Annotated in this window: 48 protein-coding genes, 2 tRNA genes and 1 pseudogene (1 of these 51 running past the window's edge); 19 read left to right on the top strand and 32 right to left on the bottom strand. The window is 72.0% G+C overall.

What is annotated here, in order from left to right:
- A protein-coding gene (nadD, locus tag ABZ806_RS28360) for a nicotinate-nucleotide adenylyltransferase (protein ID WP_500220450.1) crosses the window boundary here: on the bottom strand, positions 1 to 189 show its start. It extends 399 nt beyond the left edge of the window; 189 of the gene's 588 nt are visible here — the first part of the coding sequence; its start codon is at positions 187 to 189; the stop codon falls past the left edge of the window.
- A gap of 53 nt (positions 190 to 242) precedes the next feature.
- A complete protein-coding gene (locus ABZ806_RS28355) occupies positions 243 to 1,529 on the bottom strand; it encodes a phenylacetate--CoA ligase family protein (RefSeq protein ID WP_500220449.1) in 1,287 nt (428 codons plus the stop codon).
- Between the two features lie 275 nt (positions 1,530 to 1,804).
- Here ABZ806_RS28355 and ABZ806_RS28350 point away from each other — a divergent pair, with 275 nt between their 5' ends.
- On the top strand, positions 1,805 to 2,836 hold the full coding sequence (locus ABZ806_RS28350; RefSeq protein ID WP_500220448.1) for a M48 family metallopeptidase: 1,032 nt from the start codon (positions 1,805 to 1,807) through the stop codon (positions 2,834 to 2,836).
- Between the two features lie 49 nt (positions 2,837 to 2,885).
- Here the strand turns inward: ABZ806_RS28350 and ABZ806_RS28345 are convergent, their stop codons facing one another.
- The 18 genes from ABZ806_RS28345 to ABZ806_RS28260 form a co-directional block, all read right to left on the bottom strand.
- Complete coding sequence (locus tag ABZ806_RS28345) at positions 2,886 to 4,640, bottom strand: TIGR03767 family metallophosphoesterase (RefSeq protein WP_500220447.1); 1,755 nt, start codon at positions 4,638 to 4,640, stop codon at positions 2,886 to 2,888.
- Positions 4,641 to 4,712: 72 nt separating this feature from the next.
- Positions 4,713 to 5,975, bottom strand: coding sequence for a glutamate-5-semialdehyde dehydrogenase (locus tag ABZ806_RS28340; protein WP_500220446.1), 1,263 nt, complete (start codon positions 5,973 to 5,975; stop codon positions 4,713 to 4,715).
- On the bottom strand, positions 5,975 to 7,093 hold the full coding sequence (gene proB, locus ABZ806_RS28335; protein ID WP_500220445.1) for a glutamate 5-kinase: 1,119 nt from the start codon (positions 7,091 to 7,093) through the stop codon (positions 5,975 to 5,977). The genes ABZ806_RS28340 and proB overlap by 1 nt, the downstream gene beginning before the upstream one ends.
- Positions 7,094 to 7,150: 57 nt before the next feature.
- On the bottom strand, positions 7,151 to 8,545 hold the full coding sequence (gene obgE / locus ABZ806_RS28330) for a GTPase ObgE (RefSeq protein WP_500220444.1): 1,395 nt from the start codon (positions 8,543 to 8,545) through the stop codon (positions 7,151 to 7,153).
- An 82-nt stretch (positions 8,546 to 8,627) separates the two neighbouring features.
- Entirely contained in the window at positions 8,628 to 8,885 is a 258-nt protein-coding gene (gene rpmA, locus ABZ806_RS28325; RefSeq protein WP_131894964.1) for a 50S ribosomal protein L27, read from the bottom strand.
- Positions 8,886 to 8,899: 14 nt separating this feature from the next.
- On the bottom strand, positions 8,900 to 9,214 hold the full coding sequence (gene rplU / locus ABZ806_RS28320) for a 50S ribosomal protein L21 (protein WP_500220443.1): 315 nt from the start codon (positions 9,212 to 9,214) through the stop codon (positions 8,900 to 8,902).
- A 291-nt stretch (positions 9,215 to 9,505) separates the two neighbouring features.
- Entirely contained in the window at positions 9,506 to 12,535 is a 3,030-nt protein-coding gene (locus ABZ806_RS28315; RefSeq protein ID WP_500220442.1) for an Rne/Rng family ribonuclease, read from the bottom strand.
- Between the two features lie 204 nt (positions 12,536 to 12,739).
- The gene (locus ABZ806_RS28310; protein ID WP_500220441.1) at positions 12,740 to 13,597 is read right to left on the bottom strand and encodes a TIGR03936 family radical SAM-associated protein; all 858 of its coding nucleotides are present in this window, start codon (positions 13,595 to 13,597) and stop codon (positions 12,740 to 12,742) included.
- Positions 13,598 to 13,771: 174 nt separating this feature from the next.
- Positions 13,772 to 15,694, bottom strand: a complete 1,923-nt coding sequence (locus tag ABZ806_RS28305) for a TIGR03960 family B12-binding radical SAM protein (RefSeq protein WP_500220440.1) — start codon at positions 15,692 to 15,694, stop codon at positions 13,772 to 13,774.
- A gap of 61 nt (positions 15,695 to 15,755) precedes the next feature.
- Positions 15,756 to 16,940 (bottom strand): rod shape-determining protein RodA, encoded by a 1,185-nt coding sequence (rodA, locus tag ABZ806_RS28300; RefSeq protein WP_500220439.1) that lies wholly within the window; start codon positions 16,938 to 16,940, stop codon positions 15,756 to 15,758.
- Positions 16,937 to 19,009, bottom strand: a complete 2,073-nt coding sequence (mrdA, locus tag ABZ806_RS28295) for a penicillin-binding protein 2 (protein WP_500220438.1) — start codon at positions 19,007 to 19,009, stop codon at positions 16,937 to 16,939. The genes rodA and mrdA overlap by 4 nt, the downstream gene beginning before the upstream one ends.
- Complete coding sequence (mreD, locus tag ABZ806_RS28290) at positions 19,006 to 19,605, bottom strand: rod shape-determining protein MreD (RefSeq protein WP_500220437.1); 600 nt, start codon at positions 19,603 to 19,605, stop codon at positions 19,006 to 19,008. Before mreD ends, mrdA begins: the two co-directional genes overlap by 4 nt.
- A gap of 1 nt (position 19,606) precedes the next feature.
- The gene (gene mreC, locus ABZ806_RS28285) at positions 19,607 to 20,614 is read right to left on the bottom strand and encodes a rod shape-determining protein MreC (protein ID WP_500220436.1); all 1,008 of its coding nucleotides are present in this window, start codon (positions 20,612 to 20,614) and stop codon (positions 19,607 to 19,609) included.
- A 100-nt stretch (positions 20,615 to 20,714) separates the two neighbouring features.
- Positions 20,715 to 21,749 (bottom strand): rod shape-determining protein, encoded by a 1,035-nt coding sequence (locus ABZ806_RS28280; protein ID WP_132197821.1) that lies wholly within the window; start codon positions 21,747 to 21,749, stop codon positions 20,715 to 20,717.
- A gap of 195 nt (positions 21,750 to 21,944) precedes the next feature.
- Positions 21,945 to 22,355, bottom strand: a complete 411-nt coding sequence (ndk, locus tag ABZ806_RS28275) for a nucleoside-diphosphate kinase (RefSeq protein ID WP_500220435.1) — start codon at positions 22,353 to 22,355, stop codon at positions 21,945 to 21,947.
- A 46-nt stretch (positions 22,356 to 22,401) separates the two neighbouring features.
- On the bottom strand, positions 22,402 to 23,892 hold the full coding sequence (locus ABZ806_RS28270) for a hypothetical protein (RefSeq protein ID WP_500220434.1): 1,491 nt from the start codon (positions 23,890 to 23,892) through the stop codon (positions 22,402 to 22,404).
- A gap of 126 nt (positions 23,893 to 24,018) precedes the next feature.
- The gene (locus tag ABZ806_RS28265) at positions 24,019 to 24,366 is read right to left on the bottom strand and encodes a DUF4233 domain-containing protein (protein WP_500220433.1); all 348 of its coding nucleotides are present in this window, start codon (positions 24,364 to 24,366) and stop codon (positions 24,019 to 24,021) included.
- Positions 24,363 to 25,733 (bottom strand): bifunctional folylpolyglutamate synthase/dihydrofolate synthase, encoded by a 1,371-nt coding sequence (locus tag ABZ806_RS28260; protein WP_500220457.1) that lies wholly within the window; start codon positions 25,731 to 25,733, stop codon positions 24,363 to 24,365. Before ABZ806_RS28260 ends, ABZ806_RS28265 begins: the two co-directional genes overlap by 4 nt.
- Before the next feature lie 107 nt (positions 25,734 to 25,840).
- Here ABZ806_RS28260 and ABZ806_RS28255 point away from each other — a divergent pair, with 107 nt between their 5' ends.
- A complete protein-coding gene (locus ABZ806_RS28255) occupies positions 25,841 to 27,043 on the top strand; it encodes a folylpolyglutamate synthase/dihydrofolate synthase family protein (protein ID WP_500220432.1) in 1,203 nt (400 codons plus the stop codon).
- Here ABZ806_RS28255 and ABZ806_RS28250 read toward each other — a convergent pair.
- Both ABZ806_RS28250 and ABZ806_RS28245 read right to left on the bottom strand, forming a co-directional pair.
- A complete protein-coding gene (locus ABZ806_RS28250) occupies positions 27,015 to 28,010 on the bottom strand; it encodes a hypothetical protein (RefSeq protein WP_500220431.1) in 996 nt (331 codons plus the stop codon). The two genes, ABZ806_RS28255 and ABZ806_RS28250, sit on opposite strands and share 29 nt — an antisense overlap.
- 122 nt (positions 28,011 to 28,132) lie before the next feature.
- Positions 28,133 to 30,751, bottom strand: a complete 2,619-nt coding sequence (locus ABZ806_RS28245) for a valine--tRNA ligase (RefSeq protein ID WP_500220430.1) — start codon at positions 30,749 to 30,751, stop codon at positions 28,133 to 28,135.
- Between the two features lie 343 nt (positions 30,752 to 31,094).
- Here ABZ806_RS28245 and ABZ806_RS28240 point away from each other — a divergent pair, with 343 nt between their 5' ends.
- The 3 genes from ABZ806_RS28240 to ABZ806_RS28230 all read left to right on the top strand — a co-directional run bounded on the left by ABZ806_RS28240 (position 31,095) and on the right by ABZ806_RS28230 (position 33,235).
- Complete coding sequence (locus ABZ806_RS28240; RefSeq protein WP_500220429.1) at positions 31,095 to 31,658, top strand: hypothetical protein; 564 nt, start codon at positions 31,095 to 31,097, stop codon at positions 31,656 to 31,658.
- A 125-nt stretch (positions 31,659 to 31,783) separates the two neighbouring features.
- Entirely contained in the window at positions 31,784 to 32,578 is a 795-nt protein-coding gene (locus tag ABZ806_RS28235; RefSeq protein ID WP_500220428.1) for a sensor histidine kinase, read from the top strand.
- Entirely contained in the window at positions 32,579 to 33,235 is a 657-nt protein-coding gene (locus ABZ806_RS28230) for a response regulator transcription factor (RefSeq protein ID WP_500220427.1), read from the top strand.
- 200 nt (positions 33,236 to 33,435) lie between these two features.
- Here ABZ806_RS28230 and clpX read toward each other — a convergent pair whose 3' ends face one another.
- From clpX to tig, 4 genes are all read right to left on the bottom strand, one after another.
- A complete protein-coding gene (gene clpX / locus ABZ806_RS28225) occupies positions 33,436 to 34,710 on the bottom strand; it encodes an ATP-dependent Clp protease ATP-binding subunit ClpX (RefSeq protein ID WP_500220425.1) in 1,275 nt (424 codons plus the stop codon).
- A gap of 174 nt (positions 34,711 to 34,884) precedes the next feature.
- Positions 34,885 to 35,511, bottom strand: a complete 627-nt coding sequence (locus tag ABZ806_RS28220) for an ATP-dependent Clp protease proteolytic subunit (protein WP_500220456.1) — start codon at positions 35,509 to 35,511, stop codon at positions 34,885 to 34,887.
- A gap of 85 nt (positions 35,512 to 35,596) precedes the next feature.
- Positions 35,597 to 36,229 (bottom strand): ClpP family protease, encoded by a 633-nt coding sequence (locus ABZ806_RS28215; RefSeq protein WP_239067243.1) that lies wholly within the window; start codon positions 36,227 to 36,229, stop codon positions 35,597 to 35,599.
- Positions 36,230 to 36,532: 303 nt separating this feature from the next.
- Positions 36,533 to 38,047, bottom strand: a complete 1,515-nt coding sequence (gene tig / locus ABZ806_RS28210; RefSeq protein ID WP_500220424.1) for a trigger factor — start codon at positions 38,045 to 38,047, stop codon at positions 36,533 to 36,535.
- Positions 38,048 to 38,275: 228 nt separating this feature from the next.
- On the opposite strand from tig, the gene ABZ806_RS28205 reads away from it, so the two are divergent.
- Positions 38,276 to 39,418: a DMT family transporter gene (locus tag ABZ806_RS28205; protein ID WP_500220423.1), complete on the top strand. Its 1,143-nt coding sequence runs from the start codon at positions 38,276 to 38,278 to the stop codon at positions 39,416 to 39,418.
- A gap of 72 nt (positions 39,419 to 39,490) precedes the next feature.
- Here ABZ806_RS28205 and ABZ806_RS28200 read toward each other — a convergent pair whose 3' ends face one another.
- Positions 39,491 to 42,037 carry a Tex family protein gene (locus tag ABZ806_RS28200; RefSeq protein WP_500220422.1) on the bottom strand — a complete coding sequence of 849 codons (2,547 nt, stop codon included), beginning with the start codon at positions 42,035 to 42,037 and terminating at the stop codon, positions 39,491 to 39,493.
- A gap of 248 nt (positions 42,038 to 42,285) precedes the next feature.
- Here ABZ806_RS28200 and ABZ806_RS28195 point away from each other — a divergent pair, with 248 nt between their 5' ends.
- Positions 42,286 to 43,593 (top strand): sensor histidine kinase, encoded by a 1,308-nt coding sequence (locus ABZ806_RS28195; protein WP_500220421.1) that lies wholly within the window; start codon positions 42,286 to 42,288, stop codon positions 43,591 to 43,593.
- Positions 43,545 to 44,189 carry a LuxR C-terminal-related transcriptional regulator gene (locus tag ABZ806_RS28190; RefSeq protein ID WP_500220420.1) on the top strand — a complete coding sequence of 215 codons (645 nt, stop codon included), beginning with the start codon at positions 43,545 to 43,547 and terminating at the stop codon, positions 44,187 to 44,189. The genes ABZ806_RS28195 and ABZ806_RS28190 overlap by 49 nt, the downstream gene beginning before the upstream one ends.
- A 7-nt stretch (positions 44,190 to 44,196) precedes the next feature.
- On the opposite strand, the gene ABZ806_RS28185 is transcribed toward ABZ806_RS28190, so the two are convergent.
- Positions 44,197 to 44,613, bottom strand: a complete 417-nt coding sequence (locus ABZ806_RS28185; protein ID WP_500220419.1) for a cupin domain-containing protein — start codon at positions 44,611 to 44,613, stop codon at positions 44,197 to 44,199.
- A 62-nt stretch (positions 44,614 to 44,675) separates the two neighbouring features.
- Here ABZ806_RS28185 and ABZ806_RS28180 point away from each other — a divergent pair, with 62 nt between their 5' ends.
- Both ABZ806_RS28180 and ABZ806_RS28175 read left to right on the top strand, forming a co-directional pair.
- Positions 44,676 to 45,161 (top strand): MarR family winged helix-turn-helix transcriptional regulator, encoded by a 486-nt coding sequence (locus ABZ806_RS28180; RefSeq protein WP_500220418.1) that lies wholly within the window; start codon positions 44,676 to 44,678, stop codon positions 45,159 to 45,161.
- A gap of 192 nt (positions 45,162 to 45,353) precedes the next feature.
- The gene (locus ABZ806_RS28175; protein WP_500220417.1) at positions 45,354 to 47,189 is read left to right on the top strand and encodes a glycosyl hydrolase family 18 protein; all 1,836 of its coding nucleotides are present in this window, start codon (positions 45,354 to 45,356) and stop codon (positions 47,187 to 47,189) included.
- A 147-nt stretch (positions 47,190 to 47,336) separates the two neighbouring features.
- Here ABZ806_RS28175 and ABZ806_RS28170 read toward each other — a convergent pair whose 3' ends face one another.
- Positions 47,337 to 48,179: an SDR family NAD(P)-dependent oxidoreductase gene (locus ABZ806_RS28170; protein ID WP_500220416.1), complete on the bottom strand. Its 843-nt coding sequence runs from the start codon at positions 48,177 to 48,179 to the stop codon at positions 47,337 to 47,339.
- A gap of 83 nt (positions 48,180 to 48,262) precedes the next feature.
- Here ABZ806_RS28170 and ABZ806_RS28165 point away from each other — a divergent pair, with 83 nt between their 5' ends.
- On the top strand, positions 48,263 to 48,895 hold the full coding sequence (locus ABZ806_RS28165) for a TetR/AcrR family transcriptional regulator (protein ID WP_500220415.1): 633 nt from the start codon (positions 48,263 to 48,265) through the stop codon (positions 48,893 to 48,895).
- Positions 48,892 to 49,578: an HAD family hydrolase gene (locus ABZ806_RS28160; protein WP_500220414.1), complete on the top strand. Its 687-nt coding sequence runs from the start codon at positions 48,892 to 48,894 to the stop codon at positions 49,576 to 49,578. The genes ABZ806_RS28165 and ABZ806_RS28160 overlap by 4 nt, the downstream gene beginning before the upstream one ends.
- Before the next feature lie 24 nt (positions 49,579 to 49,602).
- Here ABZ806_RS28160 and ABZ806_RS28155 read toward each other — a convergent pair whose 3' ends face one another.
- Complete coding sequence (locus ABZ806_RS28155; RefSeq protein WP_500220413.1) at positions 49,603 to 50,184, bottom strand: YceI family protein; 582 nt, start codon at positions 50,182 to 50,184, stop codon at positions 49,603 to 49,605.
- Positions 50,185 to 50,304: 120 nt separating this feature from the next.
- Between ABZ806_RS28155 and ABZ806_RS28150 the strand changes: the two genes are divergently transcribed.
- Positions 50,305 to 50,682, top strand: coding sequence for a winged helix-turn-helix transcriptional regulator (locus tag ABZ806_RS28150; RefSeq protein WP_500220412.1), 378 nt, complete (start codon positions 50,305 to 50,307; stop codon positions 50,680 to 50,682).
- On the opposite strand, the gene ABZ806_RS28145 is transcribed toward ABZ806_RS28150, so the two are convergent.
- The gene (locus ABZ806_RS28145; RefSeq protein WP_500220410.1) at positions 50,669 to 51,112 is read right to left on the bottom strand and encodes a hypothetical protein; all 444 of its coding nucleotides are present in this window, start codon (positions 51,110 to 51,112) and stop codon (positions 50,669 to 50,671) included. The two genes, ABZ806_RS28150 and ABZ806_RS28145, sit on opposite strands and share 14 nt — an antisense overlap.
- A 204-nt stretch (positions 51,113 to 51,316) precedes the next feature.
- On the opposite strand from ABZ806_RS28145, the gene alaS reads away from it, so the two are divergent.
- Positions 51,317 to 53,905, top strand: coding sequence for an alanine--tRNA ligase (gene alaS, locus ABZ806_RS28140; RefSeq protein WP_500220409.1), 2,589 nt, complete (start codon positions 51,317 to 51,319; stop codon positions 53,903 to 53,905).
- A gap of 36 nt (positions 53,906 to 53,941) precedes the next feature.
- On the opposite strand, the gene ABZ806_RS28135 is transcribed toward alaS, so the two are convergent.
- Positions 53,942 to 54,015: transfer RNA gene (locus ABZ806_RS28135), tRNA-Pro, on the bottom strand.
- A 138-nt stretch (positions 54,016 to 54,153) separates the two neighbouring features.
- On the opposite strand from ABZ806_RS28135, the gene ABZ806_RS28130 reads away from it, so the two are divergent.
- The 5 genes and pseudogenes from ABZ806_RS28130 to ABZ806_RS28110 all read left to right on the top strand — a co-directional run bounded on the left by ABZ806_RS28130 (position 54,154) and on the right by ABZ806_RS28110 (position 57,659).
- A tRNA-Gly gene (locus ABZ806_RS28130) sits at positions 54,154 to 54,227 on the top strand.
- A 326-nt stretch (positions 54,228 to 54,553) separates the two neighbouring features.
- Entirely contained in the window at positions 54,554 to 55,627 is a 1,074-nt protein-coding gene (locus ABZ806_RS28125) for a hypothetical protein (RefSeq protein ID WP_500220408.1), read from the top strand.
- Positions 55,628 to 55,837: 210 nt separating this feature from the next.
- A pseudogene (locus ABZ806_RS28120) lies at positions 55,838 to 56,663 on the top strand (IS5 family transposase); the annotation flags it as partial.
- 83 nt (positions 56,664 to 56,746) lie between these two features.
- Positions 56,747 to 57,391, top strand: a complete 645-nt coding sequence (locus ABZ806_RS28115) for a hypothetical protein (RefSeq protein WP_500220458.1) — start codon at positions 56,747 to 56,749, stop codon at positions 57,389 to 57,391.
- Positions 57,300 to 57,659 (top strand): hypothetical protein, encoded by a 360-nt coding sequence (locus ABZ806_RS28110; protein WP_500220455.1) that lies wholly within the window; start codon positions 57,300 to 57,302, stop codon positions 57,657 to 57,659. Before ABZ806_RS28115 ends, ABZ806_RS28110 begins: the two co-directional genes overlap by 92 nt.
- Positions 57,660 to 57,671: the final 12 nt, after the last annotated feature.

Raw genomic sequence — 57,671 nt, 5'->3', positions numbered from 1 at the left:
GGCCATGAGGTAGCGGTCTTCGGCGGGGGTGACGTCGCCGCCCTCCTTGTGGGAGGAGATGCCGGTGGGGACGAAGACGACCTCGTCGAGGGAGAAGAAGTGCGCGACCTCGCTCGCGGCCACGAGGTGCCCGTGGTGGATGGGGTCGAAGGTGCCGCCCATGACCCCGAGCCGCCGCTTTTGCGTCATAGCGACGAGAATAATCGGCCGGGCCCGTGCCCGGAACCTCCGGGGGCCCCGGCTCAGCCGAGGCCGGGAAGGGGCGGGCGCCCGTCCTCCCAGGTCACGACGCGGACGGCCTTGCCGACCTCGACGCGCGGCACGGTGCCGTCCGGCAGGACGAACACCTCGGCGGTGAGGCCGAGCGTCTCGTGCAGCGCGTGCACGAGGTCGTCCTTCGGGTCGCCGGAGACGGCCTCGCAGGCGACGAGGAGCCGGGTGGACGGGGCGCGCCGGTCGACGACGAGCTGGTAGTGGGGCCGGACGAGCCCGGAGCCGAGCAGGACGCGTTCGACCTCGCTCGGGTACACGTTGACGCCGCGCACGACGAGCATGTCGTCGGCGCGGCCGAGGACCTTGCTCATCCGGACGAGGGTCCGCCCGCAGGGGCATTCGCCGCGGGTGAGGGAGGCGATGTCGCCGGTCCGGTAGCGCAGCAGCGGCAGCGCCTGCTTGGTCGGGGTGGTGAAGACGAGTTCGCCGGGGGCGCCGTCCTCCACGGGGTCGCCGGTGGACGGGTCGACGGCCTCGACGATGAAGTGGTCCTCGTTGACGTGGAGACCGTCCTGTTCGAGGCATTCCGTGGCGACGCCGGGACCGATGACCTCGGAGAGGCCGTAGATGTCCACCGCCTTGATGGGCAGCACGGCCTCGATGGCGGTGCGCAGTTCCTCCGACCAGGGCTCGGCGCCGAAGACGCCGGCCTTCAGCGCGGGCAGTTCGACGCCCGCCTCGGCGACGGCCTCGCCGAGGCGCAGCGCGTACGCGGGGGTGCAGGTGAGGATGTCGGCGCCGAGGTCGGCGAGCATCCGCACCTGCCGGTCGGTCATGCCGCCGGACATGGGCACGACGGTCGCGCCGAGCGCGACGGCGCCCTGGTGGATGCCGATGCCCCCGGTGAACAGCCCGTAGCCGTAGGCGTTGTGGACGACGCTGCCCGGCGACGCCCCGGCGCACGAGAGGGAGCGCGCGCACATGGCCGCCCACAGGTCGAGGTCGGCCCTGGTGTAGGCGACGAGGGTGGGGCGTCCGCGCGTCCCGCTGGAGCCGTGCACGGCGGCGACCTGGTCCTGCGGGACGGCGAGCAGCCCGAACGGGTAGGCGTCCCAGAGGTCCTGCTTGGTGGTGAACGGGAGGTTGCGGAGGTCGGCGAGGGTCACGTCGGAGCCGCCGCCGACGCCGGCCTCCTTCAGCCGCCTCCCCTGCACGCCGTCCGCGGCGAGGAGCCGGTCGACCAGGCCCCACAGCCGGTGCCGCTGCAGCGCGGCGCGCTCGTCCAGGGACATCGCCTCGGCTTTGGGGTCGAACATCACTCGCCTCCCGGGCGGACCGCAGTAGGCCAGGGTTCCCCGGCGTGGAACCCTGGGGCCATCTGGTTCGTCGGGAATACCATGCCAGACTTGACTTCTTCGCCGTCGAAGGAGAATTTCTGCGTTGTAGACCGGACGGACACGGCCGAAGGCACGGCTCGGATGCCCAGCCCGTCCCCGGGTCGGGCGGCAGCGGGAACGCAACGACCGGCGAACGCGGCGGCGTCCCACCGCCCGCCCGACTACAGGGCCTTTCGCCCTTCAGGAGGTCAGACATGACGGAGAACACACCGGACCGGGCGCGCACCCGGTTCCCGGGGATCAGCTCCCGGGCCTACGAGCACCCCGCGGACCGATCGGCGCTCGTGGCGCTGCGCTCGCTCTCCGGGTTCGACGTCGTCCTGCGCAAGCTGTCGGGGCTGGTCAACGAGCGGTCGCTGCGGCTGATGTTCCTCGGCGGGACGGTGCGCGCCGGCGAGGACCAGTTCCGCCACATCCACGACATGGTGCGCGACGCCTGCTACATCCTGGACATGCCGGAGGTCCCCGAGCTGTTCGTCCGGCAGGACCCGACGCCCAACGCGATGGCGCTCGGCTCCGACCACCCGTTCATCGTGCTGAACACCGGCCTCATCGACCTGCTGGACGACGAGGAGCTGCGGTTCGTCATCGGGCACGAGGTCGGGCACATCCTGTCCGGGCACGCCGTCTACCAGACGATGATGCAGATCCTGCTGCAGCTCGGGTCGCGGCTCGCCTGGCTGCCGCTCGGCAACGTCGGCATCGCGGCGATCATCATCGGGCTGCGCGAGTGGTTCCGGAAGGCGGAGCTGTCGTCCGACCGGGCGGGGCTGCTCGCCGGGCAGGACGTCGACGCCGCGAAGCGCGTCAACATGAAGCTCGCCGGCGGGGTCCGGCTCGGCGAGATGAGCGCCGAGGCGTTCCTGGAGCAGGCCCGCGAGTACGACGCGGCCGGCGACGTGCGCGACGGCATCCTCAAGTTCCTGAACCTGCTCGGCCAGTCGCACCCGTACGCGGTGATCCGGTTCGCGGAGATCGACCGGTGGGCGCGCAGCGGCGAGTACGAGCGGATCCTCGGCGGCGACTACCCGCGCCGCGACGACGACGGCAGCGCCTCCGTCCGGGACGAGGTCAAGGACGCGGCGCGCGCCTACCGGGACTCGTGGGAGCGGACGGCCGACCCGTTCGTGGGCAAGGTCCGCGACATGGCGGACGCGGCGGCGGGCGCGGCCGGCGGGCTGTTCGACCGGATCACCCGCCGCGACAACGGGCCGACCGGCCGCTAGCGGGGAGACCGGGGCCGCCGCGACACGGACGCGGCGGCCCTTCCCGTCCTTAGAAGGGGGCCGGGACGAGGAGCTCGACGTTGCGGTCGGCGACCTCGCCGCGGCGGTGCGAGTCGCGGTCCTGCCAGTCGTTGCCCGCCAGCTCCCGCGACAGCGACGCGAGCCCGACCGGGTCGGTGAGCCGGCCGCCGTAGGACGCCGGCCCGGCCGAGTCGAGGATCGTCGCGAAGACCGACAGTGTGCCGTCGCCGTTGTCGGCCAGCTCGACGATGCGGCTCTGCTGCGGGAAGTCGATGTGCGCGGCGGTGTTGACCTCCCAGAACCCTCCCCCGCCCTTGCGCGCGTGCGGAATGACCTGGTTCCGGTGCGTGTGGCCGTTCACCCACAGGATGACGTTCGGGTAGCGCAGCAGCAGCGCCTGCACCTCGTCGCCGAGGACGCGGTCGCCGCCGAGCGGGTTCTCCAGCGAGGCGATCGGGTGGTGGCTGAACAGCACGAACAGCCGGTCCTTCACCGCGTGCTCGACGACCGAGCCGTCCGCCGCGACGTAGCGGCGGCTGCCCGCCTTCAGCTGCGCCTCCAGCCAGGCGAACTGCTTCTTGTCGAGCGAGCCCTCGGAGTAGCCGTTCGGGTTGACGGTGTCGAGCACGAGGCCGCGCACCACGCCCTGGTCGAACCCGTAGTAGGCCGTCCCGTCGAGGAAGTTCGCGGTGGTGAAGCCGTGGCCGCGGAGGGACGCGGACGTCCGGAAGTGCTCGGCGACGACGTCCCTGCGCGACAGCATCCGCCGGTTCCAGTCGGGCGTGACGGGACGGAACAGCCCGCCCGCGCCGCCCTGCTCGCGGCTCAGCCGGACCAGCTCGGCCGCGTCCGCCTTCTGGATCATGCGGGCGAGGCGTTCGGCCTGGCCGTCGTCCGCCGGGGCGCCGATCTTGATGCCGCCGGTGGCGAGGCCGGAGACGAGCGGGTTGACCGGCAGGTTGCCCTGGATGAGCCCGTCGTGGTTGCCGAACGCGGCGAGCCACGGCATGTCGAGGCCGGTCGCCTGGAACGGCCGGCGTGCGGCGTCGATCAGGCCCTTGACGCGCGGGAACCCGTACTTGGTGATCGCGGCGTCGGCCTGCGCGCCGGGCGGCGGGCCCTCGGGGTGCCAGTAGGCGCGGTCGTAGGACGCCCAGTCCATGACGCCCTCGTACCGGTTCGGGTCGCCGGAGTCGGGGCGGACCCGGCCGCCGTCCAGCAGGTCGATGATCCAGCGGATCTCGTTGTACTGGACGTTGTCGGCGGCGTCGCCGGTGTTGATGGTGAACGCGAGCCCGAGCCCGGTCGCGGGCCCGCGCCCGACCCTGTTCACCGCCTGCACCATCGCCTCGGCGACCTGCGTGGTCAGGATCTCCTGCGGCCGGTACCCGCCCTCGGGGAACCCGCTCACCAGGTCCCGGATCCGGTCGATGAACTCGACACGGGCCGGGGACTGCGCGTCGATGATGTGCACGTCGGTGAGATGCCCGAACGCCAGGAGGCCCCGGCGGGTGGCGGCGCGGCGCGCGGCGGCGGTGCCGCCGAGGTCGCGGCGCAGCAGGTGCGGCTCCCCCGGCCCGGTGATCACCGGGCGGTACCCGCCCGCGCCCGCCGCGCCGAGCACGTACGTCCGGTCGAGGGTGGTGCCGGCGGCCGGCCCGGCGAGCGCGGGCGCGGCGGCGGCGGCCGGGCGCGCGGGGAACGCGGCCAGCCCGGTGGAGGCGATCCCCGCGCCGAGGGCTGCGCCCTTCAGGACACGGCGGCGGCTGTACTCACGAGTCACAATCGTGAATCAGACCACACCCGCAACGTGACATCAATGGCAAAAATGTCACAACTTGGACGGATGCCCCGATCAGCCGCGGGTGTGCCCCTCCCCCGTCACCACGTACTTCGTGGAGGTCAGCTCCGGCAGCCCCATCGGGCCGCGCGCGTGCAGCTTCTGCGTCGAGATGCCGATCTCCGCGCCGAACCCGAACTCCTCGCCGTCGGTGAAGCGCGTCGAGGCGTTCACCATCACCGCGGCCGAGTCGACCAGCGACACGAACCGCTTCGCGGCCGGCTGCGACGCCGTCACGATCGCCTCGGTGTGGCCCGACCCGTACGTGCGGATGTGCGCGACGGCGTCGTCCAGGGAGTCGACCACGCGGGCGGCGATGTCGAGCGACAGGTACTCGGCGTACCAGTCGTCCTCGGTCGCCTCCACGACGTCGCCGTCGTAGGAGCGGATCCGGTCGTCGCCGTGGACGGTGACCCCCGCGGTCCTGAGCGCCTCAAGCGCGCGCGGGACGAACGTGTCGGCGACATCGGCGTGCACAAGGAACGTCTCCGCGGCATTGCACACCGAGGGACGCTGCGTCTTGGCGTTCAGCAGGATGTCGACGGCCATGTCCACGTCGGCGGCGGCGTCCACGTAGACCGCGCAGTTCCCGACGCCCGTCTCGATCACGGGGACGGTCGACTCCTCCACCACCGAGTTGATCAGCGACGCGCCGCCGCGCGGGATCAGCACGTCCACCAGGCCGCGCGCCCGCATCAGGTGCTTCACCGACTCGCGGGACGTCCCCGGGACGAGCTGCACCGCGTCCGCCGGGACCTGCGTCTCGGCCAGCGCGCCCTGCATCACCTCGACCAGCACCGTGTTCGAGTCGTACGCGGACGACGAGCCGCGCAGCATCGCCACGTTCCCGCTCTTCAGGCACAGCGCGGCGGCGTCCACGGTCACGTTCGGGCGGCCCTCGTAGATGATCCCGACGACGCCGAGCGGCACCCGGACCTGCCGCAGCTCCAGCCCGTTCGGGAGCACGTTGCCGCGCATCGACTCCCCCACCGGGTCTGGCAGCGCGGCGACCTGCCGGACCGCCTCGGCGATCGCGGCGATCCGCTGCTCCGACAGGCTCAGCCGGTCGATCATGTACTCGGACGTGCCGTTGTCCCGGGCCCGCGCCACATCGGCCTCGTTGGCCTTCACGATCTCCGGCGCGGCGGCGACCAGCGCGTCCGCGATCCGGTGCAGCGCCGCGTCCTTCGCCGCCCGCGGCAGCGGAGCCAGCCCGGCCGCCGCCTCGCGCGCGCGCCGCGCCACCCGCAGGAACTCTTCGCGCTCGTCGTCGCTCATCACAACGCTCCCTCGTCAAGGACGACCAGATGGTCGCGGTGGATTATCTCGCGTTCGTACCCGGCGCCCAGCTCGCGGGCCAGCCAGCGCGTCGAGCGGCCCATCAGCTCCGGGATCTCGGACGCGTCGTAGTTCACCAGGCCGCGCGCCACCACGTGCCCGGACGTGTCGCACAGGTCGACCGGGTCGCCGGCGGCGAAATCGCCGTCCACCCCGGTCACCCCCGCCGGAAGCAGGGACTTGCGGCGCCGCGCGACCGCCTCGACGGCCCCCGCGTCCAGCATGACGCGGCCCTGGCCGGTGGTGGCGTAGGCGAGCCACAGGTTCCGCGTCGACATGCGGCGGCCCTCGGCCGGGTGGAACAGCGTGCCGACCCTGTCGCCCGCGAGGGCGTGCGCGGCGGACGCGGCGTTCGTCAGGACGACCGGGATTCCCGCGATGCGGGCCGCCTCCACCTTGGTCACCATGCCGCCCGTCCCGACGCGCCCGGACCGGCCGAGCTTCACGCCCTTGAGGTCGTCCGGCCCGCGGACGTCGTCGACGCGGCGGGCGCCGGGCTGGCGCGGATCACCGGTGTAGAGGGCGTCGACGTCCGACAGCAGGACGAGGGCGTCCGCGCGGATCAGGTGGGCGACGAGCGCCGCGAGCCGGTCGTTGTCGCCGAACCGGATCTCGTCGGTCGCGACGGTGTCGTTCTCGTTCACGATCGGCAGGATCCCCATCGCGAGGAGCTGCCCCAGGGTGCGCTGCGCGTTGCGGTGGTGCGAGCGGCGCATCATGTCGTCGGCGGTGAGCAGCACCTGCCCGACCGTCAGCCCGTACCGGGCGAAGGACGAGGTGTAGCGGGCGAACAGCAGGCCCTGCCCGACGCTCGCCGCCGCCTGCTGCGTCGCGAGATCCGGCGGCCGGCGGGTCAGCCCCAGCGGCGCGAGCCCGGCGGCGATCGCACCGGACGACACGAACACGATCTCGGTGCCGTCGGCGCGGCGCGCGGCGAGCACGTCCACCAGCGCGTCGATACGGTTCGCGTCGATCGTCCCGCGCGCCGTGGTCAGCGACGACGACCCCGCCTTGACCACGATCCGCCGCGCCTCGGCAACCTCAACCCGCTCACTCATGACCCTGCTCCCAGTGGGGGGACGCCCCCCACACCCCCCGGTTCGCTCCGCTCATTTTTAGCGGCCTTCCAGGCGGCGGTCGGTGCCGCGCGGGCCCATGGTCGCCTCGCCGGCCGGCACCTCCGGCTCCCAGTCGAAGACGACCGAGTCGTCGGCGGTGCCGATCAGGACCGTCGCGCCGGCGCTGGCGCCCGCCTCGGCGAGCGCGGTCTCCACGCCGAGCCGGGCGAGCCGGTCGGCGAGGTAGCCGACGGCCTCCTCGTTGGCGAAATCGGTCTGCCGCAGCCACCGGACGGGTTTCGTCCCGGTGATCAGGAAGGTGTTGTCGCCCATGGTCCTGACCTCGAAGTCGGTGTCCCCGCCGACCGGCTCCGGCCGGATCACGATGCGGGTCGGCTCCGCCGGCGGCAGCGACGCGCGGTACTCGCCCACCATCGCCGCCATGGCGAACGACAGCTCGCGCAGCCCCTCGTGCGTCGCCGCCGACACCTCGAACACCTTCAGCCCGCGCGCCTCGAACTCGGGCCGGACCATCTCGGCGAGGTCGCGGCCGTCGGGCACGTCCACCTTGTTCAGGACGACGATGCGCGGACGGTCCGACAGCGGCCGGTCGCCGAGCACCCGGTCGTAGGCCCGCAGCTCCCGCTCGATGACCTCGAAGTCGCTGACCGGGTCGCGGCCCGGCTCCATCGTCGCGCAGTCGAGGACGTGCGCGAGTGTGGACGAACGCTCGATGTGGCGCAGGAAGTCGAGACCGAGCCCGCGTCCCTCGCTGGCGCCCTCGATGAGGCCCGGGACGTCCGCGACCGTGAACGTCGTGTCGCCCGCGCTCACCACGCCGAGGTTCGGGATCAGCGTCGTGAACGGGTAGTCGGCGATCTTCGGCTTCGCGGCGGACAGCGCGGCGATCAGCGACGACTTGCCCGCGCTGGGGAAGCCGACGAGCGCCACGTCGGCGACGCTCTTGAGCTCCAGGACGACGTCCCGCTCCTCGCCCGGCTCGCCGAGCAGCGCGAACCCCGGCGCCTTGCGCTTCGCGGACGCCAGCGCCGCGTTCCCGAGACCGCCGTGCCCGCCCTTCGCGACCACGTACCGGGTGCCCTCGCCGACCAGGTCGGCCAGGACCTCGTCGCCCCCCTTCACGACCGTGCCGTCCGGGACGGACAGGATCACGTCGCCGCCGTCCGCGCCCGTCCGCATGCTGCCCTGCCCCGGCCTGCCGTTGCCCGCCTTGCGGTGCGGGCGCCGGTGGTAGTCCAGCAGGCTCGCGGCGTTCCCGTCGACGACGAGGACGACGTCGCCGCCGCGCCCGCCGTTCGCGCCGTCCGGGCCGCCGAGCGGCTTGAACTTCTCCCGGTGGATCGAGGCGCAGCCGTTGCCGCCGTTGCCCGCCGCGACGTGCAGCACCACCCGGTCGACGAACTGCGCGCCCGATCCCGCTCCAGCGGCCACGGTGACTCTCCTCAGTGAAAACGGCGAAGGGACGGACCGAAACCGGTCCGCCCCTTCGAGAAACGTCTAGTGCCCAGGCGGACTATTCCGCCGGCGGGACGATGCTCACCGCGTTGCGACCGCGGTAGCGGCGGAACTGCACCGCGCCCGCGACCAGCGCGAACAGCGTGTCGTCACCGCCGCGGCCGACGCCCGGCCCGGGGTGGAAGTGGGTGCCGCGCTGCCGGACGATGATCTCGCCGGCGTTGACGACCTGGCCGCCGAACCGCTTCACGCCGAGGCGCTGGGCGTTGGAGTCGCGACCGTTACGGCTGGACGATGCGCCCTTCTTGTGTGCCATGAGACCGCTCTCCCTTACTTCCCGGCCTTGATACCGGTGATCTTGACCTCGGTGTACGGCTGGCGGTGACCCATCCGCCGCTTGTACCCGGTCTTGTTCCGGTAGTGCATGATGTTGATCTTCGGGCCCTTGACCGCCCCGAGGATCTCGGCGGTCACCTGGTAGCGCGCCAGGTCGGCGGCCTTGCTGACGACGTCGTCGCCGTCCACGACGAGCACCGCCGGGAACGTCACGGTCGAACCGACCTCACCGGCCAGCTTGTCGACGGTCAGCACGTCGTCGACGGTGACCTTCTCCTGCCTGCCGCCTGCGCGGACAATCGCGTACACCGCGGAAACCCTTCGTCTGCGCGCGCTTCCGGGCTGAACCGGTCCCGCGCGTGGCTTACCAGCCCCCGGATGGGGGCCTACCCCCGGCACCGGGGCCGAGGGCGGCACACCAGGGCTGCCCCTGGCGCTCTCTGCTTGGCCTCACCGGATCGGCGAGGTGAGCACCGAACGACCCCCGGACGGGGCTCGCGGTGCGGGTTCGGGCGACGCGCCCACGACGCGCCGGAGTACAAGGGTACCGGATGCCCCGAGCGCAACGCGAACGCGTCCGGACGGGGCATCCGTCCCTCCTCAGTCGGCGGAGTCGCCGCTCTCGGCGGACTGCGCGGCGGTGGCGCGGCGGCGGGTCCGGCGCCGGGTGGCCGTGCCGCCCTCGCCGCCCCCCTCGTCCGCGGCGGGCACGCTGCCGTTCGACTCGGCGGCCACCGTGTCGGCGGGCGCCTCGTCGGCGGGCACCGTGTCGGCGGGCGCCCCGGCGTCGCCCAGGTCCGGGCCGGTGCCGTTGCCGTTGGCGGTGACCGCGACGGGCTCGGCGTCGTCCAGGGTGCCCGGGGAGGTGTCGACGGCCTCCACGGCGGCGTCGGCGGCCTCCTCGGCGGCCTGCGCCGGGGACTCCTCGATCTCCGGCGGCGGGCCCGCCGGGCGCTTGGCCGGGCCGGACTTCTTCGGCCGCGACCGCACCCGCGCCGGCGGCTCCTCCGCCGCGGGCGCCGGCGCCTCGGCGGCGGGCTCGGGCTCGGGCTCGGCGTCCTTCGGCTTGGTCCCGTGCTGGGCCAGCTTCTCCTCGACGGCCTTCTCGACCTCGCCCTTGCGCTTGCGGCGGCGGCCGTTCTCCTTGCCGGCCGCCTTGTCCGGCTTCGGCTCGACCGGCGTCAGGTGGACGTGGATGCCGCGGCCGTTGCAGGACTCGCAGGTCTCCGAGAACGCGTCCAGCAGGCCCTGGCCGACGCGCTTGCGGGTCATCTGGACCAGGCCCAGCGAGGTGACCTCGGCGACCTGGTGCTTGGTACGGTCCCGCGACAGGCACTCGACGAGGCGGCGCAGCACCAGGTCCCGGTTGCTCTCCAGCACCATGTCGATGAAGTCGATGACGATGATGCCGCCGACGTCGCGGAGCCGGAGCTGGCGGACGATCTCCTCGGCCGCCTCCAGGTTGTTGCGGGTGACGGTCTCCTCGAGGTTGCCGCCCTGCCCGGTGAACTTGCCGGTGTTGACGTCGATGACCGTCATCGCCTCGGTCTTGTCGATCACCAGGGAGCCGCCGGACGGCAGCCACACCTTGCGGTCGATGGCCTTGGCGATCTGCTCGTCGATGCGGAACGCCGACAGGGCGTCCTGGTCGCCCGTCCAGCGCTCGACGCGGTCGGCGAGATGCGGGGCCACGTACTCGACGTACTCGGAGATGGTGTCCCACGCCTCGGAACCGGAGACGACCAGCTTGGAGAAGTCCTCGTTGAAGATGTCGCGGACGACCCGGAGGGTCAGCTCGGGCTCCCCGTAGAGCAGGGACGGCGCCGACGCCGTCTTCACCTTCTTCTGGATGCTGTCCCACTGGGCCGCGAGGCGCGACACGTCGCGGGCCAGCTCCTCCTCGGTCGCCCCCTCGGCCGCCGTCCGGACGATCACGCCGGCGTTCTCCGGCATGACCTTCTTCAGGATCGACTTGAGCCGGCTGCGCTCCTTGTCGGGCAGCTTGCGGCTGATGCCGGTCATCGAGCCGTCCGGCACGTACACGAGGTAGCGGCCGGGCAGCGAGACCTGGCTGGTGAGGCGGGCGCCCTTGTGGCCGAGCGGGTCCTTGGTGACCTGGACGAGCACCGACTGGCCGGACTTCAGCGCCGACTCGATGCGGCGCGGCTGCCCCTCCAGGCCGGAGGCGTCCCAGTTGACCTCGCCCGCGTACAGGACGGCGTTGCGGCCCTTGCCGATGTCGACGAACGCCGCCTCCATCGACGGCAGGACGTTCTGCACCTTGCCCAGGTAGACGTTGCCCACGTAGGACTGGTGCGTGGCGCGGTTGACGTAGTGCTCGACGAGGACGTCGTCCTCCAGGACGGCGATCTGGGTGCGCTCGCCCTCCTGCCGCACCACCATGACGCGCTCGACGGCCTCGCGGCGCGCCAGGAACTCCGCCTCGGTGATCACCGGCGGGCGGCGGCGGCCCTGCTCTCGGCCCTCGCGGCGGCGCTGCTTCTTGGCCTCCAGCCGGGTCGAGCCCCGCACGGAGCGGACCTCGTCCTCGGCGGCGGCGCGCTCCTCGCGGGCCGTGCGGACGTGCACGACGGTGTTCGGCGGGTCGTCGGTGCCGTTCCCACCCTCGCCGTCGGTCCCGGAACGGCGCCGGCGGCGGCGCCGACGGCGGCTCGACCCGTTCTGGCCGTCGTCGTCCTCGTCGTCGGCGGCCTCCTGCTCGGCCTCCTCCGCCTTGGGCTCCCTGTCCTGCCTGGCGGGCTTGTCCTTCCGGCCGCCCTTGGCCGCCCTGCTGCTCTTGGGCTGCTCTTCCCCGGGCTCCTCGGCCTCGGCCTCGTCGGCCTGGGCCTCGTCCTCGGCGCCGTCCTTGCCCCGGCCGCGGCCACGGCCGCCACGACGGCGGCGGCGCCGCGACGGGCGGTCATCGGAGTCGTCCTCGTCGGACGGGCCGTGGTCCTGCTCGTCCTCGACGGTCTCGGGCTCGGGAGCGGGGGCGGGCTCGGGGGCGGGCTTCTCGCGGACGGCGGGCTCCGTCTTCGGCTGCGGCGGCTGGAAGACGACCATGGGCGGCTGGAACGTGACGCCCGGGACGCCGACACCGCTCGCCGGCTCGGTCTCCGACACCTGCTCGGGGGGCACCTCGGCGCCCGCGACCGGGACGGCGGGGATCTCCGGCACCGGCGGCACGGCCGGCGGCTCGGCAGCGGCGGCGCGGCGGCGGGTCCGGGTGCGGGGCGCCGGCGCCTCCTCCGCGGTCTCGGTCTCGGTCTCGGGGGAGGTCTCGGCACCGGTCATCGGCACGGGCGCGGGCGTCTCGGCGGCGGCCTTCGTGCTCCGCGCACGGGTCCGGGTCCTGCTCCGCTTCGGCGGCTCGGGCGCCTCCTCCGCGACGGGCTCCGCGGCCGAGCCTTCGGCGTCGGCCTCCTCTTCTCCGGAGGCGTCGTCGGCGGCCGGGGGCTGGGCCGGGGGCTCCTCCACCTCGGGCGGCGGCCCGGCGGGCCGGCTCGCCCGGCGCGGCCGCGTGGTCACCCCGGTGCCGTTCTCCGCCGCACCGTTCCCGGTGCTCGCGCCGTCGGTCGTCTCGTTCTCGGTGCCTTCGGCCGTGGCCGAATCGGCTTCGTTCTCAAGCATGCGGGCAATCTCCCGTCAGGCTCCCGGGCGCGTCCGCTCGCTCCGCCCGGGAGCGGATCGTGCGGTGCGCCGCACAGGAGCACCTCGTGTCATCGGCGTCGTCACCGCCGGACGGTGGTCCGGCCATGACGACGAAGTCGTCGGGGGTGCGCCAGCCGTACCCTGCGGAACCGGTTCCGTGCTCCCACGGCTTCGGTTCCCCGGTCAGGCGCTGACGGCATCCGCGCTCGCGGCGTCCCCGGGCCGCGGCCGTACAGGGCCGCGCGCCGTCCCGGCGTCATCGCCGGACGGCAGGCCGATCTCCCGGTCGGGACCCAGGGGATCCGCGAGGCCACCGGTGTCCGCGTCGAGGGGCCCCTGCGCCAGCCTGGTCACCAGCGGTGGTGACGGCGGCGCGAGGTCGGCGACCTGGCGCAGTCCGGTGAGGATGTCGTCGGGTCGTACGGCAGGTGTGGAATGCCGAACAACCATTCGAAGTATGGCACAAGGGGCATCCGCCGCCTCCGCGGCGCGCCGGTCCAGCTCACATGCGGACACGGCGGCGCGCACGTCGAAACGGCGCCGTCCCTTCTTCGTGAGGCGTTCCACCTCGATGTGCTCGGCGGCCATGAAGGCGGCCACGGCAGCGGCGGCGTCGTCGTCCGACACGCCGTCCAGCCGGATCCGCCATTCGGACGCCTCGAGCCGATCTGCGAACGCGCTCGGCTTCGCCGACGCGTCGCCGCTCCCCGCCCTTACCGGCACGACATCGACGATGTCGAGCCCGGGGGGCAGGGCCGCGTCGAGATCGGCCCGCACCCGCGCAGGGTCGCAGGTCTCGGTCAGCCCGATCTCAAGGTATTCGGCCTCACTGGCCACCCCTGTCGCCGCCGCACCCGCGTACGAGATCTTCGGGTGGGGGGTGAATCCGCCGCTGAACGCGACAGGGATCCCGGCGCGCCTGACGGCGCGTTCCACGGCCCGGGATATGTCGCGGTGGCTCGTGAACCGCAGCCTGCCCCGCTTGGCGTAGCGGACGCGCAGTCGCTGGATCACGGGGGCCGGCGCCGGACCCTCCGGCATGGGTGCCAGGGTTCTGGTCCTTCCTACTCGCGTCGAGTCGAAAAACTAGGTCTCCCTATAGAGTACGGGTCCCCGAGCCCCATTCGGCCAAGCACGGGTGCCCTAAGCCGCGAACGCCCGCAGGACAGGGCCTTCCCGCACCCACTTCCGGGCACCCGCCCCCCGCGCGGGTCGTCAGACGACGGAGAGGGGGAGGAGTTTTTTGCCGGTGGGGCCTATTTGGATCTCGGTGCCCATGGTGGGGCAGACGCCGCAGTCGTAGCAGGGGGTCCAGCGGCAGTCTTCGACCTCGGTCTCGTCGATGGCGTCCTGGTAGTCCTGCCAGAGCCATTCGCGGTCGAGGCCGGCGTCGAGGTGGTCCCACGGGAGGACTTCCACCTCGTCGCGTTCCCGGGTGGTGTACCAGGCCAGGTCGACCGGCTCGTCGGCCAGGGCCCGCTCGGCGCAGGACGTCCAGCGGTCGTAGGAGAAGTGCTCGCTCCAGCCGTCGAAGCGGCCGCCGTCCTCCCAGACGGCGCGGATGACCTTGCCGACGCGGCGGTCGCCGCGCGACAGCATGCCCTCGATGATGGACGGCTGGCCGTCGTGGTAGCGCAGGCCGATGGCGCGGCCGTACTCCTTGTCGCCGCGCAGGAGGTCCTTGAGGGCGTGCAGGCGGCGGTCGACGGTCTCGTGGTCGCACTGCGCGGCCCACTGGAAGGGCGTGTGCGGCTTGGGCACGAAACCGCCGATGGAGACCGTGCAGCGGATGTCCTTGCGGCCGGTGGCCTCGCGGCCGGCCTGGATGACGCGCTTGGCCATGCCGGCGATGGCGAGGACGTCCTCGTCCTCTTCGGTGGGCAGGCCGCACATGAAGTAGAGCTTGACCTGGCGCCAGCCGTTCTCGTAGGCGGTGGAGACGGTGCGGATCAGGTCGTCCTCACCGACCATCTTGTTGATCACCTTGCGCATCCGCTCGGAGCCGCCCTCGGGTGCGAAGGTGAGGCCGGAGCGGCGGCCGCCGCGGGAGAACTCGTTGGCGAGCGTGATGTTGAAGGCGTCCACGCGGGTGGACGGGAGGGAGAGCGAGGTGTTGGTGCCCTCGTAGCGGTCGGCGAGGCCCTTGGCGACGTCGCCGATCTCGCTGTGGTCGGCGCTGGAGAGGCTGAGCAGGCCGACCTCCTGGAAGCCGGACTCCTTCAGGCCCTGCTCGACCATGTTCCCGATCGTGGTGATCGACCGCTCGCGGACCGGGCGGGTGATCATCCCGGCCTGGCAGAACCGGCAGCCGCGGGTGCAGCCGCGGAAGATCTCCACGCTGAACCGCTCGTGCACGGTCTCGGCGAGGGGGACGAGCGGCTTCTTCGGGTAGGGCCACTGGTCGAGGTCCATGACGGTGTGCTTCTCGATCCGCCACGGGACGCCCGGACGGTTCGGCGCGACCCGCTGGATCCGGCCGTCCGGCAGGTAGGTGACGTCGTAGAAGCGGGGCACGTACACGCCGCCGGACGCCGCGAGCCGCAGGAGCAGCTCGTCCCGCCCGCCGGGGCCTCCCTCGGCCTTCCACTCGCGGATCACCTCGGTGATGGCGAGGACGATCTCCTCGCCGTCGCCCAGGACGGCGGCGTCGACGAAGTCGGCGATCGGCTCGGGGTTGAACGCGGCGTGCCCGCCCGCGATCACGATGGGGTGGTCATCGGTGCGCTCGGCGGCGTCCAGCGGGATGCCGGCGAGGTCGAGCGCCGTGAGCATGTTGGTGTAGCCGAGTTCGGTGGAGAACGACACGCCGAGCACGTCGAACGCGGCGACCGGGCGGTGCGCGTCCACGGTGAACTGCGGGATGCCGTGCTCGCGCATGACGGCCTCCAGGTCGGGCCAGACCGTGTAGGTCCGCTCCGCGAGGACGCCGTCGCGCTCGTTGAGGATCTCGTAGAGGATCTGGACGCCCTGGTTCGGCTGCCCGACCTCGTAGGCGTCCGGGTACATCAGCGCCCACCGGACGTCGGTCTCGTCCCAGTCCTTGAGCTGGGAGTTCAGCTCGCCGCCAACGTACTGAATCGGCTTCTGCACGCTCGGGAGCAGCGGCTCCAGGCGCGGGAAGAGCGACTCGACCGGCATGACGGAATCCTCCGTGCAGGGAACAAGGGACGAACGTCCAGCCTACCGCCGCGCCGGCACGCTAATCGAACGCTCGGCGGCGCACGTGCACCGCCTGCAGCAGGCCGAAGGCGATCATGTTGGCGAAGGTGGCGGAGCCGCCGTAGGAGATGAACGGCAGCGGCAGCCCGGTGATGGGCATGATCCCGATCGTCATGCCGATGTTCTCGAAGGCCTGGAACCCGAGCCAGCACACGACGCCGGTCGCGACGAGCGAGCCGAACAGGTCGGCGGCCTGGGTGGCGATCCGCAGCCCGCGCCACAGCACCACGCCGAGCAGCGCCACGATGACCACGGCGCCGACGAAGCCGAGCTCCTCCCCCGCCACCGTGAAGATGAAGTCGGTCTGCTGCTCGGGGACGAAGTGGCCGCCGGTCTGCTCGCCGTGGAACAGGCCCTTGCCGAACACCCCGCCGGACCCGACCGCGATGCGCGCCTGCTGGGCGTTGTAGCCGGCGCCGCGCGGATCGGCCTCCGGGTGCAGGAACGCGATGAACCGGTCGATCTGGTACTCCTTGAGCAGCCCGAAGAACCAGACGGCGGCGCACACGAGCACGCCGCCGCCGACCAGGCCGGCGAGCCAGCGCTTCTGCGCGCCGGAGATCGCCAGCATGCCGAGCACGACCGCGATGAACACCAGCGTGGTGCCGAGGTCGGGCTGCAGCATGATCAGCACGCCGGGCACCCCGGCCAGGACGAGCGCGAGCAGGACGTCGCGGCGGCCCGGCCCGATCTCCCCGTCCCGGGGCTCGCCGAGGATCATCGCGAGCAGCACCACGAGCCCGACCTTCGCGAACTCCGACGGCTGCACCTGGAACCCGCCGCCGATCACGATCCACGAGTGCGACCCGTTGATCGTCTCGCCGAGCGGCGTCAGCACCGCGAGCAGGCCCACGCACGCCAGCCCGTACAGGATGGGGACGTAGGCGCGCAGCAGCCGGTAGTCCAGGACGGTGACGACGCCGCCGAGCACGAACCCGATCAGCATGTTCAGCACATGCCGCTTGAGCATGCTCTCGGGGTCCTGGCCCTGCTCGGTGAGCAGGTGGAAGGTGGCCGAGCGCACCAGCAGCGCGCCCAGCACCGACAGTGCCAGCACGGCCACGAACAGCGGCCAGTCGAGCCGCCGCAGCCCGGCGACCCGGCTGCGCCACGTCCGCCGCGCGCCGTACCCCTCGACCGGCCCGACACCGGTTCCGGTGATCACGGCGAGGCTCCCTGCCCCGGCAGCTTCGGCAACTCGGACGGGAGCCTGCCGTCCTGGAGGATGGGCTTCTTGTCCTTCGTCCCGTACATGGCCTCCCAGATCTCGCGGACGGCCGGCGCGGCCGTCGAGGCGCCGAAACCGCCCTGCGAGACCATCGCGACGACCGCGAAGCGCGGGTCCTTCACCGGGCCGAACGAGGCGAACCAGGAGCTGTCCTGCTTGCCGTAGACCTCCGCGGTACCGGTCTTGCCGCCGACGTCGACGCGTTTGAAGTCGAACCCGGAGAACGCGCCTCCCGCGGTGCCCTCCTTGGTCACCTGGGCGAGGGCGTCCCGGATGTACTTCAGGACCTTCGGGTCGACCGGGAGCTTCTCCGGCTTCGGGGGTTCGATGCGGCGGGCGACCGTGCCGTCCGGCCGCAGGACCGCGACGCCGAGCTGCGGCGTCATGAGCTTGCCGCCGTTGGCGACCGCCGCGTAGGCGCGGACGAGCTGCAGGGGCGTCACCAGGACGTTGCCCTGCCCGACCGAGAAGTTGGCGGCGTCACCGGGGCGCCACACGTAGCCCTCGGTGCAGTTCTCCGTCGCGACCGCCTTCAGGTAGGCGGCCCGCGCGGGGTCGGTCTTGGCGACGTCGGGGTAGCCCTGCTTGGCGCCCTTGCAGTTGGCGGTCTTGGTGGCCTCCCAGTAGTTCTGCTTCCACTCCCGGTCGGGGATGCGGCCGGAGCTCTCGCTCGGCAGGTCGATGCCGGTCTTGGTGCCGAACCCGTACTGGCGGGCCATCTTGATCATCGGGTCGGACGGGTTCTTCTTCGGGTGCATCCCGCCGTCCGCCTTCCACTCCAGGTAGGCGAACCTGTAGAACACCGTGTCGCAGGACTTCACGAGGGCGGTGTGCAGCGTCATCGGCCCGTACGCCGCGCCCCCGGCGTTGGTGAACGCCCGGTTCCCGACGTTGTAGGAGCCGGGGCACGGATAGATGCCCTTCAGGCTGGCGCCGTCCTTCACCGCGGCGGCCACCGAGGAGATCTTGAAGGTGGAGCCGGGCGCGAACTGCCCCTGGGTGACGCGGGAGATCAGCGGCTCGCCGTTCTTCTTGCCGAGCAGCTGGTCGTACTTCTTCTGGGAGATGCCGCCGGTCCAGATGGACGGGTCGTAGGTCGGGTAGCTGGCCATCGCGACCATGCGGCCGGTGCGGACGTCCATCACGACCGCGGCGCCGGCGTCGGCGGGCTTGCCGCCCTTGCGGGCGTTGTCGATCGCGTGCTTGAGCGCCTTCTCCGCGGCGCCCTGCACGCCCGCGTCGATGCTGGTGACGAGGTGGTCGCCGGACGTCGGCGGCTTCTCCTGCGCGGTGCCGGTGACGCGGCCCTGGCTGTCGACCAGGACCCGGCGGAACCCGGGCTCGCCGCGCAGCGCGCGGTCGTACTGCGCCTCCAGGCCGGCGCGCCCGACGAGGTCGACGCCGCTGTACCCGGTGACCTGCAGGCCCTTGCGCTTGTCCAGTTCGTCCTGGGTGACGGGCTGCAGGTAGCCGAGGACCTGCGCGGCGGTCGCGCCGTCCGGCTCCGGGTAGTCGCGGACGGCCTGGATCTGCGCGGTGACGCCGGGGAAGTCCTCCTGCCGCTCCATGATCTGCAGGGCGCGCTTCGGGTCGACGTGGTCCTCAACGGGGATCGGCTGGTACGGGGAACCGGGCCAGCACGGCCGCTTGACGGTCGGGCCGCACAGCCGGATCCGCTTGGAGATGTCGTCGTAGGTCGTCCCGAGGACGCCCGCGAGCCGCTTCAGCACGGCCTCGCCGCCGTCCTCCTGCCGGCCCAGCGTGGTCCGGTCGACCGACACGACGAGCGCGCTGCGGTTCCGGACGAGGGGAACGCCCCGGTCGTCCAGGATCATGCCGCGGACGGCGGGGACGACGATGTCGCGGGTGCGGTTCTGGGCAGCGATCTCCTGGTAGTGCGCGCCCTCCAGGACCTGCAGCGTCCACATGCGCCCGACGAGGACGAGCAGCAGCGCGGCGACGAGGACGTAGAGGACGACGAGCCGGAAGTGGGTGCGCGGGTTCACAGGCTTCCGCTCCGCCCCGACATCGCGCGGTAGCGGGCGGCGGGCACCGCGAGCCGGTCGCCCCGTGATCGTTCGCCGCTCTCGTAGCGGCGGGTGGCGCGCAGCACCGCCCACACGACGAACGGGCTGGCGATGATGTCGTAGAGGACCTGCAGCGGGACCATCCGCGACACGGTCCCCCAGTCGGCGCGCGGGTCGCCGAGGATCATCCCGGTCGCCGCGTACAGCGCGGTCCCGGCCAGGGCGCCGGCGGCGACGGCGAAGAACGGCACGGCGGACTGGCGGTCCATCTCGGCGGCGGCGGCGCCGCACAGGAACCCGATGAGGCAGTAGACGAGCGCGTACCGGCCGAGGGTGTGGTCGGCGGGCGGGATGATGTCGGCGGCGAGCCCGGCCAGGAACCCGGTGACCATGCCGGTCATCGACCCGGCGACCAGCGCCAGCGCGACGACCGCCAGCAGGACCAGGTCGGGCTGCACGCCGCCGGGCAGCGGCAGCCGGTTGGCCACCGACACCTGCAGGATCAGCGTCACGACGATCACCACCGCGGCGACCGCGGTGCGGCCGGCCGGCGATGCCTCGGGCGGATTCAGCACGTCAGTCCCCCGCGCTCGGTTCTGTGGACGGGCTCGTGGAGCCGCTCGGCCGCGCGTCCGCGCTCTCGCGGGCCTTCGGGCTCTTGGTCGCCTTCGGGCTCTTGCTCGGGCTCGGCGTCGGCGCCGGTTTCGGCTTCGGCGGCAGCACCGCGTCCCGCGGGTCGGTCTTCGGCGGGGCGACCACGACGCCGACGACGTCGAGGCTGGTGAACCGCACGAACGGCCGGACGTAGGCGGTGCGGGTCAGCCCGCCGGTCGCCTTCTCGATCCGGGCGACCTCGCCGATCGGGACGCCGGGCACGTACGGGCGCTGCCCCTGCGAGCCGAGCGTCACGATCCGCTGCCCGACCTTGATCGGCGCGGCGGCGTCCAGCAGCTGGAAGCGCAGCGGCGTGTCGCCGCCCCCGCCGAGGCCGCGGCGCCCGCGGCCCTGCACGATCCCGATCTCCTTGGACGCCTCCAGCCGGGAGCCGATGGACGAGGTCTGGTCGGTGGCGAGCAGGACGGTCGAGGTCGCGGGCCCCACCCGGGTGACGCGGCCGACCAGCCCGGCCGCGCTGATCACCGTCATGTCGGCCTTGATGCCCGAGCGGCTGCCGACGTCGATCGTGACGGTGTCCTCGAAGCCCTGCCCCGCGGAGATCACCTGCGCGGCGTGGATCTTGTAGCCGCCCATCCCGGCGGTGCCGAGCAGCCGGTCCAGCTGCGCGGACTTGTCCTGGTCGAGCCGGGCGGAGCGCAGCTGCTCGCGCAGCTTCTGGTTCTGCCGGGCGAGCCGGTCGGCGCGGCGCCGCTCGCCGGGCGCGTCGGTGACCGCGTCGAAGGCGTTGCCGACCGGCCGGACCACCGAGGCCGACGCGCGCTCGACGGGGCCGAACACGCTCGCGCCGACGTCGCGCAGTCCGCGCAGCGGCGAGCTCGCGCCGCCGCGGTAGTCCACGGTGATCATCGTGAGCGCCACGACGAGCAGCCCGCCGAGCACCATGCGGGTGCGCCGGGTGTCCTTCACGCACCGACCTCCGGTTTCCTGAGTACGCCGGGAGCCCGGCGCCGACCAGCTGCTCCCCGAGGAGGGGCGGCACGCCGCGCCCCGGCGGACGACGTCCGGTCTAGTGCCGCGGCTCCGGCACGAGGACCTGACGCAGCGACTCGAAGTCCTCGACGCACTTGCCGGTGCCGAGCACCACCGAGTCGAGCGGGTTGTCCACCAGGTGGATGGGCATCCCGGTCTCCTCGCGGAGCCGTTCGTCGAGGTTCTTCAGCAGCGCGCCGCCGCCGGTGAGCGCGATCCCGCGGTCCATGATGTCGCCCGACAGCTCGGGCGGGCACTTGTCCAGCGTGGTCTTGACCGCGTCCACCACGGCGTTGACCGGTTCCTCGATCGCCCGCCGCACCTCCTCGGCGGAGATCACGACGGTCTTCGGCAGCCCGCTCACGAGGTCGCGGCCCCGGATCTCGGCGTGCGGTTCCTCCTCGCCGCCGGGATAGGCCGAACCGATGGCCATCTTGATCTCCTCGGCGGTCCGTTCCCCGAGCATCAGGGAGTATTCCTTCTTGGAGAAGGAGATGACCGCCTGGTCCAGCTCGTCGCCGCCGACGCGGACCGACTGGCTGGTGACGATGCCGCCGAGCGAGATGATGGCGACCTCGGTGGTGCCGCCCCCTATGTCGACCACCATGTTGCCGGTCGGCTCGTAGACGGGCAGCCCGGCGCCGATGGCGGCGGCCATCGGCTCCTCGATGATGTAGACGCGGCGGGCGCCGGCCTGGTAGCCGGCCTCCTTCACCGCGCGCTGCTCCACTCCGGTGATCCCGCTCGGCACGGCGACGACGATCCGCGGCTTGGCGAAGTGGCGGCGCTTGTGGACCTTCTGGATGAAGTAGCGGAGCATCCGCTCGGTGACGTCGAAGTCGGCGATGACGCCGTCCTTGAGCGGGCGGACGGCGACGATGTTGCCGGGCGTCCGCCCGATCATCCGTTTCGCCTCGATGCCGACCGCGACGATCTTGCCGGTGTTGGTATTGATCGCCACCACGGATGGTTCGTTCAGGACGATGCCACGCCCGCGCACGTACACCAGTGTGTTGGCGGTACCAAGATCGACGGCCATGTCACGGCCAAGAAACGACAGCTTGTTACCCATGAAGAAAGGGAGCCCTTCATGATTGACGGGCGTGTATAGCGGCGCGTCCATCGTAACGTGCGCCCCCGTCCGCGGGCAGTCACCCCGCAGCCGCGCGTCGCGGAAAAAACGCGTCCTGACCAGCTCGGTTTTCGCTAAAGAAGACGCGGGCCGGAAGTTCCGGCCCGCGCTCTGAGAGTCGCCCCCCCGGGCGGATCAGCCCAGTTCGGGGAAGAAGAGCTTGATCTCGCGCTCGGCCGAGTAGGTGGAATCGGAGCCGTGCACGATGTTCTCGCCGATCGCCAGCGCGAAGTCGCCGCGGATGGTGCCCGGGGTGGCGCTGACCGGGTCGGTGGCGCCGGCCAGGGAGCGGAACGCCTCGATGGCGCGGTGGCCCTCGACGACCATCGCGACGAGCGGGCCGCCGGTGATGAACTCGACCAGCTCGCCGAAGAACGGCTTGCTGGAGTGCTCCTCGTAGTGGGCCTCGGCGGTCTCGCGGGCGAGGGTGCGGAGTTCCAGCGCGACGAGCGTCAGGCCCTTGCGCTCGATCCGGGAGATGACCTCGCCGATGACGCCGCGGCGGACGCCGTCGGGCTTGACCAGGACAAGAGTGCGCTCGGACACGGGTGGTTCTCCTTGCGGAATTGCGGTTTCGGTAAGCGCGCGAATACTACCCGGACCGGGCGCCGGAAGTGGCATTCAGGCGCCGGACGCCGAGGACGGCCGTCGCGGCGGCGAGCAGCACGGCGACCATTCCGGCGACGATGAGCCAGTCGTGGTAGCCCGCCAGCAGGGCGTGGACCTGCTGCGCCTCGGTCACCGGACGCGCCCGCCGCAGCCGCGACGCCTGCAGCGACAGGACGGCGAGCTGCCCGGTCAGCACGGCGGGGAAGCACAGCGCCAGGCCGAACAGCGCGGCGCCGGGCTCGGCGCCGCGCAGCGAGGCGGCGAGGGCCAGCCCGGCGCCCGTGCCGAGCGGGACGAGCGGCGCGAGCAGCGTCCACGGGTCGCGGACGTCGGCGGCGAGGCCGAGCGGCAGTGCCGCGATCATGAGCAGGAGTCCGGCCGCGACCGCGCCGCGGGCGGGGGCGCGGGCGGCGGCGAGCGCGCCCGCCACGGCGGCGGCGGCCGGGACGGCGAAGGGCAGCAGCGGCGGGCCGGCGCCGCGCGCGTGGGCGGTGGCGGCGGCGAGCCCCGCCAGCGGGCCCGCGACCGGGTAGGTGAGCAGGCCGACGGCGACCATGACGAGGGCGCAGCCGTGCGGGCTGCCCGCGGGGGCGTCCCGTCCGCCGGTGACGGCGAGGCCGGCCAGGGCGGGCACCGCGAGGCCCGCGACGAGAAGCCGCGCGCCGGGCGACCACGCGCCGGCGGCGACGACGGCGAGAAAGGCGAAGCCCGCCGCCGGGACGAGCGGGAGCAGCAGCTGGCTCCGCTCGGCGCGCCGGGCCGCCGGGAGCACCCAGGGGACGCGGCCTCGCAACAGCGCGCGGGCGAGGGCCGCGCCGGCGGCGGCGACCGCGAGCCACGGGCAGGGCGCGAGCGCGGCGCGCCAGTCGGGGGCGTCCGGGCCGGCGGCCGGCGGCGGGACGGCCCGCAGCGCCAGCGGCATCGCCAGGACGAGCATGCCCGCGAGGACGCCCGCCCAGGCGGCGGCCAGGGCGCGGTCGCGGCATTCCCAGACGAGGACGAGGGACGCGGGCAGGACGATGCCGGCGCCCGCGCCCTGGACCGCCCGGACCGCCCCGGCGGCCGGCACCGAGTCGGCGAGCGGGACGGCGCCCAGCCCGGCCAGCAGCAGGGCCAGGCCCGCGGCGAGGACCGTCCAGGCGGGGAACCGGCGGGCCGCCGCGGCGCCCGGCGGCACGGCGAGCAGGAGGGCGGGCAGCGACAGGCCGGTGGCGCGCAGCAGCCCGGCGACGCCGGCGTCGCCGAGGCCGAGGGCGTCCGCGGCGGCGGGGACGACGTTGCCGGAGGCGTCCGGCACGGTCAGCACGGCGGCGGGCAGCGCGGTGCCGGTCAGCAGCAGCGCGCCGAGCGCCGCGCGCCGCCGCCCGGCCGCGTCCCCGGTGCCGGAGCGTTCGGCCGGCCCGGTGGCGGACGCCGCGTTCGCGGGCCCCGCGCTCGCGGGTCCTGGACTGGTGGACGCTGCGCTGGTGGACACGGCCTGCTCCTTCGGAGGGTCGTCATCCGCCGGACGCTATTTCCCAAAAACGAAGGATGTCCAAATTAAGGCGTTGATTGGAATTCTCGGCATTCGGCGGGATGATTGGCTGCCGTCCCGCCGAACTTAGCGCGGCTGCGCGGCCGCCGCCTTGCGTCCCAGCCAAATGGCCGTCCCCCAGAGCGCCCCGAAAAGGGCACCGAGGAAGAACATGACCGGCACCATGAACCCGGTCGCGATGATGAGCACCTGCAGCACGCTGCCGGCCGGGATCGCCCAGGGGCGGCGCAGCAGCCCGGCCATCACCAGGCAGGCGAGCGCCAGTGCCCCGCACACCCCGCCCGCGGTGGCGCCGTCGACGTCCAGCACCGCCACGGCGACCGGGATCGCCAGCGCGATCACGATGGCCTCGCAGGCCAGCACCGTGGCGAACAGCCGCCGCGCCGGGTTGTCGGCGGTCCGCGTGCCCGTCACCGGCCCTCCTCCACGCGCAGCAGGATGCGGGCGTCGCCCGCGGTGACCACCGAGCCGGTGATCAGTACGCCGGCCCCCCGGTACTCGCCGGTCTCCTCGGCGATGCCGATCGCCCGGTCGATGGCGTCGTCCAGCCGCTCGGCGATATGGACGCGCTCGGCGCCGAAGATGCCCTCGGCGAGATCGGCCAGCTCCTCCGGCGGCATCGAGCGCGGCGAGGAGTTGCGCGTCACCACCAGCTCAGTCAGCACGGGTTCGAGCTGGTCGAGAACGCCCGCGACGTCCTTGTCGGCGGCGATCGCGAGCACCCCGGCGAGCCGGGTGAAGCCGAACGACTCGGTGACCGTGGCGACGGTCGCCGCCATCCCGGCGGGGTTGTGCGAGGCGTCCAGCAGGACGGTCGGGCCCGTCCGCGCGACCTCCAGCCGGCCCGGCGAGGCGGACGTGGCGAAGCCGCCGCGCACCAGGGCCGGATCGAGCTGCCCCTCGTTGCCGCCGAGGTAGGACTCGCCGGCCGCGATCCGGGTCGCGGCCTCCAGGTTCACCTCTCCCCTGGTCGGCGCGCCGGAGGCGAACGCCTCCACTGCGGCCAGGGCCGTCGCGGCGTTGCCCGCCTGGTGCTCGCCGAACAGCGGCAGGAAGATCTCGTCGTAGACGCCGTGCAGGCCCTGCAGGCGCAGCTGCTGGCCGCCGAAGGCGACGTCCCGGTCGAGCACGCCGTACTCGATGCCCTCGCGCGCCGCCGTGGCGCCGATCTCCACGACCCGGCGCAGCAGCACCTCGGCCGCCTCGACCGGCTGCTGCGCCAGGACGGCGACCGCGCCGGTCTTGATGATCCCGGCCTTCTCGCCGGCGATCTCCTCCAGCGTGTCGCCGAGGTAGCGGGTGTGGTCCAGCCCGATGGGGGTGATCACGGCGACGACGCCGTCCGCGACGTTGGTCGCGTCCCAGGTGCCGCCCATGCCCGTCTCGACCACCGCGACGTCGACCGGGGCGTCGGCGAAGGCCGCGAACGCCATCGCCGTCAGGACCTCGAAGAACGACAGCCGCCCCGCGTGCTTGCCGTCGACCAGCTCGACATAGGGCAGGACGTCGTTGAACGTCTCGACGAACCGCTCCTCGCTGATCGGCTCCCCGTCGATCGCGATGCGCTCCCGCAGCGTGGTCAGCTCGGGGCTGGTGTAGAGGCCGGTGCGCAGCCCCCGCTCGCGCAGCAGCGCCTCGATGAGGCGGGCGGTGCTGGACTTGCCGTTCGTCCCGGCGATGTGGATCACCGGGTACGCGCGCTGCGGCTCGCCCAGGACGTCGACCAGGTCGCGGATCCGGTCGAGGGTGGGATCGATCTCCCACTCGACGCCGCGGCCCATGATCGCGCCGATGGTCGCCCGGTAATCGGCCGGCTCGGTTCGCTGACTCACGATCTCAGAGCCTACTCGGCGGCGCGCAGCGCTCCGTCCGGCCCCACACTGGAGGTATGGACGTGTTCTACCGGGAGTGGGAGCACCGCGCTCCGGGCGGGACCCGCGACGTCGGGCGGGCCCGCGCGCTCGCCGGAGCCCTCGGGGTCCTGGGCCCCGACGTGCCCGTTCTGACCGTCGTGGGGTCCAAGGGGAAGGGCACGGCGGCGACCTACGCGTCCGCCTTCCTCGCCGCCGCCGGACTTCGCGTGTGCACCGTCACGAGCCCCGGCCTGCGCACGGACCGCGACCGGATCAGGATCGACGGGCGCGCCGTGTCCGAAGAGGAGCTGGCCTCTCTGGCGGGCGCCCTCGACGACGCCGTCGGCACGCTCCCGCCGCCTTCGGACGGTTATCTGTCGCCGTCCGGCCTCTTCCTCCTCGCGGGCGTCCTGCACGCCCGGCGGACGGGCGCGGACGTGCTCGTCCTGGAGGCCGGGATGGGCGGACGGTCCGACGAGGTCGCCCTGTTCCCGCCGGACGTCGCCGCGATCACCCCGGTCTTCCTCGAACACGCCGGCGTGCTCGGCGACACCGAGGCGGAGATCGCCCGGGAGAAGCTCGGGGTGGCCGGGCCGGGGACGGTCGTGCTGTCGGCGCCGCAGTCGCCGCCGGTCACCGAGGCGCTCGGCGGCGCCGAGACCGTCGGGCCCGGCGGCGGCGGGCTGCCGGACGGCCTGCTCCCCGCCGGTCTCGGGCGGGCGGCCGCCGAACTCGGCGTCGCCGCCGCCCGCCGCGTGCCGGGCGCCGCCGACCCCCCGGCCGGGACGCTCCGGGAGGTGATGGCGTCGGTCGTCCTGCCCGGCCGGATGTCCCGGCACGACGTGCCCGGGTCCGCGACCCGGCTGCTCGTCGACGCCGCCATCGACCGCACCGGCGTCGCCGCCGCCCTCGCCGGCGCACGGGACGCCTGGGGGACGATCGACCACGCCGTCGTCTGCCTCCCCGACCACAAGGACGTGGACGGGGCCGTCGCCGAACTCGGCGCGCTGCCCGTGACGTTCGTCCGGCTGCCGCTGCCGCACCTGCGCTTCACCCGCCCGCTGCCGTCCGGCTGGGACGTCGTCGACGCGTCCGACATCACGCCCGAGTCGCTCGCGACGCTCGGGCACCGCGTGCTCGTCCTCGGCACCGGCTACTTCACCGGGCACGTCCTCGACGTGGTCGGCGCCGACACCGAGCGGCTGTTCGTCACTTCGGCCGCTCGACGTCCTTCCTGATCCGGCGCATGACGTCCGCCATCAGCGGGAACTGCGGGTTCACCGTCGGACGGTTGGACGCCACGATGCCGTAGGAGTCCTTGGTCGCCCACGCGCAGTACGTGTGGGTCTCGGCCAGGACGGCGAACGTGCCGCAGACCGCCTTCGCGCCCTTGCCGCCCGCCTCGGCGTCCTGGCCGGCGAGGAACGTGGTGGGCCGCACCTTCTGCAGGAAGTCCGCCGGGTCGCCGACCGGGCCCGTCCCGCCCATGAACAAGACGTTGAGCTTGCGCACCGGCTCCTGGCTGTAAACGGCGGCGCCGTGCTTGGCGACCGGCACGCCGCCCGCCTCGACCGCGCCCGCGATGAACGGGTACGCGGCGCTCGCCTGCGGCGACGTCAGGCGGTCCTTGTGCATGCCGCCCGCGACCGGGCCCGCGTCGATCACCTTCTTGGACGCGGGGAGGGCCGTCGTGCGGGCGTCCTTGGCGGCGCCGCCCGTCCGGAACGCCAGCGCCCCCGCCATGAGGGCGATCGCCGCGACCGCGGCGGCACCGGCGACCAGCACCAGCCTCGGGACGCGCCGCCTGCGCGCCGCGGGGGGTACGCCGGGGGCCACCGGCAGCGGCCCCGTGCCGACCCTGGGATACCCGCCCGTCCCGACCACCGGATGCCCGCCCGTGCCGACCACGGGGTGCCCGCCCGTGCCGACCCTGGGGTGCCCGCCGGTACCGACCACCGGGTGGGCCCCCGAGCCGACGACGGGATGCGCGCCCGAGCCGCCCACCATCGGGTGGCCGCCCGTGCCGCCGAGCGACGGGAGCGGGCCCGTCCCGTCGCCGGGGTCGAGCGACCACCACGGGCGCGCCCTGCCCCAGGGCGCCGACGAGCCCGCCGCCGGCGCGGTCCCGTCCTCGATGGCCTGCGCGGCGTCCAGGCCCTCGCCGGACGAGGGCCCCGGCGCGCCGGGCTGGGGTGATTCGGCCATTGCACTCCCGATGGTTCAAGTACCGCCATAAGGCCGTGGGCTCAACCGGATCGTAACGGCGCGGAGCCCGCCGCGCCGACCGTTCACGCGCTCGTGACCTGCCGGGGACGGGACGGCCCGCGTCAGCCCGCGGGCAGCGCGGCCAGCTGCGACTCCAGCCGGGCGATGCCGGCCTCCGCCTGGGCGAGCCGGTCGCGGTTCTTCGCCACGACCGCCTCGGGGGCCTTGGCCATGAACGCCTCGTTGCCGAGCTTGCGGCGCGCCTGGTCGACCTCCTTGCGCGCGGCGGCGAGGTCCTTCTCCAGCCGCTTGCGCTCGGCGGCGACGTCGATCGCGCCGGCGGTGTCGAGCCGCACCGCGACGCCCTCCACCGGCAGCGACGCGGTCGCGGAGAACCCGTCGCCGGGCGCGGTGAGGCGCAGCAGCGCGCGGACGCCCTCCTCGTGCGGCGCCAGCGGCGAGCCGCCCCACTCCAGCTCCGCCGCGACCTTCTGGCCCGGCTTGAGGCCCTGGTCGGCGCGGAACCTGCGGACCTCGGTGACGAGCCGCTGCAGCGACTCGACGAGGGCCTCGGCGTCCCGGTCGGCGCGGGCGGGCTCGGCGGCTGGCCACGCCGCGGTGAGGACCGTCTCGCCCCCGGTGAGGGACGTCCACAGCTCCTCGGTGACGAACGGGATCACCGGGTGCAGCAGCCGCAGCAGCTTGTCGAGGACCTCGCCCAGGACGCGCCGCGTCGCCTCGGCCCGCTCGTCCGCCAGCTGGACCTTCGCCAGCTCCACGTACCAGTCGCAGACCTCGTCCCACGCGAAGTGGTAGAGCGCCTCGCACGCCTTCGCGAAGTCGTAGTTCTCCAGCTGCTCGTCCACCTCGGCGATGACCGACTGGAGGCGCGACAGGATCCACGCGTCGACGGTGGTCACCTCGGCGGGCATGTCGCCGCGGACGTGCGCGCCGTTGATGAGCGCGAACCGGGTCGCGTTCCACAGCTTGTTGCAGAAGTTCCGCGAACCCTGCGCCCACTGCTCGGCCACCGGGACGTCGCCGCCCGGGTTCGCGCCGCGCAGCAGCGTGAAGCGGGTCGCGTCGGCGCCGTACGCGTCGACCCAGTCGAGCGGGTCGACGACGTTCCCGAACGACTTGGACATCTTCTTGCCGTGCTGGTCGCGGACCATCCCGTGCAGCGCGATGGTGTCGAACGGCTGGACGCCGTCCATCGCGTACAGGCCGAACATCATCATGCGGGCGACCCAGAAGAACAGGATGTCGTACCCGGTCACCAGCACGGACGTCGGGTAGAACCGCTCCAGCTCCGGCGTCTTGTCCGGCCAGCCGAGCGTGGAGAACGGCCACAGCGCCGAGGAGAACCAGGTGTCGAGGACGTCGGTGTCCTGCGTCCAGCCGGCGGGCGGCTCCTCGTCCGGCCCGGGGCAGACGACGCTCCCGTCCGGCCCGTACCAGACCGGGATGCGGTGCCCCCACCACAGCTGCCGGCTGATGCACCAGTCGTGCATGTTGTCGACCCACTCGAAGTAGCGGGACGCCATCTCCGGCGGGTGGATCGTGACGCGGCCGTCGCGGACGGCGTCGCCGGCGGCGCGGGCGAGCGACTCCACCTTCACGAACCACTGCAGCGACACGCGCGGCTCGACGACCGTGGAGCAGCGCTGGCAGTGCCCGACCGCGTGCTTGTAGGGGCGGACCTCCGCGACGATCCGGCCCTGCTCGCGCAGTGCCGCCACGACCGCCGGGCGGGCCTCGAACCGGTCGAGGCCCTCGAACGGGCCGGTCGCGGTGACGACGCCGCGCTCGTCCATGACGGACATCGACGGCAGGTCGTGGCGGCGGCCGATCTCGAAGTCGTTGGGGTCGTGCGCCGGGGTCACCTTGACCGCGCCCGTCCCGAACTCGGGGTCGACGTGCTCGTCGGCGACGACGGGGATGCGGCGGCCGGTCAGCGGAAGCTCGATCTCCCGGCCGACCATGTGCCGGTAGCGGTCGTCGTCCGGGTGGACGGCCACGGCGGTGTCGCCGAGCATCGTCTCGGCGCGGGTGGTCGCGACGACCAGCTCGTCCCCGCCGGAGCCGTACCGGATCGAGACCAGCTCGCCGTCGACCTCGTCGTGCTCGACCTCGATGTCGGACAGGGCCGTCAGGCAGCGCGGGCACCAGTTGATGATGCGCTCGGCGCGGTAGATGAGGCCGTCGTCGAACAGCCGCTTGAAGATCGTCCGGACGGCGCGGGCCCGGTCGTCGTCCATCGTGAACGCCTCGCGGGTCCAGTCGACGCCGTCGCCGAGGCGGCGCATCTGGCCGAGGATCCGGCCGCCGGACTCCGCCTTCCACTTCCAGACCCGCTCGACGAACGCCTCGCGGCCGAGGTCGTGCCGGGAGCGGCCCTCCTTGGCCAGCTCGCGCTCCACGACGTTCTGGGTGGCGATGCCGGCGTGGTCCATGCCCGGGACCCACACCGCCTCGTGGCCCTGCATGCGGCGCCGCCGGACGAGGGCGTCCTGGATGGAGTGGTCGAGGGCGTGCCCCATGTGCAGCGAACCGGTGACGTTCGGCGGCGGGATCACGATCGAGTACGCGGGCCGCTCCGGCGCGCGCAGCGGGTCGGCGGTGAACAGCCCCGCCGATACCCAGCGCTCGTAGAGCCGGCCCTCGACGTCGGCCGGTCGGTACTGGGTGGGCAGGTCGACGTCGGCGGCCCCCTGGCCGCGCTCAGTGCTGGGCTGTGTCACGGCTGACGATTCTACGGGGACGCCGGGGGTGGGCGGCCCCGGGGACGCCGGCACGTGCGCGAGAATCTGCACCGGCGAGCACCCCGCCGAGCCGCCTCGCCGTTCCCCCACGCGAAAAGGAAGCACGTTGAGCGGTTGGAACCCCCCTCCCCCACCCGGTGGCGGCCCGTACCCGCCCAGCAGCCCGTACCCGCCCGGCGGCGCGTTCCCGCCCGGAGGCGCGTTCCCGCCCGCCGGACCGGGTGGACCAGGAGGACCGGCGGGCGCTCCGTTCCCTCCGGGCGCGGCCTATGGGGCGCCGCGGCGACGGGGCGGTGGCGGCAAGGTCTTCGGTTGCCTGGCCGTGGGCTTCGTCGTGTTCGTCCTGCTCTGCGCGGGCGGGTACGGCATCTACCTGCAGCAGACGTCCCACACGCTGACCGCGCCGTCGTCGGCCGGCGGGATGAGCCGCGACACCGGCACCGAGGCCAAGGTCGACGACGCCGTCGACCGGCTGGGCCGGGTCCTCACCCAGGCGAGCGACTACAAGGTCCACCGGACCGTCAGCGCGGTGTACGGCCTCGGCAAGGAGAAGTACCTGTTCGTCGGGGGCACCGGCGACCACCGCCTGAAGTACCCGGAGCAGGACTTCAACAGCGCCGTCATGGGCGCGTTCACCGGCATCGAGAACACCGTCTACTCCCCCAGCACCGTCAAGATGCCGGACGCGGGCGGCGACGGGGTCGGCCTGTCCACGACCCTCCGGGTCTCGATCATCACCTCGGCGGGGACGCGGAACACCACCGGCTACCTGGCGTCCTGGTCCACCCGGACCACCATGGGCATCGTCACGCAGATCGGCGAGCCGTCCGAGAGCATCGACCTCCCGAGCGTCATGCGCCGCATCCGCGCGGACGTGGAGGACTGAGAATTCCGGCTGAGAGCGTTTTCCCGCCGCGGTCGGGACACAGGTCACCTGACACCGGGTCGCCTCGCCCGAAAAGGTAGTGGTCCGGAAGGTCCGCGACACCGGGGCGGAGAGAGAGGGACGGGATGCGAGCGGTACTGGCACGCGCTGCCGTGCTGGCCGGCGCGTTCGCCGCGGGGGCCGTGGCGGCACGTGCCGCGACCATCCCCCACCTCCGCCGGCTCACCGCCGACCTGCAGCGGTCCCGGGAGCGGATCCTCGCCAGCCGGGAGGAGGAGCGGCGGCGGCTGCGGCACGACCTGCACGACGGGCTCGGGCCGACCCTCGCCAGCCTCGCCATGTCGCTGGACGCCGCCCGTATCACGCTCGCCTGCGAGCCGGAGCGCACCGACCCGCTGCTCGCCGACGTCCGCAACCGGCTGGCCACCGCCGTCGGCGAGATCCGGGACCTGGCGCACGGGCTGCGCCCGCCCGCCCTGGACGACCTCGGCCTCGTCGGCGCCATCGAGTCGTTCGCGGACGGCTGCCGCGAGCGGGTCGACGTCCGGTTCGACGGCGAGCCCTCGGGGCTGCCCGCGGCGGTGGAGGTGGCGGCGTACCGGATCGCGCAGGAGGCGCTGACGAACGTCCGGCTGCACGCCCCGGGGAGCTGCGCGTCCGTCCGGCTGAAGCGGGACACCGAACTGCACCTGGTGGTCAGCGACAGCGGCCCGGGCCTGCCGGACGCCGCCCGGGGCGGTCGCCCCGGGACGCGCCGCGGCCTCGCCGCCATGAAGGAGTGGGCGGCCGAGATCGGCGGCAGCTGCGTGATCACGTCCCGGAACGGCGGCGGGACCCTCGTCGCGGTCCGGCTGCCGCTCGGTACCGCGCAGCCCGCGGCCGGGTACGATCGTCCCTCGGTCGGAAGAAGGCGGGCGTAGATGTCGGAGACCATCCGGGTCCTCATCACCGACGATCACCCGGTGTTCCGGCAGGGCCTGAAGGGGCTGCTGCACGCGCTGGGCGTCGAGGTCGTCGGCGAGGCCGAGAACGGGCCGGAGGCGGTGCGGCTGGCCGCCGAGCTGCAGCCGGACGTCGTCGTCATGGACCTGCACATGCCGGGCGGCAACGGCATCGAGGCGACGCGCACCATCACCCGGACGAGCCCGCGCATCGGCGTCCTCGTCCTGACGATGTTCCGCGACGACGACTCGGTCTTCGCGGCGATGCGCGCGGGCGCCCGCGGCTACCTGCTGAAGGAGTCCGGCGCCGAGGAGATCGCCCGCGCCGTCCGCGCGGTCGCGGCCGGCGAGGCCATCTACGGCCCGGAGATCGCGCGCCGCGTGCTCACCTACTTCACCGACATGCCCGACCCGAGGCAGGCCGCGTTCCCCGAGCTGACCGAGCGGGAGCGGGAGGTCCTCGAACTGATCGCGCAGGGCCGCAGCAACGCCGAGATCGCCGGGACGCTCTTCCTCAGCCAGAAGACGGTCCGCAACCACGTCTCGAACATCTTCATGAAGCTGCACGTCGCCGACCGCGCCCAGGCCATCGTCCTGGCCCGCGAAGCCGGCCTCGGCGAGTCCACGCCGCGTTGATCGCAGCCCAGGCCCACTACGCTCGCCTGGCGGCTCGCTCCGTGACCTGGCCTGGTGCGAGCGCGAATCGCTTCGCGATCTTCCCGGTGAGGCTCGCCTCCGGCTTCGCCTCACCGGTCAGGTAGCGCGCTCGCGTACGTGGCCGGGGCCGCTGAAAGCCGACGAGAAAGCCCCGGCCGCGATGGCCGGGGCTTCTCGTGCTACGCGCTCTTCTCGCGGGGTTCGCGCTTGGGGCGGTCGCGCGGGACGAGGGTCGGGTTGACGTGCTCCAGGACGGCCTCGCGGGTGATGACGACGCGGGCGACGTCCTGGCGGCTCGGGACCTCGTACATCACCGAGAGGAGGACCTCCTCCATGATGGCGCGCAGGCCGCGGGCGCCGGTGCCGCGCAGGATGGCCTGGTCGGCGATCGCCTCCAGGGCGTCGTCGGTGAACTCCAGGTCGACCCCGTCGAGTTCGAAGAGGCGGTGGTACTGGCGCACCAGCGCGTTCTTCGGCTCGGTGAGGATGTTGATCAGGGCCTCGCGGTCGAGGTTGTGCACGGAGGTGATCACCGGGAGCCGGCCGATGAACTCGGGGATCATCCCGAACTTCAGCAGGTCCTCGGGCATCACGTCGCCGAGCACGGCCGACGACTCCTCGAAGTCGGACTTGGAGCGGATCTGCGCGCCGAAGCCCATGCCCTGCTTGCCGACCCGGGACTCGACGATCTTCTCCAGCCCGGCGAACGCGCCGCCGCAGATGAACAGCACGTTCGTGGTGTCGATCTGGATGAACTCCTGGTGCGGGTGCTTGCGGCCGCCCTGCGGCGGGACGCTCGCGGTGGTGCCCTCCAGGATCTTCAGCAGGGCCTGCTGGACGCCCTCGCCCGAGACGTCCCGGGTGATCGAGGGGTTCTCGCTCTTGCGGGCGACCTTGTCGACCTCGTCGATGTAGATGATCCCGGTCTCGGCCTTCTTGACGTCGTAGTCGGCCGCCTGGATCAGTTTGAGGAGGATGTTCTCGACGTCCTCCCCGACGTATCCGGCCTCCGTCAGCGCCGTGGCGTCCGCGATGGCGAACGGGACGTTGAGGAGTTTGGCGAGCGTCTGCGCGAGCAGCGTCTTACCGGATCCGGTGGGGCCGAGCAGCAGTATGTTCGACTTGCCGATCTCGACCGGGTCGTCCCGGCCGCTGTCGCCCGACTGGATCCGCTTGTAGTGGTTGTAGACGGCGACGGACAGTGCCTTCTTCGCCGTGTCCTGCCCGATGACGTAGGAGTCGAGGAACTCGTAGATCTCCCGCGGCTTGGGCAGGTTGTCCCACTTGAGGTCGGAGGTCTCGGAGAGCTCCTCCTCGATGATCTCGTTGCAGAGATCGATGCACTCGTCGCAGATGTACACGCCCGGACCCGCGATGAGCTTCTTGACCTGCTTCTGGCTCTTCCCGCAGAACGAGCACTTGAGCAGATCACCACCGTCGCCGATGCGTGCCACCCAACTGTCTCCTTTTCGTGGGGCCGCCCGCCCTGGAGGATGCGGCGCAGCTCGGTTGCGTCCCGAAGGCTCTCGACGTTGGACTCGACGTTACCGCCTCCAACGGACTTGGAAAGCCCCTCACCCGGAAGTGTGGCGCCCGGGCTCGGGGACCTCCCGCGTCCTTGTGCCGTCTCAGGACGACACTACCTCGGCTTTCCGCTTCCTGCTGGCGAAGACGTCGTCGATGAGACCGTACGTCTTCGCCTCGTCGGCGGTGAGGATCTTGTCGCGCTCGATGTCGCGGCGCACCTCTTCGATGCTCCGGCCGCTGTGCTCGGCCAGGATGCTCTCCAGCAGCTCGCGGATCCGCATGATCTCGCGCGCCTGGATCTCGATGTCGCTGGACTGCCCGTAGGTGCCCTCGGTCGCGGGCTGGTGGATCAGTATCCGCGAGTTGGGCAGGGCGGCCCGCTTGCCCGGCGTCCCGGCCGCGAGCAGCACGGCGGCGGCCGAGGCGGCCTGGCCGATGCAGACGGTCTGGATGTCGGGCTTGACGAACTGCATCGTGTCGTAGATCGCCGTCATGGCGGTGAACGACCCGCCCGGCGAGTTGATGTAGATGCTGATGTCGCGGTCCGGGTCGATCGACTCCAGCGTGATCAGCTGGGCCATCACGTCGTTGGCGGACGCGTCGTCGATCTGCACGCCGAGGAAGATGATGCGCTCCTCGAACAGCTTGTTGTACGGGTTCATCTCCTTGACCCCGTACGTGGTCCGCTCGACGAACGACGGAATGATGTAGCGGTTGTCGACCGGCATCGGGCCGGCGCCCGGCCGGACGATATCGGTGAAACCGGGACGGATCAGGTCGCTCATGTGTGCCTCCGATTAAGTGTTCGGGTCGTCAGGAGACCGTGCCCTCGGAGGGCACCTGGGTGGCACTGAGCACCACGTGGTCCACCAACCCGTAGTCCTTGGCCTCGTCAGCGGTGAACCAGCGGTCGCGGTCGGAGTCGCGCTCGATCTGCTCGAGCGACTGGCCCGTGTGCTCGGCGATCTTCTCGGCGAGCGTCTTTTTCACGTAGAGCATCTGCTCGGCCTGGATCTTGATGTCGGAGGCCGTGCCGCCGATGCCGCCCGACGGCTGGTGCATCATGATGCGGGCGTGCGGCAGGGCGTAGCGCTTGCCCGTGGTCCCGGCGCAGAGCAGGAACTGGCCCATCGACGCGGCCAGGCCCATGCCCACCGTGACGATGTCGTTCGGGACGTACTTCATGATGTCGTAGATCGCCATGCCGGCGGTGACGGAGCCACCTGGCGAGTTGATGTAGAGCGTGATGTCGCGCCGGCCGTCCTCGGCCGACAGCAGCAGGAGCTCGGCGCAGATGCGGTTGGCGATGTCGTCGTCGACCTGCTGGCCGAGGAAGACGATCCGCTCGCGCAGCAGCCGCTGGAACAGCTGGTCGCCCAGCGGCGACAGGGGCGCCTCGGCGACCCGCGCCTGGATCCGCGACGACTCGTCGAAAGTCGGAGGCATGCTCACCGGGTGTTCCTCCGGTCCTTTTAATCGGTTCGGATGATTGGACATTAACGCGCCACCGGACCCGCTTAAGCCCGGAGGGCCGCCTTTTCGCCAGGGGCGTACCCGCGCGGCGCGGGACTCCGCCCGCGTACCGGACGATCTTCACCAACGGGACACGCGCGGGGTCGTCCCCCTCATCCCCCGCCTCGCCCCCCTCATACGCGCGCCCGGCCGTGGGAAGCGCCACCCCGCGCATAGCGCGACGCCCCGCGCCCAGGGGTGGGTGCGGGGCGTCGCGTGGGACGCGCTGGGGGACGCTTAGGCGTCCTTGCCCTTGGTGTCCTGCTCGTCCTTCGCCTCGGCGGCCGGGGCCTCCGCAGCGGCGGCCTCAGCCGTCTGCGCGGGGGTCTCCGCCGGCTCGGCGGCGCCGGCCGCGTCCTCGGCGCCCTCGACGCCCTCGGACTCGGTGCTCTCGGCGTCCTCGGCCTGGACGGTCTCGCCCGTCTCGCCGTTCAGCTCGCGCTGGACCGCGTCGACGTCGATCTCGTTGCCCGACTCGTCCTTGACGGTGACGTGCTCGACGACGAGGTTCAGCGCCTTGCTGCGCAGCACCTCCGAGACGATCGCCGGGAGCTGGTTGTTCTGCGTCAGGTACTCGGCGAGCTGCTGCGGCTGCACGCCCATCTGCATGGCCTGCGTGACGACGTACTCGCTGAGCTCCTCGTTCTCGACGCCCAGCTCCTCCTGGACGGCGAGCTGGTCGAGGACGAACCCGCCCTTGACCGCGAGCCGGGCCGCGTCGGCGACCTCGGTGTCGAACTCCTCGGCGGACTTCTCCTCCTCCGCGAGGTAGTCCTCCCTGGTCATGCCGGCCATCTGGAGCTGCTGGTCGAGCTGCTGGTTGCGGCGGCCGACCTCCTCCTCCACGACCTTCTCGGGAAGCGGGATGTCGACCTTCTCCAGCAGCGCCTCGAGGGCCTTGTCGCGCGCCTCGGACAGCTGCTGCAGCTTCACCTGCCGGCCGAGCCGGGTGCGGACGTCGTCGCGCAGCTCGTCGATGGTGTCGAACTCGCTGGCGAGCTGGGCGAACTCGTCGTCCAGATCGGGCAGGTTCTTGACCTTGACACTCTGCACGGTGACGGTGATCTCCGCCTCCTCGCCGGCGTGCTCGCCGCCGGCCAGGGTGCTGGTGAACGTCTTCTCCTCGCCCGCGGCGAGGCCGGTGATCGCCTCGTCCAGGCCCTCGATGGAGGACTTGCTGCCGACCTCGTAGGAGTAGCCGGTGGTGGAGGCGTCCTCGACCTGCTCGCCGTCGATCTTCGCGACGAGGTCGATGGAGGCGAAGTCGCCCTCCTCGGCCGCGCGCTCGGCGTTGGTCAGGGAGGCGAACCGCTCGCGCAGGTTGGCGACCGTCTCGTCGACCTGCTCGTCGGTGACCTCGGCGTCGTCGACGACGACCTCGAGGCCGTCGTAGTCGGGCACCTCGAACTTCGGCCGGATGTCGACCTCGGCGGTGAACGCGAACTGGGTGCCGTCCTCCAGCTCGGTCACCTCGACGTCGGGCTGCCCGAGCACGAAGATCTCGGACTCCTCGACGGCGCGGCCGTACAGCTCGGGAAGGGCGTCGTTGACGGCCTCCTGCAGGACCGCACCCCGGCCGACGTACTTGTCGATCAGCGGGGCGGGGACCTTGCCGGGCCGGAAGCCCTTGATCCGCACCTGCTGCGAGATCTCCTTGTACGCCTTGTCGAGGTTCGGCTTGAGCTCGTCGAACGGAACCTCGACGGTGAGCTTGACCCGCGTGGGGGTCAGCTCCTCGACATCGGTCTTCACTGGGGTTGGTCTCCTTGATCGGGCGCTGTCTCGGCCGCGGCGTTCGACGCGTACTCACCTGCAGCGGCGCGGGCACGCCGAAACACGACTCCGCGCCTTCGCGCGCCAAGTCTATGGGGTCGCGGCCCCGGCTGCGGACATCGGACGCCCGCAAGTGCCGCGAAATCCGCGTCAGCGGTACCGTACGGGCAGTGACAGAAGTGACCGGAAGGCCCATACTCGTCCGGGATGAACGGGATAGCTGCGGCCTTCAGTGCGACCGGTCTCTACTACCTCGGGTTCGCCGTGTTCAAACTGGCGGCGGACCGGATGCCCCCTGTGCGGGGCAACCGCATCCTGCACATGATCTGGGCGATCATCAGCAACTGGGTCTTCCTGATCGCGCTCGGGATCGTGCTCGGCGGGCTCGGCCTGCAGATCCTCGCGCTGCGGAACCTGCCGCTGTCCCAGGCCGTGCCGATCTTCATGTCCGGCATGGTGCCGCTGCTGCTGATCGCGCTGGTGTTCTTCGGCGAGCGGCTCACCGCGCGCGAATGGCTGAGCCTGGTGCTGATCGGCGGGGCGATCCTGCTGCTGACCGCCTCGCTCAGCGGGGACGAGCCGATCAGCTCGGCGGACGCGCCGCTGTGGCGGATCGCGGTCGTGGTGGCCCCGGCGGTCGCGGTGCCGGTGCTGATCCTCGTCCTCGGCGACTACCGGCCGGACGGTCGGCACGCCCGGCCCGTCACCGGCATCGCCTACGGGCTCAGCGCCGGTTTCCCGGTCGGCACCGCCGAACTGGCGATCAAGGGCTGGAGCGACGACCCGCACGCCTCCAGCCTGCAGATCATCGCGACGCCGTGGCCGTACCTGACCGTGGTGGCGGCCGGCATCGGGTTCGGGATCATGGTCGCGGCGTTCCAGCGCTGCCGGGTGTCGATCGTCGCGACGGTCATGACGGTGGCCGCCAAGTCCTACCTGCTGACCATGGGCACGTTCCTGTACGGGGAGCCGTGGCCGCAGGACGCGGCGCACTCGGCGATGCGGCTCGGCGCGCTGGCGCTGGGCGCGGTCGCCGTCCTGCAGTTCCCCCGGCACCGGCCGGTCGAGGAGGAGCCGCGCGAGCCGTCCCGCGAGGACGTCGCGCACGACCCGTTCGGCGGCCAGGCGGTCGGCGGCCCCGTGCTGGGCGGGCCGCAGGTCGGGCACGTCTACGGGGCGCCGGTGCCGCCGCAGCCGTCCCCGTACGCGCAGGACCCGCTGGGCCAGGGCCCCTACAACCGCCCGGACGGGCCCGGCCTGCCGGATCCGGCGCCGCCGCGCCGTCCCGTCCGTCCGCAGAGCCCGACCGAGACGGGGACGGACGGACGCTGGCGCGGCTTCAGCGAGTGAGCCTCGGCCCAGCACCGCTGAGCATCGACGCGGCGAGCCCCGGCCTCTGGTGCGGCCGGGGCTCGCCGCGTTTCAGCGTCCCTTGCGGTCGTTGCCGGGGAGGCCCTTGTCGAGGCCGGCCCGGCGGAGCGCGTCGGCCATCGCGCCGCCGCCGCCCTGCCCGCCGCGCGACTGGCCACCCCGGGACTGGCCGCCGCCCTGCCCACCGCCGCTCTGCCCGCCGCGGGGCTGACCACCACGCGGCTGGTCACCGCGTCCGCCGCCGCGCTGGTTCTGGCCGCGTCCCTGCCCGCCGCGGGGCCGGCCGCCGCGGTTCTGGCCGCCGCGGTCGCCCTGCTCACCGCGCCCGTCACCGCCCTGCCGGCCGCCGCCCTGCCTGCCACCGCCGGGCTCGTCGTCCAGGCGGAGCGTCAGCGAGATGCGCTTGCGCTGCAGGTCGACGTCCAGGACCTTCACGCGGACGATGTCGCCGGGCTTGGCGACGTCGCGCGGGTCCTCGACGAACTTGTCGGACATGGCGGAGATGTGAACCAGCCCGTCCTGGTGGACGCCGACGTCCACGAACGCGCCGAACGCGGCGACGTTGGTGACGACGCCCTCCAGCAGCATCCCCGGTTCGAGGTCGGCGAGCTTGTCGACGCCCTCCTTGAACACGGCGGTCTTGAACGCCGGGCGCGGGTCGCGGCCCGGCTTCTCCAGTTCGGCGAGGATGTCGGTGACCGTCGGCAGGCCGAAGGTGTCGTCGACGAACTCCGCCGGCTTCAGCGAGCGCAGCACGGCGGTGTTGCCGACGAGGGCCTTGATGTCGTTGCCGGCGGCGTCCAGGATCCGGCGGACGACCGGGTAGGACTCCGGGTGCACGCTGGAGGCGTCCAGCGGGTCGTCGCCGCCGGGGATGCGCAGGAAGCCCGCGCACTGCTCGAACGCCTTCGGGCCGAGCCGCGGAACGTCCTTCAGCCCGGTGCGGCTGCGGAACGGCCCGTTGGCGTCGCGGTGCGCGACGATGTTCTCCGCGAGGCCCTCGCCGATACCGGACACGCGGGTGAGCAGCGGCGCGGACGCGGTGTTGACGTCCACTCCGACGGCGTTCACGCAGTCCTCGACGACGGCGTCCAGGGAGCGCGACAGCTTCACCTCGGAGATGTCGTGCTGGTACTGGCCGACGCCGATCGACTTGGGGTCGATCTTGACCAGCTCGGCGAGCGGGTCCTGCAGGCGGCGGGCGATGGACACGGCGCCGCGCAGCGAGACGTCCATGCCGGGCAGCTCGCGCCCGGCGTACTCCGACGCGGAGTACACCGACGCGCCCGCCTCCGACACCATGATCTTGGTGAGCTTGAGGTCGGGGTGCCGGGCGATCAGGTCGGCGGCGAGCTTGTCGGTCTCCCGGGACGCGGTGCCGTTGCCGATGGAGACGAGGTCGACCCCGTGCTCGCGGGCCAGCCGGGCGAGCGTCTCGATCGACTCGTCCCACTTCCGCCGGGGCTCGTGCGGGTAGATCGTGTCGGTCGCGGTGACCTTGCCGGTGGCGTCCACGACGGCGACCTTCACGCCGGTGCGCAGGCCCGGGTCCAGGCCCATCGTCGCGCGGGTGCCGGCGGGCGCGGCGAGCAGCAGGTCGCGCAGGTTCGCGGCGAACACGCGGGCCGCCTCGTCCTCGGCCTCCTGCCGCAGCCGGGTGCGCAGGTCGATGCCGAGGTGCACCAGGATCCGGGTGCGCCAGGCCCAGCGGACGGCGTCCGACAGCCACTTGTCGGCCGGACGCCCCTGGTCGGCGATCTGGAACCGGCGCGCGATGTCGGCCTCGTAGGAGCTGCGCGCCGCGGAGTCGTCGGCCTGCTCGGGCTCCAGGTCGAGGTCGAGGACCTCCTCCTTCTCGCCCCGCAGCAGCGCGAGGACGCGGTGCGAGGGCAGCTTCGCGAACGGCTCGGCGAACTCGAAGTAGTCGGAGAACTTGGCGCCGCTCTCCTGCCTGCCCTCCCGGACCCGGGAGACCATCCGGCCCTGGTTCCACATGCGCTCGCGCAGCGACCCGATGAGGTCGGCGTCCTCGGCGAACCGCTCGACCAGGATGGCGCGGGCGCCCTCCAGCGCGGCGGCCGCGTCCGCGACGCCCTTCTCGGCGTCCACGTAGGCGGCGGCCTCGGCCTGCGGGTCGCGGGACGGGTCGTCCAGCAGCAGCCCGGCGAGCGGTTCGAGGCCGGCCTCGCGGGCGATCTGCGCCTTGGTGCGCCGCTTCGGCTTGTACGGGAGGTAGATGTCCTCCAGCCGGGCCTTGGAGTCGGCCGTCACGATCTGGGCGCGCAGCTCGCCCGTGAGCTTGCCCTGCGACTCGACCGACTCCAGGATCGCGGCGCGGCGCTCGTCCAGCTCGCGCAGGTAGCGCAGCCGCTCCTCCAGCGCGCGGAGCTGCGCGTCGTCGAGCGTTCCGGTCGCCTCCTTGCGGTAGCGGGCGATGAACGGGACGGTCGCCCCGCCGTCGAGCAGGTCCACCGCGACCCGCACCTGCCCCTCGCGGACGCCGATCTCCTCGGCGATGCGGCGCGTGATGGGCGGGGTGACGGGCGGCGTGGACGGCCCGTCCTGGCCGGCGGACGTCTGGCTGATGGTCGCTGTCACAGCTTGAATTCGCTTTCTCCCCTGGGTGTCGCCTGTGCATTGTCCAGGGAACGGGGCCGGTTGTCTTGTCAGTGGCGCATGACGGCCCGGTCGGGGACTCTGCGGTTCCCGCCGAGGGTAGGGCTAGCTCCACCATGATCCGCCCCGATCCGGGACTTATCCCTACTGGGCGGGCCGAGGTCCGGCGACACAATGGTCCCACGGGGAGTGCGCGCCGGGCCTCCCGCGGCAACCGCTGGAGGACTCGGGTGGACGGCAGGAACCCCTTCATGGACCGGCTGGGCGGACTCGCTCGCCGCGTGGTCCGCAACGTCCTGCGCGGGGTCGCGCAGATCGTCCTCGCCTACGCGGTGAACCTTCCGCTGTTCATCGTGGCCGTGGTGTCGATCGCGTTCATCCCGCTGGGCGTCGGCGTGGTCCTGGCACCGGCGGTGCTGCTCGCGATCCGGGCGGTGGCGAACCTGCAGCGCAGGCTGGCGGCGGACTGGAACGGCGTGCCGATCCCGGTCCCGTACCGGCCCGAGCCGGCCGGTGCGGGCGGCCCGCTCGGGCGGTTCCGATGGGTGCTGGGCGACCCCGCGACGTGGCGCGACCTGCTGTGGTCGCTGCTGAACGTGCCGATCGCGCTCGTCCTCGGGGTGCTGGCGGCGGGCTCGACGGTGTACGGGCTGGAGGGCGTGCTCGTGGCGTGGTGGGTCGCGCTGCTGACCGACTACGGCTGGGGCCCGTTCTGGATGATCCCCGACTACGGCGCGGCCGGGTTCGCGGGGACGATCGTCCTCGGTGCGGCCCTGCTGGTCGCCTCCGCCCCGCTGGGCGGAGCGCTCCTGAAGGCGCACGCGCTGTTCGGCCGGTCGCTGCTGGCGCCGACGCGCGGCGCGCTGGCGGCACGGGTGGAGCGGCTCACCGAGACCCGGTCGGAGACGGTGGACGCGTCGGCGGCCGAGCTGCGCCGCATCGAGCGCGACCTGCACGACGGCGCGCAGGCCCGGCTGGTCGCGCTGAGCATGAACATCGGGCTCGCCGAGGAGATGATGAAGGACGATCCCGAGACCGCGCAGCGGCTCCTCGCCGAGGCGCGCGAGGCCAGCGGGACGGCGCTGACGGAGCTGCGCGACCTGGTGCGCGGCATCCATCCGCCGGTGCTGGCCGAGCGCGGCCTGGACGGGGCCGTGCGGGCACTGGCGCTGACCCTGCCGCTGCCGGTGGACGTCCACGTCGAGCTGCCGGGGCGCGCGGAGGCCCCGGTGGAGTCGGCGGCCTACTTCGCGGTCGCGGAGATGCTCGCCAACGTCGTCAAGCATTCGGCCGCGCGGCGGGCCTGGATCCAGATCGAGCATTCCGGCGGCCGGCTGCTTATGATCATCGGAGACGACGGGACGGGCGGCGCCGACCCCGGCGCGGGCGGCGGGATGCGCGGCATCGAGCGCAGGCTGGCGGCCTTCGACGGGACGATGGCGGTGACCAGCCCGCCCGGCGGGCCGACCGTCGTGACCATGGAGCTGCCGTGCGCGTTGTCATCGCCGAAGATCTCGCCCTCCTCAGGGACGGGCTGATCCGCCTGCTCGGCGCCTTCGGGTTCGAGGTGGTCGAGGCGGTGGACAACGGGCCGTCGCTGCTGCGGGCCCTCATCGCGCACCGCCCGGACGTCGCGGTGGTGGACGTCCGGCTGCCGCCGACGTTCACCGACGAGGGGCTGAAGGCCGCGCTGGAGGCCCGCCGGGAGATCCCGGGCCTGCCGGTGCTGGTGCTGTCGCAGCATGTGGAGCAGCTGTACGCGCGGGAGCTGCTGTCCGACAGCCGGGGCGGCATCGGGTACCTGCTGAAGGACCGGGTGTCGGACGTGAAGGTCTTCGTGGAGGCGGTGCGCCGGGTCGCGTGCGGCGGCACCGCCCTCGACCCGGACGTGGTGTCGCAGCTGCTCACCCGGCACGCCCGCGAGGAGCCGCTGCAGCAGCTGACCCCCCGCGAGCGCGAGGTGCTCGGGCTGATGGCGGAGGGCCGCTCGAACGCGGCCATCGCCGGGAAGCTGTTCGTCACCGAGAAGGCGATCAGCAAGCACACCAACAGCATCTTCGGCAAGCTCGGGCTGCCGCAGTCCGAGGACGACAACCGGCGGGTGCTGGCCGTGCTCGCCTATCTGGGCGCCTGAGCGGGCGTCACGCGGCCCACGGCGGGACGAGCCGCTCGTCGCCCTGCGGTGCGATCGCGCACTTGGTGTCGTCCACCACCTGGTCGGGGTCGTAGACGAGGCAGCCGGCGTGGGCGGCGACGACCGCGGTGAACCCGGTGTCGCCGGCCGTCACCTGGCGCGGCGCGCCGGCCGGGAGGACGACGGTGTCGCCGCCGCCCGCCGCCAGCTTGCGTCCGTCCAGGTCGATGGTGGCGGCGCCGTCCAGGAACGTCCACACCTGCTCGGTGTCGAAGGCGTGCAGCGGGCCGGTCCTGCCGGGCGTGGCGTCGACGCGCCAGACGGCGATGCCCTCGGTGCCGCCCTGGGTGGGCGTGGCCAGGGTGGTCATCGCGCCGTTCGGCGTCTCGGTACGGCGGCGTTCGGCGTTGCGGATGAGCGTCATGAGCCCCGATCCCCTAGGTTTAGACAACACGGTTGTCTATATAGTCAACGAGGTTGTCTTTCATGTCAAGTGACGGCGGGCCCCCCGACGCGCCCGGCTTCGAGCTTCCGCTGCGGCTCTTCCTCGCCTTCCGCGTGATCATCGACGAGCTGCACGCCGAACTCGCCCGCGAGGGGCATCCCGAGATGCGCCCGATGCACGGATTCGTCTTCCAGGCCATCGGCCCGGACGGCACGACGGCGGTGGAGCTCGGCCGCCGGCTCGGGGTGTCCAAGCAGGCCGCGGGCAAGATGGTCGACTCCCTGGAGCGCGCCGGGTACGTCGAGCGCGGCGCCGATCCGCGGGACGCCCGGCGCAAGATCGTCCGGCTGACCGCGCGCGGGGTGGACTCGCTCGTCCGCTCCGCGGAGATCTTCGAGCGGATCCGCGGCGACTGGGTCCGCGCACTGGGCGCCGGCCGCGTCCGGGCCCTGGAGGACGACCTGCGCCGCATGACCCCGGCCGAGCTGTGGCGCCTCGACATGCCCGGCTGGTTCGGGACGGCGTGAACTTTCTTCCGCGTCCGGTGACCGTACGGGTCCAGGCAGTCGCTTAGACCACTCGCGGCGGCGGCCGCGGTCTTGCCGCAGGCCCTTGAACGCGCCGTTCCGCCCGGTTACCATCCTCCCAATTCTTAGGAAACTTTCCTAAGAATTGAGCGGGGATTCCTGTTTGCTCGGGGGCCGAACGAACGGAGAATCATGTCAAGACCGGGCGGACGGCGGGCCATCGCGCTCGCCGGCGCAGCGACACTGGCGGTGGCCACCGCCCTGCTCACGGCGCCACCGGCGTCGTCGGCGGGGACCGTCACCGCGACCTGTAAGAAGGGCTCCGACTGGGGCACCGGCTTCGACGGCGGCTGCACCATCACCAACGGGACCGGCGCGGCCGTCAACGGCTGGAAGCTCGAAGCGGACATGCCGTCCGGGACGTCCGTCGGGAACGTGTGGAACGCGACGAAGACCGTGTCGGGCAACCACTACACCTTCACCAACGCGGGCTGGAACGGGACGATCGCGGCCGGCGCCAGCGCCAGCTTCGGCTTCGGCGGGAGCGGCTCCGGCTGGTTCACCAGTTGCACGATCAACGGCGCGTCCTGCGACGGCTCGGGCACCCCCGGCGACGACACGCAGGCCCCCACGGCCCCGTCCGGGCTCCGGTCCACCGGCAAGACCGCCACGAGCGTGACGCTGGCCTGGACCGCGGCGACCGACAACGTGGGCGTCACCGGCTACGACGTCTACAACGGCAGCACGAAGGCCGCGTCGACGACCGGTACGAGCACCAGCATCGGCGGGCTGTCGCCCCAGACCGCCTACAGCTTCACCGTCAAGGCCAAGGACGCCGCCGGGAACACCTCCCCCGCGTCGGCCTCCGTGTCGGTCACCACCGACGAGAGCGGCGGCGGAAACCCCGGCGGCGGCGGTGACAAGGTCGTCGGCTACTTCGTCGACTGGGGCGTCTACCAGCGGAACTACCACGTCAAGAACATCGAGACGAGCGGTTCCGCCGACAAGCTGACGCACATCAACTACGCGTTCGGCAACGTCACGGGCGGCAAGTGCGCGGTCGGCGACGCCTACGCCGACTACGACAAGGCCTACACCGCCGACCAGAGCGTCGACGGCGTCGCCGACACCTGGGACCAGCCGCTGCGCGGCAACTTCAACCAGCTGCGCAAGCTGAAGAAGCTGCACCCGGGCCTGAAGGTGATCTGGTCGTTCGGCGGCTGGACCTGGTCCGGCGGCTTCGGCCAGGCCGCGCAGAACCCGGCCGCGTTCGCCGAGTCCTGCTACAACCTGGTCGAGGACCCGCGGTGGGCGGACGTGTTCGACGGCATCGACATCGACTGGGAGTACCCGAACGCCTGCGGCCTGTCCTGCGACACCAGCGGGCCGGACGCGTTCAGGAAGCTGATGTCGGCGCTGCGGACCAAGTTCGGGTCCGGCAACCTCGTGACCGCCGCGATCACGGCCGACGCCAGCAGCGGCGGCAAGATGGACGTGACCGACTACGCGGGCGCCGCCCAGTACGTCGACTGGTACAACCCCATGACCTACGACTACTTCGGCGCCTGGGACAAGCAGGGGCCGACGGCGCCGCACTCGCCGCTCACGTCCTACCCGGGCATCCCGCAGGCCGGGTTCAACTCGACCGACACCATCGCCAAGCTCAAGGGGATGGGGGTCCCGGCGAACAAGCTGCTGCTCGGCATCGGCTTCTACGGCCGCGGCTGGACGGGCGTCACCCAGTCCGAGCCGGGCGGCACCGCGACCGGGCCCGCGCCCGGCACCTACGAGGCCGGCATCGAGGACTACAAGGTCCTCAAGGGCAAGTGCCCCGCCACCGGCACCGTCGGCGGCACCGCCTACGCCAAGTGCGGCAGCGAGTGGTGGAGCTACGACACCCCGTCCACCATCCGCGGGAAGATGGCCTTCGCCAAGGACCAGGGCCTCGGCGGCGCCTTCTTCTGGGAGCTCACCGGTGACACCGCGAACGGCGAGCTGATCAGCGCCATGCGCGGCGGACTCGGCTGAGCCGACGCAGAGCCGTCTCGGCCGAGCTGTTCGCAGAAGGGGTACTCCCAGCCCCTCAGACGGCCGAGACATCGGGCCCCTGACCTAACGGACGCCGGTCAGGGGCCCGCCCCTTTTCCCTCTTCGGGTGGGTTCAGGGTTCAGGGTTCAGGCGAGGGACTGGCCGCCGTCCACCGTGAGGACCTCGCCGCTCATGTAGGGGTTGGCCATCAGGAACACGGCGGCGGAGGCGGCCTCCTCGGCCGTCCCGAACCGTCCGAGCGGCATGGCGGCGCCCGCCTCGGCCATCGCCGCGTCGGCCTCCGCGCCGGCCTCCGCGTCGGCGGCTCCGTAGCGGCCGCGCAGCAGGGGCGTGTCGATCGCGCCGAACCGGATCGCGTTGGCCCGCAGGCGGGCCGGCGCCAGCTCGACGGCCAGCGCGCGGGCGAGCGTCTCGACGGCGCCGGCCGCCGCGACCGGCGCGGACATGCCCGGTCGCGGACGAGCCACCAGGATGCCCGAGGTGAGCGTGATCGAGCCGCCCGGCTCCATGCGGGGGACGGCGGCCCGCACGATGTCGAGGACCGCGCCCACCGGAGCCGCGATGGCCGTCCGCGCGCTGTCCCGGGTGAGCTCGGTGACCGGGCCGATCCCGGCGGGATGGCCGGCCGTCATCAGGACGTGGTCGACGGAGCCGGCGCGTTCGAAGACCTCCTCAAGCGCCTCGTCGTCGGTGACATCGGCGGACATCCCCTGTACTTCGGCGGGGGTATCGGCCGTGTCGGCGGCGGCGGTCACGCGGGCGACGGCGGACTCCAGCCGCTCCTTGTCGCGGCCGACGAGCAGGATGCGCGCGCCGACCGAGGCGAGCAGTCCGGCGGCGGCCAGGCCGATGCCCGAGCTGCCGCCGAGGATCACCGCCGTCCGCCCGGCGAGGCTCCACGGGAGCGGCGACCGGACCGGGACGGGTGCAGTGACGGGTGCGGGGACGGGTGCGGCGGTCGTGGCCATGAGGTCCTCCTAAATAAACCATCTGGTTGTTTTAGAATGCTCCCACCGCCGGACGCAAGTCAACCCGGTGGTTTAATTCCGGCATGAGCTACGACGCCGAGGCGACCCGCCGGCGGATCTTCGAGGCCGCCGCCGCCGAGTTCGCCGCGCGCGGGCTCGCGGGCGCCCGGATCGAGCGCATCGCCACCGAGGCGCGGGCCAACAAGCAGGCCATCTACCTGTACTTCGGCGGCAAGGAGAAGCTGTTCGGCGCCGTGGTGCGGGCCGCGATGGAGGAGATCGGGAAGACGACCGAGATCGATCCCGCCCGCCTGACCGAGTCCGTGGGCCGGCTCTTCGACTGGTACCAGGAGCATCCGGAGCTGATCAGGCTGCTGCTCTGGGAGGCCCTGGAGACGCCCGGCGAGGTCCAGGGCGAGGACGAGCGCCGCGCGGCGTTCCGGCGGAAGGCCGACCGCTTCGCCGCCGCCGGGGGCCCCGCGGAACCGGGCGGCGGGCCCGCGGAACCGGACGGCGGGTCGCGGGAGGTCCAGGACCTGATGTTCACCGTCTTCGGCCTCATCGCGTGGAGCTTCGCCGTCCCGCAGCTGCGGCGGCTGATCCTGGACGAGGACGACGAGGCCGCCGCCCTGGCGCGCCGCCGCGCGGCCGTCCTGGAGGCCGCCCGCGTCCTCGCCGAAGCGCACCGGTCCGGCCCGGCGGGGGCCGCGCGATGATCACCGCGGTGCTGTTCGACCTCGACGCGACGCTGCTCGACCACGAGGGGGCCGCGGGCGAGGCGGTCGCCCGCCTGTTCCCCGACGTGGACGAGGAGTGGCTCGTCCAGCGCTGGTACGAGCTGACCGAGGAGGCCGTCGACCGGTACCTGGCGGGCGAGCTGGACTTCACCGGCCAGCGCCGCGTCCGGATCCTCCGGCTCGCCCCGGAGCTGGGGCTGGGCGACTGGGACGACGCCCGCGCCGACGCGTGGCTCGCCCGGTATGTGGAGCTGTACGAGGCGGCGTGGCGCCCGTTCCCCGAGGCGCGGCGCGTGCTGGACGTCCTGGCGGCGCGCGGCCTGCGGCTCGGGGTGATCACCAACGGTGACGCCGGCCAGCAGCGCAGGAAGATCGACGCGATCGGCCTGGCGGACGTCCTGCCCTATGTCGTGGCGTCCAGCGAGGCGGGCTCCGCCAAGCCGGACGCCGGGATCTTCCGGACGGCCTGCGCGGGCCTCGGCGTCCCCCCGGACCGGGCGGCCTACGTCGGCGACCGGCTCGTCACCGACGCCCGGGGCGCCGCGGCGGCGGGCCTGGCGGGCATCTGGCTCGACCGCTCCGGCGACCCCGCGCCGGAGGAGCCGGCCGTCCCGCGCATCACGACGCTGGAGGAGCTCCCCCGGCTGCTCGGGGAACGCTGACCCGCGCAGGCCGCCGCCCCGGAATCAGTCGGTGCGCAGGACCGCCTCGATCTCCAGCGTGATCTGGATCTTCTCCCCCAGCCCGAGGCCGCCGCCGCCCGGGATCTTGGCGGTGTCGCCGACCCCGAACTCCAGCCGGCTGATCTCGCCCGTCGCGGTGAACCCGGCGCGGGCGCCCTTGAACGGGTCGTCCTCGCGGAACGGGTCTGGGCCGAACCCGCCGATCTCCAGCTTCAGCGGCACCTGCTTGGTGAGGCCCCGCAGTGTCAACTCGCCGTCCAGGACGAAGTCGTCGCCGTCGCGGCGGACACCGGTGGACCGGTAGGTCATCGCGGGGTACTTCGCGGCGTCCAGGAAGTCGGCGGACCTGACGTGCTCGTCCCGCTTGGCGATGCCGGTGTCGATCGAGGCCAGGTCGATCGTCGCGGTCACGGACGAGTCGAGGGGGTCGCCGCCGGTCACGATCGTCCCCTCGACCGTCCCGAACCGGCCGCGGACCTTGCTGACCATGAGGTGCCGGATCGTGAAGCCGATGTCGGAGTGGAGGGGGTCGATGGTCCAGGTCCCGGCGATGTAACCGGGGACCTCGACAAGCTCGGTCGTCATGGTGTCTCCTAGGTTATGAATGGTAAGGCGGTTCCGATCGGTAACCGCTTCCATCGTGCGGGTCCCCCGGGGCCGGCACAAGAAGGCACTTTTTTCTGCCTCGGTCACCTGGAGATAACCGTGGAGTACACCCTGGCGGGATGCCGAGCCCGCGAGATCCTCGACCGCGTCGGGGACAAGTGGTCGCTGCTGGTGATCTCGCTGCTCGGCGAGGGCACCAAGCGGTTCACCGAACTGAAGCGCGAGATCGACGGCATCAGCCAGCGGATGCTCACCGTCACGCTGCGCGCCCTGGAGCGCGACGGCATCGTCACGCGGACCGTGTACCCCGTCGTGCCGCCCCGCGTGGACTACTCCCTCACCCCAATGGGCGCGACTCTGATGGACGCGGCCAACACCCTCATCACCTGGGCGGAGAGCCATCTGGGCGAGATCGACGCCGCCCGCGCCGACTACGACACCCGCGCCGGCGTGCAAGAGCCCGTCAAGGCCCTATGAGGTCCGCGTCACAGAAGACGCAGACGTAGTAGTCGTCTTTCACGACGTTGAGTTCCGCGCATTCGGGACAGTGCCGGAAGACGAATGTGGTCGTGAAGCCGTCCGGCCTTCGCAGGCCGGCGCGGTCGAGCGCATCGGCCACCGCGGGCCAGCATTCCGCGCCCGGACAGTAGCCGGTGGACTGATTGCTGACCTCGGTGACCACCGCACCTTGGAAAGTGATTTCGCCTGCGGCCAGGACGTCTTCTCCGCCGGCGCAGGCGACGTGTTCGCTGCGGCGCAGCGCTATGCGCAGCATGCCGTCGAGGGTGACGACATAGGTGAAAGGTTCATCCTGCGGACGGCCCTCTATGTCCGCCGGCGACCTGACGGGTTCGCCCGGCATTCCCGCTTGTTCGAGCAACTCGACCGGCCCCACGTAGACGTACACGCCGCCACCGTAGGACGGGGTGCTCGCGCGGGGCGACCGGAAATTCGAGTGCCGCCGCGCCGAGCGCCGAGGTAGCTTGGGGCGTGATGGTCATTCACGAGGTGGGACGGCGAGCTAGCCGCGCCGAGCTGGGGGACGAGCAGTCGTGCCCGGCCCGGCTCGGCGGTGTGCGCCGTCATCCCATCGACCTCGTGAGGCCGTCCCATGCGTTCGACTGACATTCGCTCGACCTTTCTCGACTTCTTCCGCGAGCGCGACCACCGCGTCGTGCCGTCCAGCCCGCTGGTGCCGTCCGATCCGACGCTGCTGCTGACGAACGCGGGCATGAACCAGTTCAAGCCGTACTTCCTCGGCGAGACGACGCCGGAGCACTCCCGGGCGGTGTCCGTGCAGAAGTGCGCGCGGACGTCCGACATCGAGAACGTCGGCCGCACCACGCGGCACGCGACGTTCTTCGAAATGCTCGGCAACTTCTCGTTCGGCGACTACTTCAAGGCAGAGGCGATCGCCTGGGCGTGGGAACTGTTCACCCGCCACTACAACCTCGACCCGGAACGGCTCTGGGTCACCGTGTACCTGGACGATGACGAAGCCATGCGCCTGTGGCGGCGTGTCGGCGTCCCTTCCGGTCGGATCCAGCGCCTCGGAATGGAGGACAACTACTGGTCGATGGGCATACCGGGCCCATGCGGCCCGTCCTCCGAAGTGCACTACGACCGAGGGCCGTCCTTCGGGCGCGAGGGTGGTCCGGCGGTCGACGGCGAGCGGTACCAGGAACTGTGGAACCTGGTCTTCATGCAGAACCTCCGCGGCGAGGGCCGGGGAAAGGACGACTATCCGATCCTGGGCGAACTCCCCGCGCGCAACATCGACACGGGCCTCGGCCTCGACCGCCTCGCGGCGATATTGCAGGACGTGGACACGGTCTGCGGAACCGACTTGCTCTCCCCGACCCTCTCCCTCGTTCAGGAAATGGCGGGCCGCGCCTATCCCGGCCGCGACGGAAGCGACGACTCGACCTCATTCCGCGTCGTCACGGAACACGCCCGCTCGATCGCGTTCCTTCTCGCCGACGGCGTGCTGCCGTCCCGCGACGGCCGCGGCTACGTCCTGCGCCGCCTGATGCGCCGCGCCATCCGGCACGCGCGCCGCCTCGGCATTGACCGGGCGCTGCCGGACCTGACGGCCGGCGTGATCGGCACCCTGGGCGAGACCTGGCCGGAACTGACCGAGCAGTCCTCCCTCATCCGCCAGGTCGTCACGGCCGAGGAGGAGGGCTTCGACCGGACACTGCGCCAGGGCTCCCGCCTCCTCGACACGGCGATCAGCCACGCCACCTCGGTCATCTCCGGCCGCACCGCGTTCGACCTGCACGACACCTACGGCTTCCCGATCGACCTGACCATCGACGCGGCACGATCGGCGGGCCTCACCGTCGACGAGGACGAGTTCGCGGAACTCCTCGAAGCCCAACGCCGCCAGGCACACCGGGCAAGCCAATCCAAGAAGGCCAACGCCGTATCCCGCACGGACCTCTACCGCAGCATCACGGCCGAACACGGCCGCACCGACTTCGTCGGCTACTCCACCCAAACAGCGGAAACACGCATCATCGCGGTTCTCCCCCACGACGAACAGGGACTCGTCGACGTGATCCTCTCCCGCACCCCGTTCTATGCGGAGTCGGGCGGACAGGTGGGCGACAGAGGCGAACTGCACACATCCACAGCCGCGGCACAGGTTCTCGACACCCGCCTGGGCTTGAACGGCCTGCACGTGCACACCGTCCGCGTACTGGACGGCGAACTACTCGCAGGCGATCTCGCGGAGGCGGTCGTCGACGCGTCCCACCGCGCGGCGACCGCACGCTCGCACAGCGCCACCCACGTCCTGCACGCGATGCTGCGCCGCGTACTGGGCGACCACGCGACCCAACGCGGCTCCCGCGTCGAGCCCGGCCGCCTGCGCTTCGACTTCACACACCACTCCCCCGTCGAGACACTCGCGCTCCAAACCCTCATCAACGACTACTTGCTCGACGACCCGCAGGTCCACGTCTGGGAGGCGACTCGCTCTCAAGCGCAGAAGGCCGGCGCGCTGGCGCTGTTCGGTGAGAAGTACGACGACACCGTCCGCATCGTGGACATCGGCGACGCGTCCCGCGAACTGTGCGGCGGCACCCACGTGGGCCACGGCTCGCAGGCGGGCCCCGTCCACATCATCGGCGAATCGTCCATCGGCACCGGCCTCCGCCGGATCGAAGCACTGACCGGCGCGGACGCACTCCGGCACTACGACCACCAGAGCACCGTCCTCCACGAACTGGCGGCGCTCCTGAACGTCCACCCCGACCAGGCCCCAGCCCGCCTACGCCAACGCCTGCAAACCCTCACCGAGGCCCAGCACCACCTGGAGACGATTCACAGGGCAGAACTGGGAAAACAGTCGCAACACCTACGGTCCCTGACCGAACACCTCCCGCAAGGCCGGCTGGCTACCCACCTCGTCCCCAGCATGACCAGCGCCGACCTCCGCACCATCGCCACCGACGTCCTCGATCCGGACGGCGTGGTCATCCTGGGCACCGACCACAACGGCAAGGCGTCCCTCATAGCAGCGGCAGGAGCGAACACCGGCATCCAGGCACGCGACCTCCTGACCGAAGCCGCCCGCGAGCTGGGCGGCGGCGCGGGCGGCAGGGGCCCCATCGCGCACGCGGGCGGCCGACACCCCGAAAACCTGCCCAAGGCCCTCAACACGGCGGCGGCAAAGGCCCGCAAACTCCTCAAATGACCACGGCCGGGCGCACTGCGCCCGGCCGTCCGTCCGTCGGGCTGGCGGGATTTGAACCCACGACCCCTGGCACCCAAAGCCAGTGCGCTACCAAACTGCGCTACAGCCCGCCCGTCGATGACGGGAGAAGTCTAGTCCCGATCACACCCGCCCGCTGCGCCCAGCAAGCAACCCACCCGCCGACCCAGTCCACCCCGGGAACCCTGTACGCTACGGGATGGCGATCGAGGCCACCGGCCTCCAGCCACGCGGGCGTAGCTCAATGGTAGAGCCCCAGTCTTCCAAACTGGCTACGCGGGTTCGATTCCCGTCGCCCGCTCCACCGTTTCCGCAGGTCAGAGGCTATATGACAGCGATCTTGGAGTGACTCCAAGATTTTCTATCACTGTTTCTATCACTGCACCTGTACGTGATCATGGTGGATCTCGTCCCCCGGCCCGGCACCACAGAGCACTCCCAGGGCCCACCGATTGGACATCGCCCCACCCTCAGCGGACTGGACATCACGGACAGATCGTCCATGCTCGGGACCCTCCCGCCCTTCGCCGAGCAGCGGGCACGGGCGGCGACGAGAAGGACCAACCTCGTCACCCTCCGCCCGACGCCCTGGCATCGTGGAAGAGGCCATCAAAGGACGCAGGGGGAACTGTGACCACGTACGCCTTCGACGAGGATCGCCACGCGCTCATCGCCTTCTGGGAGACCGGCTCGGGCCACGTCGCCTCCACCTGCGCCGAACTCCCCCGCGACACCCGCGCCGGCGCAATCCAGCACCTCGCTCAAACTCTGACCTGGTTTTCCGTCCAGGCCTGGCGGACCTACACCCACCCGTCCTCCGCAGCGGACGAGCAAGAGGCGAACGCCGAAGGCTGGCAACGCGAAGAAGACCGGAATGCATTCACGACAGTGGCGCAGGCTCTAACTCACCCAAACCTGCCCTCCGACGGGATGCTGGTGACGTCCTACAACCCTGTCGAAGAGAGTGCTCACCATGTCGGACGCGCCTTGCACGACATCAAAAATCCGGACCTGAACAAACGAGTCAACGCCGAAGTGCAGGCCGAGGTGGCCGCGATCGAACAAGCAGAACTCGGCGACCTGACAGGCCGCGCCTCCCAAGCTCTGGCCCTCACCCGCGCCGACGCATCCCCCGTCCAGGTCCAGGCCGCCGACAAGATCCTCGCGCAAAACCCGTTCGGCAGCCCAGACCTATTCTCAGAGATCGAGCCCGTAGCCGCCGCCGTTGCGGCAGCACACTGGCTCCAAGCCGCCGCAGAGGTCACAGCGGAAGCCTCCGGCGTCGCGCCGACGCAGATCATCGAAGAGGCAGACAACATCGAGGCTCTCGCACACGAGACTCCGACCATCGTGCTGCAACAACTCGAACTTGGCCTCAGCCCATACGAGACGGTAACCGGCCTGGTCCGCGGCGCCATGACCGTCGCCGAAGGCGAGATCCCCGACCTCGAAAAGCTCCTCGAACGCGTCACCCAAGCCGAGGAACTCGCCGACCAGCACCACGACCCACGACTCCGCGACGCCTTGCTCAAAGAACTCCGCATTACACCGCTCAACCCCAAACGCCCCGCGCACGACCTCCTCGAAGACATCCTCGACGGCATCCGAGGCTGCTGGCTCATCTACCAGGAAGACGCCCCAGAAGACGACACCGAGTTCGTCGAGGCCGTACGCGCCGAAGCCAACCGCAACCGCCCCACCTGAACCCATTCGCCAGAAACGCCCCTAGTGTTCTGCGCCCGAAATCTGTTGTGTATATCTATGTTGGGTCGATGGCGAGGACAGGGCGGCCTAAGGCGCCCCGTTATCAGAGGGTTGTTCGTTAGGGAATACCGCTTTTGCGGGTTGGTGGACTGGTGAGAGTTTGGTTACGGCCTGTTGACGGTGAGTGACCGCTGCGTTGCTGTGGACGGCATGGAAGGCGAAGGGACGAGCCACCGGAAGCCGTATCGCAGCAATCTGTCCGATGAGCGGTGGGCGCTGCTCGAACCGATCATCGCGGCATGGAAGGCGCGGCACCCGTCGAGCTCGGGGCATCAGGGCCGGTATCCGATGCGGGAGATCGTGAACGCGATCTTGTATCAGGAGCGGACGGGCTGCGGGTGGGAGTACCTGCCGCATGATCTGCCGCCCCGCTCGGCGATGTACTACTACTTCGCGGTATGGCGGGACGACGGACTGACGCAGACCATCCATGACCTGCTGCGCGGCCGGGTCCGTGAGGTCGCGGGCCGGGCCGAGGACCCCTCGGCGGTGGCGATGGACTCCCAGACCGTGCACGCCGCGGCCGGGGTCCCCTCGACCACGACGGGTCTGGACGCGGGCAAGAAGAGCCGGGGCCGCAAACGCGGCATCGCCACCGATGCGCTCGGGCTGCTGATCGCGGTGGTGGTGACCGCTGCGAGCGTGCACGACAACGCGATCGGGATCGCGCTGCTGGACCGGGTGGCCATCGACAACCCGGGCGTGCGCACCGCGTGGGTGGACGCGGGGTTCAAGAACGCGGTCGCCGAGCACGGCGCCGGGCTGGGCATCACCGTCACGACGGTGCAGCCCGAACCGGGGACCAAAGGGTTCACCCCGGTCCCCAAGCGGTGGGTGGCCGAGCAGACCTTCGGCACGTCCATGCTGCACCGACGGCTGGCCCGCGATTATGAGAAGCTGCCCGAAAGCAGCGAGTCGCACCTGTACTTGGGCGGCCACCGACCGGATGACACGCCGGCTGACCGGCACCACCACCCGCCGGCGCGACACCCCTGCCGGTGACCGGGCCGGTGATCGGGCCGGTGATCGGGCCGGTGACCCGGTCGCCGTCGCCGCCGCGTGACCGGTCCGCCGCAACCCGCACCGAGCCCACCGGTCCCCGAACCGCTGCTGCGCCATCTGGCCGCGCGCGGCGACGCGGCCCGCGCCCAGGTCGACCGGCTCACCGCCGAACTCGCCGACGCCCAGCAATTGCTGACCCGGCTGGAGGTCACGCACCAGACCCTGCTGGACCTCGCCGGCCACGATCCGCGACCTGCCGCCCCTCCTCTCCCGCCCGCTTACCAGGACATCCTCGGCGTCCTGGCCGACCATCCGGATGGCATCCGCCCCAAAGACATCGCCCTGGCCCTCAACCTGCCCGCCACCACCAAGAACACCGTCGAAGGCATCCGCGCCGAACTCAAACGCCTCGTCGCCCGAGACCTAGCCACCGAACCCAAACCCGGACTATTAGCACAAAACAGAGTAAAATCTAACGAACGTCTCATTGACCGCGGCCGAGCGGGCGGAGTTGGAGCGTGGGGCGCGGGCGGCGACCTCGACGCAGGCGTATGCGTTGCGGGGCCGGATCGTGCTGGCCTGCGCGCGACCGGGTGCGTTCCATACGCATGTGGCCGCCGAACTGGGCATCTCGCCGCCGACGGTGGCCAAGTGGCGCAAGCGGTTCTCCTTCGACGGGGCCGGACCTGCAGAGCCGGTTGAGGCCGGCGGTGACCGCGTCCTGGTCGCGGCGCAGACCAGTGACGAACGAGTGCAGGCCGGGCAGGTCGTCGCCGAGCACACCAGCAATCCAGGTTTCGAGTTGTCAGCCACCGCGGTCCATCATGATCTGGGCGAAGTGACGGACATGCTCACGCAGGGTTTCCAGTCCGGAACGCCTGAAGGCGCCCGGCCGGGGGCGCGAGGCCCGTCGCCACGCCCGGCACGCCGGTGCGGCGCTCGCCCCGGCTCAGCTCGACCTCCGGGGTGAACCTGGGCCGTC

This window comes from Spirillospora sp. NPDC047418 (assembly GCF_040643275.1).
GTDB lineage: Bacteria > Actinomycetota > Actinomycetes > Streptosporangiales > Streptosporangiaceae > Spirillospora.
Note: the sequence above shows the minus strand (reverse complement) of the source record. Positions and strands in the feature narration are given on the sequence as shown.

Excerpts from the sequence above, each read along its gene's own strand:
- ABZ806_RS28355 (WP_500220449.1), bottom strand. The coding sequence starts at position 1,529 with ATGTTCGACCCCAAAGCCGAGGCGATGTCCCTGGACGAGCGCGCCGCG.
- ABZ806_RS28350 (WP_500220448.1), top strand. The coding sequence starts at position 1,805 with ATGACGGAGAACACACCGGACCGGGCGCGCACCCGGTTCCCGGGGATC.
- ABZ806_RS28340 (WP_500220446.1), bottom strand. The coding sequence starts at position 5,975 with ATGAGCGACGACGAGCGCGAAGAGTTCCTGCGGGTGGCGCGGCGCGCG.
- proB (WP_500220445.1), bottom strand. The coding sequence starts at position 7,093 with ATGAGTGAGCGGGTTGAGGTTGCCGAGGCGCGGCGGATCGTGGTCAAG.
- rpmA (WP_131894964.1), bottom strand. The coding sequence starts at position 8,885 with ATGGCACACAAGAAGGGCGCATCGTCCAGCCGTAACGGTCGCGACTCC.
- ABZ806_RS28315 (WP_500220442.1), bottom strand. The coding sequence starts at position 12,535 with ATGCTTGAGAACGAAGCCGATTCGGCCACGGCCGAAGGCACCGAGAAC.
- ABZ806_RS28310 (WP_500220441.1), bottom strand. The coding sequence starts at position 13,597 with ATGCCGGAGGGTCCGGCGCCGGCCCCCGTGATCCAGCGACTGCGCGTC.
- ABZ806_RS28305 (WP_500220440.1), bottom strand. The coding sequence starts at position 15,694 with ATGCCGGTCGAGTCGCTCTTCCCGCGCCTGGAGCCGCTGCTCCCGAGC.
- ABZ806_RS28280 (WP_132197821.1), bottom strand. The coding sequence starts at position 21,749 with ATGGGTAACAAGCTGTCGTTTCTTGGCCGTGACATGGCCGTCGATCTT.
- ABZ806_RS28260 (WP_500220457.1), bottom strand. The coding sequence starts at position 25,733 with ATGGGCCGCGGCGTCGAGTGGGAGATCGATCCCACCCTCGACCGGATC.
- ABZ806_RS28255 (WP_500220432.1), top strand. The coding sequence starts at position 25,841 with ATGGACGTGTTCTACCGGGAGTGGGAGCACCGCGCTCCGGGCGGGACC.
- ABZ806_RS28250 (WP_500220431.1), bottom strand. The coding sequence starts at position 28,010 with ATGGCCGAATCACCCCAGCCCGGCGCGCCGGGGCCCTCGTCCGGCGAG.
- ABZ806_RS28235 (WP_500220428.1), top strand. The coding sequence starts at position 31,784 with ATGCGAGCGGTACTGGCACGCGCTGCCGTGCTGGCCGGCGCGTTCGCC.
- ABZ806_RS28230 (WP_500220427.1), top strand. The coding sequence starts at position 32,579 with ATGTCGGAGACCATCCGGGTCCTCATCACCGACGATCACCCGGTGTTC.
- ABZ806_RS28220 (WP_500220456.1), bottom strand. The coding sequence starts at position 35,511 with ATGCCGGTCGACAACCGCTACATCATTCCGTCGTTCGTCGAGCGGACC.
- ABZ806_RS28215 (WP_239067243.1), bottom strand. The coding sequence starts at position 36,229 with ATGCCTCCGACTTTCGACGAGTCGTCGCGGATCCAGGCGCGGGTCGCC.
- ABZ806_RS28205 (WP_500220423.1), top strand. The coding sequence starts at position 38,276 with ATGAACGGGATAGCTGCGGCCTTCAGTGCGACCGGTCTCTACTACCTC.
- ABZ806_RS28185 (WP_500220419.1), bottom strand. The coding sequence starts at position 44,613 with ATGACGCTCATCCGCAACGCCGAACGCCGCCGTACCGAGACGCCGAAC.
- ABZ806_RS28180 (WP_500220418.1), top strand. The coding sequence starts at position 44,676 with ATGTCAAGTGACGGCGGGCCCCCCGACGCGCCCGGCTTCGAGCTTCCG.
- ABZ806_RS28175 (WP_500220417.1), top strand. The coding sequence starts at position 45,354 with ATGTCAAGACCGGGCGGACGGCGGGCCATCGCGCTCGCCGGCGCAGCG.
- ABZ806_RS28170 (WP_500220416.1), bottom strand. The coding sequence starts at position 48,179 with ATGGCCACGACCGCCGCACCCGTCCCCGCACCCGTCACTGCACCCGTC.
- ABZ806_RS28165 (WP_500220415.1), top strand. The coding sequence starts at position 48,263 with ATGAGCTACGACGCCGAGGCGACCCGCCGGCGGATCTTCGAGGCCGCC.
- ABZ806_RS28160 (WP_500220414.1), top strand. The coding sequence starts at position 48,892 with ATGATCACCGCGGTGCTGTTCGACCTCGACGCGACGCTGCTCGACCAC.
- ABZ806_RS28155 (WP_500220413.1), bottom strand. The coding sequence starts at position 50,184 with ATGACGACCGAGCTTGTCGAGGTCCCCGGTTACATCGCCGGGACCTGG.
- alaS (WP_500220409.1), top strand. The coding sequence starts at position 51,317 with ATGCGTTCGACTGACATTCGCTCGACCTTTCTCGACTTCTTCCGCGAG.